Consider the following 55,583-nt stretch of genomic DNA (forward strand, 5'->3'; position numbering starts at 1 on the left):
GGGTATCAACCCCGTGGGGCCCCCCGCCCGGGCGTCCTCCGCCGCGGCGGCGGCCGCGCTCTCCCGCCGCGCGGCGGGGGGGGGGGGGGGGGGGCCCCCCCCCCGCCCCCCCGGCCGTTCCGCGCGCCGGCGGGCGGCCGCTCTCCGTCCGCGCCCGCCGCGCCGTCGCGGACGCCCGCCGCGCCGTCGTGGGGCGGACCGCAGGCTCAGCCCTCCGGTGCGGGCCGCTCGGCCCCGGGCGGGCCCTGGTGGGCCGGCGCGCCGCCCAGCCAGCCGCGGGCCCGGCGCTGCTCGTGGGCGACGCGCCCGGTGGGCTCGGGCGGCAGGCGGGAGAGCGTCGCGGCGGCGGCCTCGCGGCGTCCGGCCCGGGCGTAGGCGCCGGCCAGGCGGCCGGTGATCAGGGCGTGGTCGTGCGGATGCTCGGCCGGGTCCAGGTGTCCGAGCGCGGCGTCCAGGTGGGCCACCGCCGCGTGGGCGTGCGCGGCGCGGCCGGTGCGGACGGCGAGGTCCCGGTGGCAGGTGCCGTGCGCGACGCCGAGCACCAGCGCGGCGCGGGTCGGCCGGGGCTCCGTCCGCCCGGCCCGCCGGTCCGCCTCGGTCAGCCGCTCGGCCTCGACGAGCGCGCGCCAGGCCTCGGGCGCGGCGCCGTTCAGGGCGTGGGCGTGCGCCTCGGCGAGGGCGGCCCAGGACTGCAGGCCGGGCACCCGTCGCGCGGCGGCGCGGGCGGCCTCGGCGTGGGCGAGCGCGCCGGCCGGGTCGCCGTTCCACCAGTGCAGGGTGCTCTGCCGGGTCAGCAGGGCGGCCGTGGTGGGCTGGTCCCCGGCCGCGCGGGCCCATTCCAGTCCGGCCGTGAACCAGCCGAGCGCACGGGTCCGGCGATCCCCTTCGAAGTGCGCCCAGCCGGCGAGTTCGGCGTACTGGGCGGCGAGCGACCGGACGGCGGTGACGGCGCCGCGCGGGGTGGAGTGCTGCCAGCCGGCCAGGGTGCGGGCGTGGTGTTCGAGGACGGCGGCCAGGGGTTCGCCGCCGGTGCGGGCGGCGGCGGCGCGGTAGACGCCGAGCAGCTGGCGGAGCACCTCGAAGGTGGCGGCGTCCGGTGGGGTGGCGCCGCGCAGGGTGGCGCCGAGGGCTGGTCTGGCGGGTGCGACGAGCTCGCCGAGGCGTTCCCGCTCCTGTCGGACGGGCTGCCAGAGGGCGGCCAACTCCCCTCCAGTGAGCAGGAGTTCGTCAGCCCGGGCGGGAAGTCCGGGTGGTGGCCAGCGGCGGGCGTTCTCGACCCGGCTGATCAGCGAGTTGTGGTAGCCGAGCCGGCGGCCGAGTTCGGCCTGGCTGAGCCCGCGGGCCTCGCGCCAGTGGCGCAGCCGGTGGCCGAAGCGTTGGCGCGCCGAGGCGTGCGGCGTGGGGGCAGGGGGGAGGGGCACGGGGTCTCCCGGGAGGGGGTGGGGGGTGCTCGTGGGGGAGCGCCATGGCCCAGATATCCCCCTTGACGTGCCATCGTCAAACTGGCTCGCGCCGGAGCCGCTCGGGCGTGTCCGCCGGGCGCGCCCGGGTGCGTGTCGGGCGCGCCCGGCGGTGAGCGCCGGACGGGCCCCGGACAACGGCGCCGGGCCCGGGAGCCTCCGCAACGGCTCCCGGGCCCGGCGTTCCACGCGCGGTGCGGACGGGTCAGGACTCCGCCGCCACCGCGGCCCGCCGCCGTCGGCCCACCACGGCCGAGGCCACGAGCACGATCGCCGCGGCGACCAGCGACAGGTACATCTGCTTGCGCCCGTCGGAGTCGGTGAACATGTACGCCATCACGAACCCGATCATGCCGATGGCCGCCCAGGTCAGGTACGGGTACAGCCACATCCGGACGGTCAGTCGCTCGGGGGTCTCCCGCTCGATGATCCGGCGCATCCGCAGCTGGGAGAAGCAGATCACCAGCCAGACGAAGAGCGCAACCGCGCCGGAGGAGTTGAGCAGGAAGGCGAACACCGTGTCGGGCGAGGTGTAGTTGAAGAAGACCGCGACGAAGCCGAAGACCACCGAGGAGAGGATGGCCACCCGGGGCACGCCCCGGTCGGTCACGGTCGCGAAGGCCTTCGGCGCGTCGCCGCGCTGCCCCAGCGAGAACGCCATCCGGGAGGCCGTGTACATCCCGGAGTTGAGGCAGGACAGCACGGCGGTCAGCACGATCACGTCCATCACCTGGCCGGCGCCGGGGATGCCCACGTGCTCGAGCACCGCCACGTACGGGCTGCCCTTGACGGCGGCGGAGTCCCACGGGAGCAGGGTGACCACGAGCAGGATCGAGCCCAGGTAGAAGATCCCGATGCGCCAGATCACGCTGTTGGTGGCCTTGCTGACGGCGCGCTCCGGGTCCTCCGACTCGCCCGCGGCCAGGGTGACGATCTCGCTGCCCATGAAGGCGAACACCACGGTGAGCATGCCGGTGAACACCGCGCCCACGCCGTGCGGCAGGAAGCCGCCGTGGCCGGTCAGGTTCTCGGTGCCGACGGCGTGGGTGCCGGGCAGCAGGCCGAAGGCGGCGAGGGTGCCGATCACCAGGAACGCGGCGATCGCGACCACCTTGATGCCGGCGAACCAGAACTCGAACTCACCGTACGAGGCCACCGAGAACAGGTTGGTGGCGGTCAGCACCGCCATCACGATCAGTGCCCAGCCCCACTGCGGCACTCCGGGCACCCAGTTGTTGAGGATCTTGGCGCCGGCGGTGGCCTCCACCGCGAGGACCACGACCCAGAAGAACCAGTACAGCCAGCCGATGCCGAACCCGGCCCAGCGGCCGAGCGCGCGGTCCGCGTAGGCCGAGAAGGAGCCGCTCTGCGGGTCCGCGGCCGCCATCTCGCCGAGCATCCGCATCACCAGCACGACCAGCACACCGGCCAGCGTGTAGGAGAGCAGGATGCCCGGGCCGGTGGAGGCGATGCCCGCGCCGGAGCCGACGAACAGGCCGGCGCCGATCACGCCGCCGATGGCGATCATCGACAGGTGGCGGTTCTTGAGCCCGGCCTTCAGGTGGCCGTCGCCGCCGCCGTGCCCGGCCGGCCCCGACTGGTGGGGGACGTGGGGAGCCGCCGTCGACTTGGTGGTGTCCGCACTCATCAAAGGGTGCCCTGTGCCTTTCCCGCGCGGCTGACCCTCGGCTCGTCGCGCCGGAGGGTGGGGGGATTGACCCGCGCATTGCGGTGCAACCTAACGACTACGCACGAGTATCGGAACAATGGTTTGGTAACTGTTCGCTCAGCGGACACGAAAGAGCAGGTCAGAGGGGGTGGACCGGGGTCCAGAAAAGCTCAAATCTGACGCATCGTCATCGGTCGGGGCAGCTCCGAAGCTCTGCTGGAGCTCAGATCTCGCGCAATTCCAGCACGGTGATCCGAAGATCATTCGGCTGCGAACGTCCGCCCGGTCGATCACCCGGCCGTCCACCCGGTCGCTCACCGGGGTGCGCGGCCAGGCGGGCGGCCAGGCGGGCGGCCAGGATCCGCGGGACGTCGCCCTCCCCGGAGTACCCCGGCACCACCTCGACCTCGTCCCGGCGCGTCCCGGGCTCCCCGGCCACGGCGTACGTCACCCGGTACCTGGTGCGGTCCGGCGGCGGGGCCTGCCCGGGCCGTCGTCCGGCCGTCATCCGCTCCACCTCCTCGGCCCCCGCGAGCCCATTGTGTGCTTCCCGTGCGGATCGGGGGAAACGCGGGCAGAGTGGAGACTCCGGAGCCCGGAAGCTCCGTCGGACGGGAACCTCCGGGAAGGAGCGACCCCATGCAGACCACCTGGAAGGGGACGATCAGCTTCGGGCTGGTCAGCATCCCCGTCCACCTGTACTCGGCCACCCAGGAACACGACGTCCCGCTGCACCAGGTGCACGCCAAGGACGGCGGACGGGTCCGGATGAAGCGGTACTGCGAGCAGGAGGAGAAGGAGGTCCCGTACGCGGAGATCGCCAAGGGCTACGAGTCCCCCGACGGCCGGACCGTCACCCTGAGCGACGCCGACCTCGCCGACCTGCCGCTGCCCAGCAAGAAGATCATCGATGTGCTGGCCTTCGTCGACGCCGGTGAGATCGACCCGTTGATGTTCTCCAAGGCCTACTACGTGGGCGTCGCCGACAAGGCCGCCGCGAAGCCCTACGCCCTGCTGCGCGACGCGCTCACCGAGTCCGGGCAGATCGCCGTCACCAAGATCGCCCTGCGCACCCGGGAGTCGCCCGCGGTGCTGCGGGTGCACGACGGCACCCTGGTGCTGCAGACCTGCATCTGGCCCGACGAGGTCCGCCCGGCGGCCGGCATAGCGCCCGAGGAGGACGTCGCCGTGCGGCCGCAGGAGCTCAAGATGGCGCGCTCGCTGATGGACACCCTCTCCGAGGACTTCGACCTCTCCCAGCTGCACGACGACTACCAGCAGGCGCTCCAGCAGGTGATCACGGCCCGGCTGGAGGGCGTGGAGGTCCCGCACGAGGAGGAGCCCGGCGAGGCGCCCGACAACGTGATCGACCTGATGGAGGCGCTGCGCACCAGCCTCAAGCAGGCCAGGAGCGGGCGGGGCCAGGGCCCGGCGGAGGACGCGCCGGAGGAGGAGGGGAAGCCCGAGCCCCGCCGGCGCGCCCCGGCGAAGAAGAAGGCGGAGCCCGACGCGAAGGCCGCCGCGGCGAAGCGGACCACGACCCGGAAGACGACGGCCGGCGGCACCGCGGCCGGCGGACCGTCGACGGGCAAGGGCACGAAGGCCAAGAGCACGACGGCCAAGACGGCGACGGCCAAGTCCACGACCGGAAGGACCACGACCGGAAAGTCCACGGCTCCGCGCAAGGCCTCCTGAGCCCCGCGGATCCGGCCAGCCCCCCCCCGAGACCCGGAGGCGATCCCGATGGACCTGCTGACCTACAAGGAAACCGAAACCGGCCCCGACGCCCCGGCGAACCCCAGCCGGATGCACCGGGCCTGGCACTGGCTGCTCAGCCTCAGCCCGACCGTGGTGACCGTCATGATCGCGCTCTCGATCGGTCTCTGCATGGTCGCCGTCCAGATCAGCCAGACCTGGGTGATGGTCGTCCTGGCGATCTTCTGGGGCCTGACGGCCGTCGCCATGGTCGGTGTGCTCGCCCGGTGGATGACGCCCGGCCCGGGCAGGCACCGCGTGGCCTCCTGACCCGGGCCGGGCACCGGTGCGGTCCGGGAGCGCTCAGCCGAGCCAGACCGTGGTGACGTTGCAGAACTCCCGGATCCCGTGCCCGGAGAGCTCCCGCCCGAACCCGGAGCGCTTGACGCCGCCGAACGGCAGGGCGGGGTGGGAGGCGGTCATCCCGTTGAAGAACACCCCGCCGGCCTGGACGTCGCGCACGAAGCGCTCCTGCTCGCCCTCGTCCCGGGTCCACACGTTGGAACTCAGGCCGAACGGCGTGTCGTTGGCCAGCGCCACGGCCTCGTCCAGGTCGGCGACCCGGTAGACGGTGGCCACCGGGCCGAAGGTCTCCTCCAGGTGGATCCGCATCGCCGGGGTGATGCCGGTCAGCACCGTCGGCTCGTAGAAGTACCCGGTGTCCCAGCCCTCCGGGCGCCCGCCGCCGCACTCGACCCGGGCGCCGTGCGTCCGGGCGTCCTCGACCAGCTCCTCCAGGTCGTCCCGGCCCTGGCGGCTGGCCAGCGGGCCGACGTCGGTCGCCTCGTCCATCGGGTCCCCGACGCGCAGCGACCGCATCCCCTCGGTGAAGCCCGCGGTGAAGCGGTCGTAGACGTCGGTGTGCACGATGAAGCGCTTGGCGGCGATGCAGGACTGGCCGTTGTTCTGCGCCCGGGCGCGGACGGCGGTGCGCACCGCCGCGTCGACGTCGGCGCTGGGCATGACGACGAACGGGTCGCTGCCGCCGAGCTCCAGCACCGCCTTCTTCACCTCGTCGGCCGCCGTGGCGGCGACCGCCCGGCCGGCCGGCTCGCTGCCGGTGAGGGTCACCGCGGCCACCCTGCGGTCCCGGATGACGCCCTCGACCGCGCCCGAACCGATCAGCAGGGTCTGGAAGCAGCCCTCCGGGAAGCCGGCCCGCCGGAAGAGCTCCTCCAGCGCCACCGCGGTGCGCGGGACGTTGGAGGCGTGCTTGAGCAGGCCGACGTTGCCCGCCATCAGGGCCGGCGCGGCGAACCGGATCACCTGCCAGAACGGGAAGTTCCACGGCATCACGGCCAGCACCGCGCCGATCGGGCGGTAACGGACGTAGGCCCGGGCGGCGCCGGAGTCGGCGACGTCGGCCGGGTCCGGGTGCTCGTCGGCCAGCAGCGCCTCGGCGTGGTCGGCGTACCAGCGCATCGCCTTCGCGCACTTGGCGGCCTCGGCCCGGGAGGCGGTGAGCGGCTTGCCCATCTCCTCGGTCATCGTGCGGGCGACCGCCTCCTGGTCCTGGTCCAACAGGTCGGCGGCCCGGCGCAGCAGGTCGGCGCGGGCGGCGAAGGGGGTGGTGCGGTAGCTGTGGAACGCGGCCTCGGCGCGGGCCAGTCTGCGTTCGATGCCGGCCGCGTCGAGCGGCTCGAAGGTCTCCAGGATCTCTCCGGTCGCGGGGTTGACGCTGGCGATGGGCATGCGGGGCTCCCAGGGGGTCGGGGTCCGGTGCGGCTGCGCCTCTCACCCTCCCCGACGGCCCGCCCGCGGGCACGCCACCGGCGCCCGGCGTGTCCCCGCCGGGCGCCGCCGCGCGGCCGGTCCGGACGCCCCGGTCGGCCGCCGGGGCAGGCCGCTACTCGGGCAGCGACTCCGCCCGGGCCGCGGCCTCGCGGGCCCGCGCGCCGGCCCTGGTCCGGCCGGCCGTCACCAGTCGGTCGGGAAAGCGGTGCAGGTACTCGGCCTCCAGCTGTCCGGTGCGCAGGGTGTGCCGCCTGAGCGCGTCCTCCGAGCCGTGCAGGAAGGTCTCGTGACGGGTGCGGTGCAGCTGTTCCAGCTCGTGCAGGAGCGTGTCGTTGCCCAGGGCGTGCGGGGAGATGCCCTCGGGCCGGACGTGCGGGTCGACGTGCCGCATCTCGGTACCTCCTCGGCGGAAGCCCCCTCCTACCGGGTGCCCGCTGGCCGCCCCCGGTACACCCGCGGGGGTGACGCCTGCTCCGCCGCGCGCCCCTCCGGAGGGCGCCGGCCGGGAGGGAGCGGAACGTAGGATGAATCCTTCCGGATCATCCGTTTCGTCCCCTACAGCTCGGACAGATCTCCCATGCCGCTTCCCAAGGCCGAACTCCACCTTCACATCGAAGGCACCCTGGAGCCCGAACTCGCCTTCGCCCTCGCCGCTCGCAACGCCGTCACGCTGCCCTACGCCGACACCGAGGAGCTGCGGAAGGCGTACTCCTTCAGCGACCTGCAGTCCTTCCTCGACCTGTACTACGCGCTGACGGCCGTCCTGCGCACCGGGCAGGACTTCACCGACCTCGCCGACGCCTACCTCGCCCGGGCCGCCGAGCAGGGCGTCCGGCACGCGGAGATCTTCTTCGACCCGCAGGCGCACACCGCGCGCGGCGTGCCGCTCGGCACCGTGGTCGACGGGCTGACCGCGGCGCTGGAGCGCAGCGAGGAGCGGTACGGGATCAGCACCCGGCTGATCATGTGCTTCCTGCGGGACGAGTCCGCCGAGTCCGCGCTGGAGACCTTCGAGGCCGCCCGCCCGTACTTCGACCGGATCGCCAGCATCGGCCTCGACTCGGCCGAGGTCGGCCACCCGCCGGCCAAGTTCCGCGAGGTGTACCGGCGCGCCGCGGAGGCCGGCCTGCACCGGGTCGCGCACGCGGGGGAGGAGGGCCCGGCCTCCTACATCACCGAGGCGCTGGACGTCCTCGGCGTCGAGCGGATCGACCACGGCCTGCGCTGCCTGGAGGACGGCGAGCTGGTCGCCCGGCTGGTGCGCGAGCGGATCCCGCTCACCCTCTGCCCGCTCTCCAACGTCCGGCTGCGCTGCATCGACACCCTCGCCGACCACCCGCTGCGCGAGATGCTGGAGGCCGGCCTGCTGGTCACCGTCAACTCCGACGACCCGGCGTACTTCGGCGGCTACGTCGAGGACAACCTCCGGGCCGTGCAGCAGGCCCTCGCCCTGGACCAGGAGACCCTCCGGCTGCTCGCCGCGAACTCCTTCCGCGCCTCCTTCCTCTCCGAGGAGCGCCGGGCCGAGCTGCTCGCCGAGGTCGCGGCCCACCGGTTCTGAGCCGACCGCTTCCGAGCCCGCGGGCAGTGCGTCCGCTGGCAGTGCGCCCGCCACCCCCGGGAAGGGAGGTGGCGGGCGCGGGCCGAACGGGGTGCTCCGGCGGCGCTCAGAGCAGGGTCGACCAGTAGTACCAGAACCGGTTGAGGACCAGCAGCGCGATCACCGCGTACCAGAGCGCCGGGACGACCCAGTGGTAGCGGGCGGCCTCGCGGACCACCGGGCGCAGGGCGCGGCCGGTCGGGATGACCCCGGAGCGCAGGTTGTGCAGCGTGGTGTACCAGAACAGCGGGATCATCGCGGCCCAGACCACCATGCAGTACGGGCAGAGCGCCCCGATCGAGTACAGCGCCTGGTACATCAGCCAGGTCACGAAGCCGATGCCGAAGACCGTCCCGGCCTGCAGCCCGAGCCAGAACCAGCGCCGGTACGAGGCCCCGGCGAGCAGCCCGGCGCCGACCGCGACGACCACCGCGAAGCCGACCAGGCCGAGCAGCGAGTTGGGGAAGCCGAAGGCCTCCGCCTGGTCGCTGCGCATGATCGAGCCGCAGCTGATGATCGGGTTGATGTTGCAGCTCGGGACGTACGACGGGTCCTTCAGCAGCCGGATCTTGTCCAGGGTGAGGACCGCCGAGGCGAACAGCCCGACCGCGCCGCCGATCAGCAGCAGCCACGCGAACGGGCGGCTGGCACCGTACGTCCGCGCGGCGGGGGCGGCGGTCGTCATCCGGTCACCTGCTTGACCAGCGCGGTGAACTGCTCGGGGCTGACGGCCTTGCCGCCGGTGAGGACGTCCAGCTTCTTCCCGTCCAGCTTGACGGTCGGGGTGCCGGTGACGTCGCTGTTGTTGAACTCCTCGTTCACCTTGGCCGCCCACGGCGCGTAGGTGCCGTCCTGGACGGCCTTGACGAAGCCGTCGGTCTTCAGGCCGGGGACCTTGCCGGCCAGGTCGAGGACGTGGTTGACGTCGCCGAAGGCGTCGCTGCGCTCGTCGGGCTGGTTGGCGTAGAGCACGTCGTGGAACTGCTTGAACTTGTCCACGCCCTCGTTCAGCGCGGCCCCGGCCGCGGCCAGCGCGGTGCGCGAGCCCTTGCCGCCCAGGTTCTTGTCCAGGAACGTCGCCAGGTGGTACTCGATCTTGTACGTGCCCGCGTCGGCGAGCTGCTGCATGGTCGCACCGGTGGTGGTCTCCAGCTGCTCGCAGAACGGGCAGCGGAAGTCCTCGTAGACCTCCAGGGTGTGCGGGGCGTCGGCCTTGCCGTAGGTGATCACGGTGCCGTTCGGGCCGCCCGCGTTCGCCGGGACGACCAGCGGGCCGTTCGCGGCCGCGTCGCCGGAGCCGGAGCCGGAGGAGCCGCCGACGGCGAGGGCCACGCCCGCGGCGAGGGCCAGCACGGCGGCGGAGGCGGCGCCGACCACCACCCGGCGGCGGATCCGGTCGGAGCGCTCGGCCTGGGCGCGGGCGGCGCGCATCCGCTCGGTGGCGTTGGTCTTGGCGGCGGTCTTGCGGGTGTTGCTCATGGGTGTCGTCGTCCTGTGCTCTCGGGCGTGCGGAGGGGCGGCGCGCGCCGGCTCGGGGGCGGGGCTGCGCGCGGGCGAGAGGACCGGTCGAGGCGGGGACGCGTCGGGAGCGGTCCGTGGGGACGGCGGGACGCGCCGGGGCTCAGCCGGCCGGGGCGAACGCCGGCGGACCGCGCCGGACGGCCGGGCGGACGGCGACGTCCTCGGCGGGCACCAGGGCCCGGCTGGCCCGGGGGAACGGCACCCGCGCCACCGGCCGGGCCGGGACGGGTGCGGCGAGCAGCCGCAGCCGGCGGGCGGCCGCCGGGACGTGCCGGTGCAGGACGTCGCCCAGCATCCGGACGGCGCGGGCGAGACGGGCCAGCGCGGCGTCCGCCCGGCGCAGCCAGAAGGCCGCGGACAGCGCGATCACGGTGTGCAGCAGCAGGAGCAGCAGGACGCCGGTCTGCTGGGAGACGCCGTGGCCGAGCAGGAAGCCGCCCAGCGAGCCGCCGCCGCAGAGCAGCGGCTGGAAGCCGTGCGCGGAGCCGGGCGGCAGGGACGGGCAGGAGGTCTGCGCGAGGTCGAACAGGGCGCTGACGCCGAGCTCCAGCGGCAGGAACACCGCCGCGACCGCCGGGTAGCCGCGCTCGCGGCCGGCCACGGCGAAGGCCGCCGCGAACACGGCGACGGAGGCGAGGGCCAGCGTGCCGACCGGCAGCGCGCGGCCGGTGACCACCACCTGGCCGAGCCCGGCGAGCAGCACGACGAGCGCGGCGAAGACCGCCGCGCGAAGCGTCCTGGTGACCGGGCCGATGTCCATCGCCATCGAGTCTGCCACAGGTCGACGGCGGACCCGGCGGCCCGAGGGCCCGCTGTGAACAGCCTCACCACCCGCTCTGAGCTGGCCTTATGCCGTCCTTACCGGTCCGGCCCCGGCGGGCTCACCCGGGCCTCGACCAGCTCGCGGAAGTGCTCCAGGTCCCCCCGGACCGCCCGCTCGATCGCCCCGGCCAGGGCGAACCCGCCGGGCCCGCCGATCGCCTCGCGCAGCGCCGCCGGGTCGTACTCCACCCGGATCTGCACCCTGGTCCGCCGGGCGTCCAGCGGTAGCAGGGCGAAGGCGCCGCTCAGCGGGATCCCGTCGAGCGTGCGCCAGGACATCACCCGGCCCCGGCCGCGGTCGGTGATCTCGGTGTCCACGGCCCGCTCGGCGCCGCCGATCGCCACCCCGAGGTGCGCCAGGTTCCGGCCGTGCGGGTGGGCGCTGTGCACGCCGTCGACGAACCGCGGGTACTCGTGGACCCGGTGCAGCTGCTCCCAGGCGGCGAGGACGGGGGCGGCGACGTCGATCTGTTCCTCAAGGGTGTTCATGCGCCCTCCTCAGGTACCAGCCTGCGCCCGCGGACGGTGCCCGGGCAAAGCGGGTGCGGTCGGGCCGCCGGTCCCGGGCCCGCACCGGCCGGCGGTCGGGCACCGGCGGGCGGTCGGCGCGGGGCTGCGGGAGACTGGGCGCATGCCGGAGCTGCCGGAGGTCGAGGCGCTGAGCGCCTTCCTGGCCGAGCGGCTGACCGGGCGCGAGATCGCCCGCGTGCAGCCGGTGGCGATCAGCGCGCTGAAGACCTACGACCCGCCGGTCACGGCGCTGGAGGGGCGGACGGTCGGCGGGGTGAGCCGCCACGGCAAGTTCCTGGACGTCGAGGCCGGCGGGCTGCACCTGGTGGTGCACCTGGCCCGGGCCGGCTGGCTGCGCTGGAAGGACGCGCTGCCCGCCGAGCCGCCCCGCCCGAGCCCGCGCAACCCGCTGGCGCTGCGGCTGCGGCTGGCGGGGGAGGCGGGGGACGGCTTCGACCTGACCGAGGCCGGCACCAAGAAGGGCCTGGCGGTCTACGTGGTGGCGGACCCGGCCGAGGTGCCCGGGGTGGCCCGGCTCGGTCCGGACCCGCTGGACCCGGCGTTCACCGCGGCCGACTTCGCGGCCCTGCTGCACGGCGAGCGGCGCCGGCTCAAGGGCGTGCTGCGGGACCAGACCGTGCTGGCCGGGGTGGGCAACGCCTACTCGGACGAGGTGCTGCACGCGGCCCGGATGTCGCCCTTCAAACTGGCGTCCAGCCTGACCGACGAGGAGACGGCACGGCTGTACGAGGCCCTCGGGACCACCCTGCGGGACGCGGTGGAGCGCTCGCGCGGGCTGGCGGCGGGGGAACTGAAGGCGGAGAAGAAGGTCGGGCTGCGGGTGCACGGCCGCACCGGTCTGCCCTGTCCGGTCTGCGGGGACACCGTGCGCGAGGTCTCCTTCGCGGACTCCTCGCTGCAGTACTGCCCGACCTGCCAGACCGGGGGCAAGCCGCTGGCGGACCGGCGGCTGTCGCGCCTGCTGAAGTGAACGGACGGGCCCGGTGGGAGTCTCCGCCGACCCCCACCGTGCCCTTTCCGGTCAGCGCTTCACGGCGACGCCGCCCCAGTAGTAGGCGGCCTTCGGGTCCGCCGGCGGTTCGCCGTCCGGGCGCCAGCCGAGGACGGGGGCGAGCCCGGGCTCGACCAGGTCCCAGCCGTCGAAGAAGCGCAGGACGTCGTCGTGGGTGCGCGGGACGAGGGTCATCCCGCCGGCCCGGGCGGCCTCGGTGACCTTGCCGACGGCCACCGGGTCGAAGTCCTGGGTCGGCGTGGTGAGGGCGAGGCAGCTGCCGGCGGGCAGGGCGTCGCGCAGGGCGGCGACCCGGCCCCAGGGGTCGTCCTCGTCGGCGATCAGCATCAGTACGGCGATCATCAGCAGCCCGACCGGCTGGGTGAGGTCGAGGGTGGCGGTGAGCGCCGGGTCGGCGAACAGCTCCTCGGGCTTGCGCAGGTCGGCGTGGATGTAGGTGGTGCGGCTGGCCGGGCTGGACACCATCAGGGCGCGGGCGTGGGCGAGCACGATCGGGTCGTTGTCGACGTAGACCACCCGGGTGCCGGGGCTGACGGCCTCGGCGATCTCGTGGGTGTTGGGCGAGGTGGGGATGCCGGTGCCGAGGTCGAGGAACTGGCGGATGCCGTGCTCCCGGGCGAGGTGGCGGACGGCCCGGCCCTGGAAGGCGCGGTTGGCCTTGGCCATCTCCTTGACGCTCGGCACGGCCTCCTCGATGGCCTGCCCCATGGCGCGGTCCGGCGGGAAGTTGGTCTTGCCGCCCAGCCAGTAGTCGTACACGCGTGCGGAGTGCGGGGCGGTGGTGTCGACGCCGAAACGTTCCCACTGGCTCGGCTCGGCGGCGTCCTCGTCGCGGGTGCCCTGGTCGGGGAAGTCCTGACTTGTCGTCATGGCCACGTCCTCTGATGGCAGATCATCATACTGGGGAGGCTCAGCGTAGCGGCCTCCCGGGGGTGCCGGGCGTCCGGTCCGGGAAGTGTGGCGTACGGAGGGCCGGGGGCGTGGCCGCCTTGGGCCGTCGGAGTGGTGATCGGGTCCGTCGGGGTCATGCGCGGGGAGCGGCGATGTCCGCCGGGGGAAGCATTCGACATGTCGTCAGATCGTCAGATTACTTCGCGAAGATTGCTGCTGGTCGCCGCCGGGATGTCCCTCCTCGGAGCCGCCGCTGGCTGCCGGAGCCCCTGGGGCGGTGGGGGCGGCCCCACCGCGGCGGCGGCGCCCGAGGGGTTCAACGAGTCCCTGGCCGAGCCCGGGGCGACGCCGGGCGCGGCCCCGGTCACGCCGTCCGCCGCGCCCTCGGCGTCGTCGGCGCCACCTGCCGCCGCCGCCCCGGCCGGGCCGAGCGTCGAGACCGTCCGCCACACGATCTCCACGGCGGAGAGCAAGCCGGTGTACGAACTCGACGCGGAACGGCGGGTGGTGGCCCTCACCATCGACGACGGTCCGGATCCGCGGTACACGCCGACCGTGCTGTCCCTGCTCCAGCAGCACGGGATCCGGGCGACCTTCTTCCTGATCGGTGAGAACGCCGTCCAGTACCCGGAGCTGGTGCGGGAGATCGCCGACCGGGGCCACCACATCGCCAACCACACGTGGACCCACCCGGACCTGCGGAGCCTGTCCGAGGGCAAGGTCCGGGACGAGCTGGAGCGCACCTCCGACCTGCTGCACCGCACCACCGGCCGACTGCCGACCTGGTTCCGGGCGCCCGGCGGCGACTGGTCGACGGAGTCGCTCAAGGTGGCCGCGGACCTCGGGATGCGGAACATGGCCTGGTCGGTGGACCCGCGGGACTGGGCCCGGCCCGGCACCTCGGCGATCACCGACCGGATCCTCAAGGACGTCCGGCCCGGGGCGATCGTGCTCAACCACGACGGCGGCGGGGACCGCTCGCAGACCGTCGCCGCGCTGAAGGCGTACCTGCCGGTGCTGGTCGACTCGGGGTACTACTTCACGGCGCCGCCGAACTGACGGTGGAGTGCGGGTGAGTGGGAAGGTCGCGGCTTTCCTGCGTAAACCACCCGAAAGGGTGCATTAGGTGAACCGTTTCTGCGGATTTTCGGCCTCTAGGGTGATCTCGCACCAATGAACCGGTACCACGGGGTACCACCTGAAAGGCCCTCACTCATGCGTCTTCGCAACGCCGTTCTGGCCCTCGCCAGCGCCGCCACCCTCGTCCTCGCCATCCCCACCTCCGCCAACGCGGCCATCGGCGACTTCCTCTACAGCGTCGGCCCGGGGGTCCCGGCCGGCCTCGCCGACCCGGAGAGCGGCAAGTGCCTCAACCTGTTCGGGGCGACGGAGAACGACCCGGCCTTCGCCCCGAAGAACCTCACCGCCTCCACGGCGACGGTCTTCCTCGACTTCGACTGCAGCGGCGACACCTTCTACGTGATGAACCCGGGCAAGATCCTCGGCAACCGGCTGAAGCTCCGCTCTGTGGTCTTCTCCTGAGGCGGACGGAACCCGCCGACCCGCGGGACGGCCCGGTGACCGGCAGTGGCCGGTCCCGGGCCGTCCGGCGTTCCTGGTCGCGGGCCCGCCAGGGGTGGCCCGGGCGCAGCGTCCGACGTACGTTCGATAGTGGCCGGTCCGTCCGCGGTGCACCGGTGCGTGCGCGCCCGCGGGCCCGGTGCAGTGCGGTCCCGGGCGCTCCGCCCGGCGGCCCCGGGCAGAGCGAAGGAGGCCCCCGGATGACCGGCAACGGCTACGCGCACCCCGAGACGCTGGTCCGCACCGAGTGGCTGGCCGACCACCTGGACGACGGGACGGTCCGGGTCGTCGAGGTGGACGAGGACAGCACCGCCTACGACCGGTCCCACATCCCCGGCGCGGTCGGCTGGAACTGGACCACCGACCTGCACAGCCGGGTCGGCCGCGACTACGTCGACCGGGAGGGCGTCCAGCACCTGCTGCGGGCGGCCGGGGTGGAGGACGACACCGCCGTGGTGCTCTACGGCGGCAACAACAACTGGTTCGCCGCCTACGCCTACTGGCTGCTGCGGCTGCGCGGCTTCGGCCCGGTGCGGCTGCTGGACGGCGGGCGCAAGAAGTGGGAGCTGGAGGGGCGGGGGCTCACCCGGGAGGTGATGGACTACCAGCACACCTCCTACCGGCTGGCCGGGCCGGAGCGGCCGGAGCTGCGCGCGCTGCGCGACGAGGTGCTCGGCAAGGCCGAGGTGTTCGCCAAGCCCGGCTCGGACGCGGTGCTGGTCGACGTCCGCTCGCCCGCCGAGTTCCGGGGCGAGCTGATCGCCCCGCCCCACCTGCCGCAGGAGCAGGCGCAGGTGCCGGGGCACATCCCGGGCGCGGTCAACGTCCCCTGGTCGCAGACGGCCAACGACGACGGGTCGTTCCGCTCGGCGGAGGAGCTGCGGGCGCTGTACGCGGCCAACGGGGTGGAGCCGGAGCGCGAGGTGATCGCCTACTGCCGGATCGGGGAGCGCTCCGCGCACACCTGGTTCGCGCTGACCGAGCTGCTCGGGTACGAGCACGTGAAGAACTACGACGGCTCGTGGACGGAGTACGGCTCGCTGGTGCGGGCGCCGGTGGCGCTCGGGGGGTGAGGGCCCTGCGGGGAGCGGCGCGTGGGGCCGGTGCGGCCCCCGGGAGTGTTGAGGCGGGTGTCCGGGGCGCGGCGGCGTGATTTCGGCCTGTTTCTTATCATGAACATCTCACAATCCGGGAGTGGAGCGGGGCGCACCGGGACAAGGATCGATCCGACCCTTCGTCCCAGTGATCCTGGAGGACCACGTGCGCAAGAGGCTGATCGTCTCCGCCGCCGCCGGCGCCCTGAGCCTGCTCCTGACCGTCCCCGCCTCGGCCGCCGACTTCAAACCCGGCGCGGCCGGGGCCGGCGACGCCTACTACCCGACCTACGGCAACGGCGGCTACCGCATCTCGCACTACGACATCCGGCTGAAGTACCAGCCCGCCACCGACGAGCTGGAGGGCACCACCACCATCCTCGCCACGGCCACCGACAACCTCTCCCGCTTCAACCTGGACTTCGCGCTGGACGTCCAGGAGGTCCGCGTCAACGGGCGGCCCGCCGCCTTCGCCACCAGCGGGGAGCAGGAGCTGGAGGTCACGCCCGCCCGGCCGCTCGCCAAGGGCGCCCAGGCCACCGTGGTCGTCCGCTACAAGGGCGTCCCGTCCACCGTGAAGAAGTACGGCTTCACCGCCTGGCAGCGCACGCCCGACGGTGCCGTCGCGGCCGGGGAGCCCGAATCGGCCTGGTGGTGGTTCCCCAGCAACGACCACCCGAGCGACAAGGCCACCTTCGACGTCTCCGTCCTGGTGCCGGACGGCAACGAGGTGATCAGCAACGGCGTCCTCGCCGGGAAGAGCTCGCAGGCCGGGTGGACCCGCTTCAGCTGGCGCGAGAACAAGCCCCAGGCGACGTACCTGGCCACCCTCGCGGTCGGGAAGTTCGACGTCACCACCGACACGACCCCGGGCGGGCTGCCCGTCTACAACGCCTACAGCAAGGACCTCGGCGACAACGCGGACGCCGCCCGGGCCAGTGTCGAGCGCACCGGGGAACTCGTTGACTGGCTGAGCGGCTACTTCGGCGATTACCCGTTCAGCTCCGTCGGCGGCTACGTGCCCAACACCAGGACCGGCTTCGCCCTGGAGACCCAGACCCGCGTCTACTACAGCCCCCGGCAGTTCGCGAAGGGCTCCAACACCTCGGTGGTCGTCCACGAGCTGGCCCACCAGTGGTACGGCGACAGCGTCTCGCTCTCGGGCTGGAGCGACATCTGGCTGAACGAGGGCTTCGCCCGGTACGCGCAGTTCCTCTGGTCCGAGCACGAGAACGAGGGCACCGCGCAGGAGCTCGCCGACTACGTCTACGCCTCGCACCCGGCCGACGACAGGTTCTGGACCGTCAAGCCGGGTGACCCGGGCCCGGACAACCAGTTCGACGGCGCCGTCTACGACCGCGGTGCGGTGGCCGTCCAGGCGCTGCGCAACACCGTCGGGGACGACGCGTTCTTCCGGATCCTCAAGGGCTGGCCCACCGAGCGGCGCTACGGCAACGCCACCATCGCGGACTTCCGGGCGTACGCGGAGAAGGTCTCCGGGAAGAAGCTCGGCGACCTCCTGAACACCTGGCTGTTCACCGCCGCCAAGCCGGCCCTCGGACCGGTGCCCGCGGGGGCGCCGGCGAAGGCCTCGCCCGCGCCGGGTGCGGGCGCGGGGCGGGCCGACGGGCAGTCCGGCGGCGCGGTGCCGGTGGAGCCCAAGTCCTGGAAGAAGATCCAGGAGACCAACTCGGTGCACGACGACGGGCACTGACGGAGGTCCGGGTCCGGGTCGCCCGGCCACCCGGCGCGGGGCCCCGCGCCGGGTGACCCGTCCGCACCGCTCCGTCGGGCGGCCCGCCGGGCCCGGCCCTAGCATGAGATCCGCCGAACCAACGGCAGCAGCCGGGTCCGCCCCGCCGGGGTACGGGCCCGTCCCACAGGTGATCCGCCGGCAGTCGACGCGCGGACGCACCCCGGAGGGAAGAGCGAACCGTGAGCACTGCTCCCGCCGGCGGATCCCCGCGCTACCTGGTGCTGGCGGCGATGATCTTCGCCGTCTCGATGACCTTCATCGACCAGACCATCGTGTCGATCGCCGTACCGAACATCCAGCACGAGCTGGACCTCACCAGCACGGGCGTGCAGTGGGTGGTCAACGCCTACCTGCTCACGCTGGCGGCGTTCTTCGCCTTCGGCGGGCGGCTCGCCGACACCGTCGGGCACCGCACGATGGTGGTGCTCGGCGTGCTGGTCTTCGCCGGCGCCTCGGCCTGCTGCGGCTTCACCCCCACCGGGAGCCTGGCCGAGGCCTGGCTGATCGCCTTCCGCGCCGTCCAGGGCGTCGGCGGCGCCATCATGTTCCCGGCGGCGCTGGCGATCGTCGTGCAGAACTTCGCCCTCCGCGAGCGGGGGCGGGCCCTGGCCCTGTTCTTCGGCATCGCGGGCGGTCTGACCGCGATCGGCCCGGTCCTCGGCGGGTACCTGACCGAATGGACCTGGCGGGCCATCTTCTGGGTGAACCTGCCGGTGGCCGCGATCGCGCTGGTGCTGATCGCGATCTCCAAGCCGGTGACGCAGAGCCGGCCCGCGACCATGGACTACCGGGGCCTGGTCCTGATCGCCGGCGGCGTCGGGCTGAGCGTCTTCGGGTTCCAGCAGTCGCAGGTCTGGGGCTGGTCCAACCCGGCGATCGGGCTCTGCATCGCGGCGGGGGTGCTGCTGCTGGTCGTCTTCGCGGTCGTCGAGAAGCGCACGGCCTCGCCGCTGATCCAGGTGGACATCTTCCGCATCCGCGCGTTCTCCGTGCAGAACGTGGTGCTCGGCATCTCGATGCTGGCGTTCGTCCCGGTGTTCTTCTTCTCCAGCGAGTACGCGCAGATCGCGCTCGGCGACTCCTCCTCCGAGGCCGGCGTCTTCCTGCTCTACTTCTTCATCGGGTTCGTGATCGCCTCGCAGCTCGGCGGCCGGATGCTCGACCGGGGCGGCGCGAAGCGGCCGGTGGTGCTCGGGTGCGTGCTGGCCGCCGTCGGGTTCTACCTGTGGGCGGGCGACGCCACCACGCTGAGCTTCAGCGAGCAGCAGTGGGACATCGTGCTGGCCGGCGCCGGCATGGGCTTCATGCTCAGCCCGGCCAGTACGGACGCCGTCAACCGCGCCTCCCGGCTGTCCTACGGCGAGGCGACCGGCATCACCCAGACCGTCCGCAACTACGCCGCGAGCCTGGGCCTGGCCGTGCTGGGCACCGTCCTGGTCACTGACCTGCGGTCCGGGCTGACCGACTCCCTGGTCGCCCAGGGCCTGCCGCAGGACCAGGCGGAGTCCACGGCCGCGCACCTCTCCCAGGTCCAGGCCCAGAGCGGTGGCGGGAGCACCTCGGCGATCCCGGACTTCTTCCGGGTCGACTTCGCCCACGCCACCCAGACGGTCCTCTACTGGATGGCGGCCTTCATGGCCGCCGCCGCGGTGGTGGCGATGGTCGGTCTGCGTCCGGGCGTGCAGGCCGAGGCCCCGGCCGAGGAGGAGGAGTCCCTGTCGGCCGGCGGCGGACCGGGCCAGGCCTGAGGCACGCCCGGCGCGGATCCGGCCGGGTCGGCGCCCGGCCGGGTGAGCGCCCCTTCACCGGGACCGCGGCACCGGGACCGGATCACCGGGACCGCGCGACGCTCGCCAGGGCGAGGGCCTCCTGCTCGGGGGTGAAGCCGTGGCCGAGCGGCGGCTCGCCGCGCTCCCGGTCCCAGGCGAGGACGTCGGCGGCCGTCACCGCGAGCGGGGTCGCCGGGAGGCCGGCCGCGCGCGCCCGGGCCGCGCTGCGCTGCTGGCCGGTCCAGGTCGGCTCCGGCCGCACCAGCGGGAAGAACATCTGCGGTGAGCTCTCCGGCGGTACCGGGACGACCTCCGCCTCGGTGCCCGCCGCCTCGGCGCAGGTGGCGATCAGGGCGCCCAGGGTGGTCGGCTCGGCCGGACCGACGGCGTGGAAGGCGCCCGCCCGGTCGTCCCGGACCAGCCGGACCACCAGCCGGGCCAGATCGCGCACGTCGACCAGCTGGACGGGCTGCTCCGGGCGCCCCGGCAGCGCGATCCGCCCGCCCTGGGCGGCCCGGCGGGCCCAGTAGGTGAGCCCGCGCTGGTCGTCGTGCGGGCCCGCCACCTTTCCGGGCCGTACGATCGTCGCCCGGTCGCCGTAGCGGGCCCTCACGTCGTCCTCGCAGGCCACCTTGAGCCGGCCGTACGTCGCGTCGGTCAGCTGCGCCGCCTCGCGCAGCGGCGCCCGGAGCGGGGCGGACTCGTCCGAGCCGGGGGCGAGGCCCTCCTGCTCGTAGACCGAATGGCTGGAGACGAAGAGGTAGCGGCCGACCCGGTCGCCGAGTGCGTCCATCGCCTGGTCGACCTGGTGCGGGCGGTAGCCGGTGACGTCCACGACGGCGTCCCAGGAACCGCCGCGCAGGGCGTCGTAGTCGCCGGTGTCGCGGTCGCCGATCAGGTGGACGGCGTCCGGGAAGAGGCCGGGGTTGGTCCGGCCCCGGGTGAACAGGGTGACCTCGGCACCGCTGCGCAGGGCGTCGTCCGCGATCGCGCGGCCGACGAAGGAGGTGCCGCCGAGAATGAGGATCCGCATGGGCTCAGCCTACGGTCGGGACGGGCGGCGCTGCCGTGATTCGACTGCGGGGTGCGGTGGTTGAACACGAGGGGGGTCAACCACCGCGCCCGCTGCTGCACTTGCGGGGCCGGACGGTCAGGCCTGCGGTTCCGGCCCGGAGTGGTCAGCCCCGATGGTGTGGGCCTCGGTGAGGATCAACTCCTCGATCCCGTAGAGGAAGCGCTCCATCGCCGGGCGCGGGAGCACCGCCGGGTCGGCGGTCATGGCCAGGCTCAGGGCCTCGGGGGACTGCAGCGCGTCCAGGGCGTAGGTCAGGCCGGGGCGAGGCTCGAACTCCACCGGCCAGCTGAGGGTGGTCTCCTGCCGAGGGCCCCCGTCGGGCTCCGGTGCCGCCGGGACCAGCTCGCGGGTGTCGTTGAAGACGCACGACCGGTCGGCCAGCGGAACGCCCTCGGCGGCGAGCCGCTCGATCTCGGTGCTCAACCGGAGCTTGTCGTAGTAGGCGTGCCGGTAGGAACCGATCGCGGCGGCGTGGGTGCGCCGGACGACGTCGCCGAACTCGGCCGTGGCGTCCGGGAGGTGGAACAGGCCGTCGCCCGCGACGACGCTCACCGCGTTGGTCAGCTCGGGCAGGAAGCGGTTGTTCACCACGACGTTGAGCACCGCCTCCGGCGTGCCGGACAGCCGGGCCGTCATCGCGGCCGTCGCCGCCAGCAGCACCGAGGAGGAGCTCACCCGGTGCGCGGCGGCCACCCGCTCCACCGCCGCGGGGAGGGCGGGGGAGCGCAGGACGGCGTTCGGGAACGGCGCGGCGGGGGCGTCCGGTGCCGGCGGGGCGGGCGGCGGGAACAGCCGGGCCGGGCCCAGGCGCAGCTTGCGCAGGAACTGCTTGCGGGCTCCCGCGTCGCGCTTCCGGCCGCGTTCGGAGTCCTGGAACGCCGCCTCCTCCAGTGGCTGCCGGGCAGGCTCGCGCAGCTCGGCCAGGTCCGCCGGTGAGCTGCCGAGGCAGAGCGCGGTGAGGTCCGCCACCAGGCGGTTCATCCCGGAGCCGTCGACCGCCGTGTGCGAGAGCACCAGGCTGACGTAGCGGGCCAGCCCGTCGGCCTCCACCACGCCGACCCGGAGCGGCCACTGCTCGGCGGTGTCGAACGGTCGGGCGGACAGCTCCTCGTGCAGCCGCGCGCCGGCCTCCGCCACGCCGGTGCTGCCCGGGCCGGTGCTGCCCGGGCAGGTGCGGACCTCCACCGCCAGCCGTCCGTCCGGGTCGACGACCTGGCGCAGACCGCCGGCGCCGTCCGGCAGCAGCCTGGTGTGCAGGGAGTCGTGCAGGTGCAGCAGCTGCTCCAGGCCGCCCAGCACGACGGGGAGCGGCAGCCCCGGGTCGATCGGCGCCGCCGTGCCGATGTTGTACCGCGGTGCGTCGGCTGCGGGCAGCCGGCTCACGGCGTCCCAGATGGCGCGTTGCCCCCAGGTGGCCGGGCCGGCCCCGGACCGGCCGGACGAGAAGGGGATCTCCAGCAGTTGACGAGTGGTCACCGTGTGGCTCTCCGTTGTGGCGGTGGGTCGCGACGTCGTACCGGTGCGTTGGGAGCGCGGGTGCTGCTGGGGAGAGTGTGGCGCACCGCCCGCCCGCCGTCGAGGGCGGGCCGGGTGGGCCCGCCGGGGCGGTCCGGGGCGTCCGGGGAACGAGGAAGCCCCCACCGGAGCACGGCGGTACCGTGCTCCGGTGGGGGCTTCCTCGTCGGCGGCCGGGCCCGTGGCCCGGGCCGTGCCGCCGTCCTGCTGCGCAGAGTGCTCGCGGTGTGCGGCGTCGGTGCGGTGCGCGGAGTGCCCGTGGTGTGCGGCGGCGTGCCCCACAACACGCCGACCGCCCACCACTGACTCCAACGGCGCTGCCCCGCGCTTCGGTTCACCGACTCCCGGGGAGGGGTCGGTGCCGTCGTCGAAGCGCCGGTCAGAGGACGAACATCGCCGCGTACGGCGGCGTTATCCGCTCCTGTCGCGAGCCGAAGTCGACCAGCACCGCGGCGCTGGCTCCGTCCTCCACCTCGATGACGCGGCCGAGACCGTACCTGTCGTGGGTGACGCGGTCACCCACCGCGAAGTGCTTGGGCGGTTTGTCGGGCTTGGCTTTGAAAGGGCTGGTGGGAAGGGGGCGTCGGACTGCCGGTGTTTTACTCATCGTGGCCAGTATGCTCCGAAAACCCGCCCGCCGGGCCGGTGGGGAGCAGCGGATTTCCCGCCGCGGGGAATCCTCCGGTCGGGGGGCGGGGTGGCAGCCCGGAGAAAGATTCCGGACCGGGCGGCGTGACGGGGCGTGGCGGCAAGTTCCTCCCGGACCAAGGGCGTTCCGGGTGCGGCGGGGCCGGAGGTACCGCCATCCGGTGGCCGGGCCGGAAAATTCCCCCGGATTTTCCGCCGGTCAGGACCGGATCCTGCTACAGTCGAGGTAGTTGCAGTTGTGGTTCCCATGGACTTTGTGTGCGCCTGCTGATCGCTGCGGGCGCATTTTCTGTTTTTCCGGATCTTTCCCGGTGGGTTCTCATCGCGGCGACGCGAAAGTCTGCACCGTGCAGGCTTCGAAAAGTCTCTCGAAGGAGATCTCCCATGGCCACCGGTACCGTGAAGTGGTTCAACGCGGAAAAGGGCTTCGGCTTCATCGAGCAGGAGGGTGGCGGCCCCGACGTCTTCGCCCACTACTCGAACATCAACGCCAGCGGCTTCCGTGAGCTGCTCGAGGGCCAGAAGGTCGAGTTCGACGTCACGCAGGGCCAGAAGGGCCCGCAGGCCGAGAACATCCGCCCGCTGTAGGACCACCGCCCCCGGCCGGGGGCGGGGCGCGGGCCCGGGCCCGGCCCGGGCCCGCGCCGTCCGAACCGGCGTTCTCGAAGGTCACAGGCCGTTCCCACCGTGAGGTGGGGACGGCCTGTGGCGTTCCGGGGGCGAAGGGGGAGCCGACCCGACCCCACCCGGGCTCAGGCGAGATCGGCGGTGACGACGTGGTAGTCGAGCAGGCCGGTGCGCCAGGCGTGGTGGAAGTTGCGGCTCCAGTGGCCGGGCGGGACGGTGTCGGCGAGGTAGCGGTCGAGGCCGGGCCAGACGTCGGCGCCGATGGACGTGGCGGTCACGTCGCCGAAGCCGGCCTTGCCGAGGTCGGCGGTGAAGGCCGAGAGCGGGTGGGGGACGTCGAGGCCGTCGGCGAAGCTGCCGAGCAGGATGCTGAGGCGTTCCGCGACGTCGGGCCCGTCGGCGGTGAAGAAGGTGGTGACGACCAGGCGGCCGCCGGGGCGCAGCACCCGGGCGGCCTCGTGGGCGAAGCCGGTGAGCTCGCGGAAGTGCTGGGCGGCCTCGACGGAGTAGACGCCGTCCAGGGAGCCGTCGGCGAAGGGGAGGTCGTCGGCCGGGCCGAGGGTGTAGGCGAGGCGGTCGGGGTAGGTGGCGAGGGCCTTGGCGTTGACGGCGCGGGCGCGTTCGACCTGGTCGGGGTGGATGTCGACCCCGGTGACGGTGGCGAAACGGAACTCGCGCAGCGCGAGGGCGGCGCCGAGGCCGCGGCCGCAGCCGACCTCGGCCAGCCGCCGGTGCTCGCGCGGCTCGGGGAACTCCCGCAGCACCCGGCGGTACAGCTGCTCCTGGCTGTGCACCCGGTCCTCGGGGGTCGGGGCGGTGAGGTCCATGCCCTGCCAGTAGCCGAAGTTGATGAAGCCGCCGCCGAATGACGGGGCGGTGCTGAGGTCGTCCGCGCCGTACGTCCGGCGGACGGTCGGGGGGATGCGGTTCTGGTCCATGGGTCGTCCGGTCTCCTGCTGCTCGCCTGGTCGCCGCGCCCGGCCCTCGGGCGCGCCGAGGTACGTACCCAAACCGGTGAGATCGTGAACACGGTGAGTGAGCGGAGTGGAGTTCCGGGGCGCGGTGCTGCCGGAGGGAAAACCGGTGGGGGCGCGGTGGCCGTTTCGCTACAGTCCGCTGGGGCCCGTCCTCGAACCCGCGTCTGCGGGGCGGCGACAGGCCCGAGGGTCCGGCGGTCGTCCGGGCCGGGGAGCCCGGCCCGCGGGGGCCGGGCGCGGAGCAGGGAGAGCCGACACCGTGAACACCGACGAACGCCCCGCCCCGCCGCTGACCGGCGGCGAGCGCGAGATGCTGCGGGCCTTCCTGGACTTCCACCGGGCGACGCTCGCGATGAAGTGCGAGGGGCTGACGGACGAGCAGCTGCGCCGGCGCTCCAGCCCGCCGTCCACGCTGACCCTGCTCGGGCTGGTGCGGCACATGGCGGAGGTGGAGCGCACCTGGTTCCGTCGGGTCATCGACGCCGAGGACGTCCCGCTGGTCTGGTCCCCGGACGGTGACTACCAGGTGGCCTACGACGCCTCCGGAGCCACCCGGGCCGAGGCCTTCGCCGCCTGGCAGGACGAGGTCGAGCACTCCCGCCGGATCGAGCGCGCCGCCGCCTCGCTGGACGTCACCGGCTACCAGCCGCGCTGGCAGGCGGAGGTCTCGCTGCGCCTGGTGATGCTGCACCTGATCCACGAGTACGCCCGGCACAACGGCCACGCCGACTTCCTGCGCGAGGCCATCGACGGCACGGTCGGCGCGTAGCGCCCGGGGCGGCGGGGCGGGCTACCAGCCGAGCAGGTGGGTGCGGTGGGTCAGCGCGTCCAGCACGGACTTGGCGGTGGTCTCGGGGGTGAGCCCGGCGGTGTCCAGCACGTGGGCGTCCCGGGCCTCCCGTGCGTCCGGGGCCTGCGGATCGTCGGCGGCGGCACCGGAGCGCAGGACGACGTAGTGGAGGGCGGCGCCGGTGGTGCGGCTCTCGCGGCGGAAGGTGTCGAGGGCGGGCGGGACGGCCGGGCACTCGACGACGACCTGGTACCCGCCGGTGGCGTACGCGAAGGCGGCCTGGGCGGCCGCGGCGAGGGCGGTGGCGTTCTGCCGCCCGGCCTCCGGCAGGTGGGGCGGCAGCTGACCGTTGCGGATGACCCGCACGAAGTCGTGCGCGCGCAGGTGGACGCTCGGTCGCAGCTCGGCCGCGAGCAGCCCCGCGACCGCGCTCCTCCCGGCCCCGGACGGGTCGACGAGGACGAGGACGCCCCCGGCACCCCGGCCGCCCCCGAGCTCCGGCCCACCTACGGTCGTACGGTTCACAGCTGCTGATCCCTTCGCGGGCCGGGGACGGACGGGTAGCCGGGGCGAGGCGGTCGGAGTGCGAAAGGGCCGGTCGGACCCGGATGCGGACAGCCGACCGCCTCGTCCCTACGACTGATGCTTTCGGGGATCAACCTAGTCCACGCCGGTGCCCCGAGTCGTCCCCCCTCCTGGCCGGACCGGTTCCCCGGGGCGGCCGGGCCCGCCGCACGGCCCGGCCCGGAGCCGTCCGGGCCGCTCCGGCTCACTCCTCGGCGCGCAGCACGACCGGGTTGGTGAGGGCGGCCATCGGGCCCCAGGGGAGGTCCGGTCCCATCGCGTTGCCCCGACCGGGCGTCCCGTCGGGCCGCGGGTGGCGCACCTCGGCGCGGACGTAGGCGGCGAGCGAGGCGGTGGTGCGCCAGACCACCGTGCCGGCGCCGTCGGCGGGCAGCGACTCCTGGTGCAGCTGGCCCTCGTCGGTGAGCAGCCGGACCGTCCCGCCGGGGACGCCGGAGACGGTGAGCCGCACGTCCAGCGGGGCGTCGGCCGGGACGGTCAGCTCCTCGCCGATGCCGGCCCGGCGGCCGTGCCCGGTGACGGTGAACTCCAGCCGCACCGCGGAGGACTCGGCCAGCCAGCTGCGTCCGGCGCGGATCCCGTCGAGGACGGCGTCGCGGGTGAGGTCCTCGGCCAGCACCACGGTGTGCGGGGAGCCGATCACCTGCGGGGCGCTGTGCGCGTCGCTGTTGCCCATCGCGGGCAGCCAGGAGCGGCCCTCGCGCAGGGCGACGGCGAGCCCGGCGTCCCAGGTGTCGACCGCGGACTCGTCGTCGTAGGTCCACGGCCCGTTCCAGACCTCGACGGCGTCGGCCTGCTCGTAGCCGAACTTCCACTGGCAGGCGACGTACGGGCAGTACGGGTGCGCGGGGACGACCAGGCCGCCGGAGCGGTGCACCTGGCGGACGAAGCGCGGGTACTCCTCGTCGCGGGAGCGGTAGCGCCAGTCGACGAACTGGCCGGCCTCCAGGCCGAGGGCCAGCCAGTGGCCGTTGCGGGTGGTGACCTCCTCGCCCGGCAGGATCAGCAGGTCCGGACCGGCCAGCGGGCCCCAGGCGGCGTGCGAGGAACTGGTGTTGTGGTCGGTGGAGACGATGAAGTCGAGGCCGGCGGCGCGGGCGCCGGCCGCGACCTCCTCCGGCAGGCGTCGCCCGTCGGAGTGCACGGTGTGCAGGTGGCAGTCCCCCCGGTACCAGGCCCGGCCGCGGCCGCGGGCCCGCTCGGGCGGGTAGTGCGGGGTGAACTCCGGCCCGGGGGCGCCGAACCGGAGGGTGACCTGGACGCGGTAGTCGAGCCCCTGCGGGGCGATCTGGTAGGGGCCGAGGACGATGTGCCAGGTGCCCGGGTTGATCGGGCCGGGGAGGTAGCCGGGGGTGGCGGTGTCGCGGGCGATGCCGAACTCGGTGCGGAAGCCACCCGACCAGCCGCGGAAGCCGGGGCCGCCGAGGCCGGTGCCGCGCTCGTCGAAGACGCCGATGTCGCAGGAGTTCCCGGGGGTGCCGGCCGGGACGGTCGGCTTGTCGTAGCCGTAGGAGACGGCCAGCTCGCGCACGCCGTCCGGGACTTCGACCGGGAGGTGCACGAAGTCGGGCGCGCCGGTGGGGAGATGGCCGGTGAGCACGATGGTGCGGTCGGCGGGGGTGGCGGCGCCCGGCGCGGCGGCGGCCCGGCCGCCGCCCGCGGCGAGGCCGAGTGCGGTGGTGGCACCGGTGGCGAGGCCGGTGCGCAGCAGGTCGCGGCGGGCGGGGCGGGGGGAGCCTGGGTCGGTGGGCATGGGTGGCCTCCGGGCTGGGGATCGGGTCCGCCGGCGTTCCTACCCGGGGCGGTGAACCGGGGGTGAGCCGGGGCCCGCGGGGGTGGGGCGGGTCGGTGAAGGAGGGGCCGGGGGCGGGGCAGCGAGTTGCGGGGCGTGATGAATCGTCGGTTCATATTCATGGGTGAAGGCGGTGTCAGCCTCGCGGTGCGGGCTGCGTCCTGCCGCACGGCCCTGCACCGTGCCGCGTCGCGTCGCGTCCGACGGGCCGGAGCGGGAGCGGACCGTCGCGGAGCCGGACCGTCGCGGAGTCGGACCGGTCTGACGCCGGATCGCCCTGACATCGGATCGCGTGGAGGAGGCGGGTGTGACACTGAACCGACGGACACTGCTGATAGCGATGGCCGGGAGCGCGCTGACCGGGTGCGCGGCCGCCGGGCGGGGCGGACCCGCCGCGACGGCCCCGGCACCGGTGACGGGAGCGGCCGGGACGGCCGCCGCGGTCGAGCAGGCCTCCGCCGCGACCGGAGCGGCCTCCGGCGTCCGGACCGCGATACCGTCCGCGGCCCCGTCCGCCACCGAGGCGGGGCCGGCCACCCCGTCGGCCACCCCGCCCACCGCGGACCGGCTGCCGACCAGGGCGGAACTGGTGGAGCGCTACGGCGGCACCGCCCCCACGGAATGGGGGCTGGAGGTCTCCGGGGTGATCACCGAACTGCCCGACGGAGAGCGCGCGACGGCGCTCACCTTCGACGCCTGCGGAGGCCCCGGCGGGAACGGCTACGACGCCGACCTGATCGACTTCCTGCGCGCGAACGCCGTCCCGGCGACCCTGTTCCTGAACGCCCGCTGGATCGACGCCAACCCGGACGTGTTCGAGCAGCTCGCCGGGGACCCGCTGTTCGAGATCGGCAACCACGGGACCGCTCACCGGCCGCTCTCCGTCACCGGTCGCTCCGCCTACGGCATCGCCGGCACCGACGGCGTCGGCGCGGTGCACGACGAGGTGGCGGGCAACGCGCAGAAGCTGGCCGGGCTGCTCGGCCACCCGGTGCGGTTCTTCCGCTCCGGCACCGCGCACTACGACGACGTCGCCACCCGGATCGTCGCCGACCTGGGCGAACGGGTCGCGGGGTTCACCGTGAACGGGGACGGCGGGGCGACGCTCGGCGCCGCCCAGGTCCGGCAGGAGGTCGCCGCCGCCCCGCCGGGGTCCATCGTGATCGGGCACCTGAACCACCCGGGCGGCGGCACCGCCCCCGGCGTGGCGGCGGCGGTGCCGGGCCTGCTGGCGGCGGGGCGGCGGTTCGTCCGGCTCTCCGACGTCCTCGGGTGAGGGCCGGGCGCCCCGGCGCGGGCGGGCGTCACCCGGGTGGACCAGGGCCCGCCCCGGGCCGGGCGGCGCGCCGGCCGCCCTCGGAACGGCCGCCCTCGGAACGGCCGCCCTCGCGCCGGCCGCGCTCCGACCGGGCCGGCCTCAGCGCAGGCGCAGGCCCCCCGGGTGCTCCTCCTCGATGATCCGTACCAGCCAGTCGAAGACCGTCGGCCCCCGCCCGGCCCGGGCGGCGGCGAGCTCGGCGCGCACGTGCTCGCGGTTGGCGGGGTGGCAGCGGCCGAGCCGCAGCTCCAGCTGACGGACCGTCTCCGGGTGGCCGAGGTGGCGCCGGGAGGTCTCGTGGTCGCGCCACTCGATCACGTAGTCGCCGTCCTCGGGGGTGCCGTAGCCGCCCCGCAGGCAGTCGGCGAAGGCGTCGAGGTTGCGGCCGAAGTAGCCGTCGGCGCCGATGGTCTCGCCGACGACGTCCCAGAAGTCGTCCAGGGTGTCGATCCGGGTGCCATCGATCACATAGGTCACGGTCACGGGGTCGAGGATATGCCGCCCTCCGGGGATCGCTCCGGTCGGACCGGGGCGGCCCCCGGGCGGGCCGGGGCGGCGGAGCTCAGGCGGGCCGGGCGGCGGCGCTCAGGCCGGTACCGCGATGGCCGTGGCCAGCAGGCCGTCGCGCACGGCCCAGCGGCCGTGGAAGCCCTGGACGAGCCGGCCGCCGACCACCGGGCCCGGGACGAGCAGCCGGGCGGTGAACGTGCCGTCGGGGGAGAGGGCCAGCTCGGCCTCGTTGAAGTCCAGGAACAGCTCGGTCAGCGGGAACCAGGCCTTGTAGACCGACTCCTTGGCGCTGAACAGCAGGCGGTCCCACGGGGTGTCCGGGTGGGTGGCGAGCAGGTCGGCGATCCGGCGCTGCTCGGAGGGCAGGGCGACGGCCTCCAGGACGTCGTCCGGCAGCGGCAGTGCGGGCTCGGCGTCGATGCCGATCGAGAGGAGGTCGCCGGAACGGGCGACGGCCGCGGCGCGCAGGCCGTCGCAGTGGGTGAGGCTGCCGACCACGCCGTCCGGCCAGGTCGGGGCCCCGCGCAGGCCGGGGACCAGCGGACGGTAGGGGACGCCGAGCCGGGTGAGGGCGGTCCGGGCGCAGTGGCGGACGGTGGTGAACTCGCGGCGGCGCTTCTCCACCGCCCGGGCGACGGCCTCGGCCTCCTCGGGCTCCAGCCGGGCCTCCGGCGGGTCGTCGTAGGCCACTTCGGTCACCACGGTGTCCGGCAGCAGGTCCCCGATCACTCTCTCCCCCTCGGTCGAACGCGCGGCCGGGCACCGCGCCGACCGAGCCTAACGCGGGTGGCGGCCGTTCGGGAGGGGGCACTTGTGGCTGGTGGGAGGCCTGGGGCAGGGGGAGCGGGCCCCGGGTCGGCACCCGGGGCCCGCGGCCGCCGTCGTCACCCGGAGGTGCCGCGGCCGTCACTCGAAGGCGGCCGCCGCCTCGCGCAGCGCCCGGGCGACCGTCTCCGGGTCGTACGGGGCCGGTTCGCCCGGCAGGTAGGTGACGGAGTGCAGGGCGCCGGTGTAGCGGAACGAGCGGTGCCGCTCGTACACCGGCCAGGACACCGGGGACTTGCGGTCCACGCCGACGCTGACGCCCTGGAACGGCGCCATGCCGATCAGCTGGTGGACCGGGCCGAGCCGGCCGCCCTCGACGCCGTCGACGAGCAGCCGGAACTCCCACTTGAGGTCGGCGACGGCCGTCGCCTCGACGACGACCAGCCGGGTACCGGCCGGCACGGGCCCCGCGTCGGCCTCCAGCAGCTCGCCGTACTGGTTGTAGGCGAACCGCAGCCGGCCGTCCTCGACGTACAGGCTGTAGCCGCCGCCCTGGTCGCCGTGCGAGACCAGCACGCCCTGGTCGCCGTCGCGGTGCCGGTCGAGGGCGACCTCGACGACGAAGGAGCGGAAGGAGATCAGCCGGGAGGAGCGGTAGCGCTCCAGCTCGGGGGTGCCGGCCAGCAGGGTGACGGGGCGTCGCAGGCGCTCGTCCTCGGGGCCGCGCAGGGCGAGGGCGCCGCTGCCGTCGGCGAGCGGGAAGACTCCGTCGCGCCAGGCGGAGGCCTCCCAGGCGGCGGACAACTCCTTGACCAGGTCGGGGTGTTCGGCTGCGACGTCGTGGATCTCGGTGGGGTCGGTGCGCAGGTCGTACAGCGCCCACTCCTCGTCGTCGTAGGGCGCGCCGAAGCGGTGCAGGGTGACGAGCTTCCAGCCGTCGCGGTAGTAGCTGCGGTTGCCGGTCATCTCGCAGTACTGCTCGGGGTGGGTGCTGGGGGCCGCGCCGTCGCGCAGGACGGAGCCGAAGGCGATCCCGTCCAGCTCCTGCACGGGGTGCTCCGACCGCCGGGAGGGCCGTTCCACGCCGGCGAGTTCGAGCAGGGTCGGCAGTACGTCCGTGACGTACTGGTACTGCGCGCGGACTCCGGTGTCGCCCTCGGCGCGGGGCAGGCCGGCCGGCCAGGAGAGGACGAACGGGACGCGGACACCGCCCGCGTAGGTCTGGCCCTTGTAGAGGCGGAACGGGGTGTTGGAGGCCATGCCCCAGCCGCGCGGGTAGTGCACCAGGCTCTGCGGGCCGCCGATCAGGGAGATCTCGCGCTCGACGTCCGGGTTCCAGTCCTCGGGCAGGCCCGGGTGGTGGACGAAGCGGCTGAAGTAGCTGCGGGTGCCCTCGGCGCCGCCCTCGCCGGTGCCCCCGTTGTCGGAGGTGAAGACGATGATGGTGTCGTCGAGTTCGCCGAGGGCTTCGAGGGTGTCGGTGAGGCGGCCGAGGTTCTGGTCGACGTTGTCGACCATCGCGGCGTAGACCTCCATGTAGCGGGCGTACAACTTCTTCTGGACGTAGGTCAGTTCGTCCCAGGGGCCGACCTCGTGGCCGGCTTCGGAGTTGCGCTCGGGCAGTTCGGTGCCGGGCGGGAAGTGCCCGGCGGCGAGCTGGCGGGCGAAGCGGCTGCGGCGCAGCTCGTCCCAGCCGCCGTCGTAGCGGCCGCGGTGGCGTTCGAGGTCGGCGGGCTTGGCCTGGAGCGGGCCGTGGACGGCGTTGTGGGCGAGGTAGAGGAAGAACGGCTTGTCGGCGTCGTGGGCGCGCAGCGACTTGACCATCTTGACGGCCTGGTCGGTGATGTCGTCGGTGTAGTAGTAGTCGTCGGGGAACTCGTCGATGTCCAACGGGCTGTTGTCGCGGACGAGTTGGTGGGGGTGGAAGAGGCTGGTGAGGCCCTCCAGGACACCGTAGTACTGGTCGAACCCCTTCTGCAGGGGCCAGTTGGCGCGGTCGTCGGCGGCGTTGGAGGCGGAGTCGCGGGTCAGGTGCCACTTGCCGACGGCGTAGGTGGCGTAGCCGGCGTCGTGCAGCAGCTCGGCGAGGGTGGGGATGTCCCCGGCGACCTCCATGCCGTAGCCGGGGAAGCCCGGGTCGGCGTTGGCGACGAAGGAGTAGCCGACCCGGTGCGGGTTGAGGCCGGTGAGCAGCGCCGCCCGGGCGGGGGAGCAGAGCGGCATGGTGTGGTAGTTGGCGAGCCTGACGCCGGTGGCGGCCAGGCGGTCGAGGGTCGGGGTGGGGATCTCGGCGCCGAACGGGCCGATGTCGCTGTACCCCATGTCGTCGATCAGGACGACGACGATGTTGGGGGCGCCCTCGCGGGGGCGGACGCGCCGGGGCCAGGCCGGGGTGGACTCGCGGAAGGTGCGGCCGACGGTGCCGGGGAAGCCGGCGTAGGGGTCGCGCCGGTGCGGGTCGGCGCCGTGCGGGCCGGTGGGCGGCTCGGTGGTCGGGGTGGCGGTCATGCGGTGCTCCGGGTGGTGGGTCGGGCGGCGTCCAGGGCCGGCACGGCGGCCAGGAGTTCGGCGGTGTAGGGGTGTTCGGGTGCGGTGACGACGCGGTCGGCCGGCCCGGTCTCGACGATCCGGCCCCGGTGCATCACGGCGATCCGGTGGCTGACCCGGCGGACGACGGCCAGGTCGTGGGCGATGAAGAGGACGGCGAGGCCGAGTTCGCGCTGCAGCCGGGCGAGCAGCTCGATCACCTGGGCCTGGACCGAGACGTCCAGCGCCGAGACCGGCTCGTCGCAGATCAGCACGCTCGGCTCGGGGGCCAGCGCCCGGGCGATGCCGATGCGCTGGCGCTGGCCGCCGGAGAAGGCGCGGGGGTGGCGGTCGGCGGCCGACGGGTCCAGGCCGACCTGGGTGAGCAGTTCGGCGACCCGGGCGGCCCGCCGTTCGCGGTCGCCGAGGCGGTGCGCGATCAGCGGCTCGGCGATGATCCGTCCGACGGTCATCCGCGGGTTGAGCGAGGAGTACGGGTCCTGGAAGACCATCTGGATCTCCCGGTGCGGCGCGTGGCCCGCCTCCTCGCCGCGGAAGCGGATCCGGCCCGCGGACGGCTGGTGCGCGCCCACCAGGGCCCGGGCCAGGGTGGACTTGCCGGAGCCGGACTCGCCGACCAGCCCGAGGGTCTCGCCGGGGTGCAGGGTGAGGTCGACGCCGTGCAGGGCGGTGACGCTGCGCCGTCGTGGGCCGTAGGTCTTGCCCAGCCCGCTGACGGTGAGCAGCGGGGTGGCCCCCGGCGTGCTGTTGGCGGCGGCCGCCGAGGGCTCGTCCAGCCGGGGGACGGCCGCGAGGAGCTCTCGGGTGTAGGGGTGCCGGGGGGTGCCGAGGACGTCCGCGGTGTCGCCCCGCTCGACGACCCGGCCGCCGCGCATCACCAGCAGCCGGCGGCAGGTGTGGGCGATCACCCCGAGGTCGTGGCTGATCACCACCAGGGCCGTGCCGGTCTCCCGGTTGATCCGGGTGAGCAGTCGCAGGATCTGCCGCTGGACGGTCGGGTCGAGGGCGGTGGTCGGTTCGTCGGCGACCAGCACCTCGGCGTCGTGGGCGAGGGCGAGCGCGATCATGATGCGCTGGCGTTGCCCGCCGGAGAACTGGTGGGGGTGGTCGCGCAGTCGTCCGGCGGCGTCCGGGATCCCGACCAGGTCGAGCAACTCGGCTGCCCGGGAGGCCCGCTCGGCGCGGGGGCGGCTGCCGTGGGCGCGCAGCGCCTCGTCGAGCTGGCGGCCGACGGTGAGGACGGGGTTGAGCGAGGACATCGGGTCCTGGAAGATCATCGCGATCCGCCGGCCGCGCACCGCGCGCAGCTCCTCCTCCGGGAGGGCGGCGAGGTCCCGGCCGGCGAGCTCGACGGAGCCGGCGGTGATCCGGCCGCCGGGCGGCAGCATCCGCAGCAGGGCGAGCGCGGTGGTGGACTTCCCGGAGCCGGACTCGCCGACGATCCCGAGCGTGTCCCCGGCCGCGAGCTCGAAGCCCACGCCGTCGACGGCGGTGGAGCCGTCGAAGGCCACGGTGAGGTCGTCGACCCGCAGGACGGTGTTCATCGGCGGATCCCCCGGTTCAGGGCCTCGGCGATCAGCGTGAAGCCGAGCACCAGGGCGGTGGTGGCGGCCAGCGGGGCCGCCGCGAAGGTCGGGTCGGTCGACAGGTAGGCCACGGACTGGCTGAGGATGCTGCCGAGGGTGGGCTCCGGCGGGCGGACGCCCAGGCCGAGGAAGCTGAGCGCGCCCTCGATGAACACGCCCAGCGAGAGCGCGAGGGCGGTCTGCACGATCAGCGGGTCCACGGCGTTGGGGACGACGTGGCGCAGCAGCACGCGGGCCCGGGAGGAGCCGCCGACGCGGGCCGCCAGGGCGTACTCCCGCTCCCGCTGGACCAGGATGCCGGCCCGCAACTGCCGCCCGAAGCCCGGGATCTCGACGAGTGCGATGACGATCACGACCGGCCAGCGCCCGGGGCCGAGGACGGCGGTGATGGCCAGGCCGAGGATCAGCCCGGGGAAGGCGAGCAGCAGGTCGAAGCCGCGCTGGACGGCGAGGTCGGCCCACCGGGAGGTGGCGGCGAGCAGGGCGGCCGCGCAGCCCAGCGCGGCGCCGATCGGCACGGCGGTGAGGATGATCGTCAGGTCGGTGCCGACGCCGTGCAGCACCCGGCTGAGCACGTCGCGGCCCAGGTCGTCGGTGCCGAACGGGTGCCGGGTGCTCGGGCCGGCCAGGGCGAGGGCGCTCTGGGCGTTCGGGTCGAGGCCGGTGAGCAGCGGTGCGAGCAGTCCGGCGAGGCCGGTCAGGCCGACCAGGGCCAGGCCGGTGAGGCCGCGCCAGGTCAGCAGGGCGGACAGGTGGCGGTGGCGGCCGCGCGGACGGGCGGTGCGCAGGGCCGGGGCGGTGATGGTCATCGGGTCACTCCCACCGGACGCGGGGGTCGAGCCAGGTGTAGGCGAGGTCGGTGAGCAGCTGGACGGCGACGTAGCAGGCGACGACCAGCAGGAGCAGGTCCTGCACGACGGGGTAGTCCCGGCGGACCACGCCCTGTTCGATCAGCTGGCCGAGGCCCGGCCAGGCGAAGATCCGCTCCACCACCACGGCGCCGGCGATGAGCTGGCCGACCTGCAGGCCCAGTACGGTGACCGCGGAGGGCAGCGCGTTGGGCAGCGCGTGCTGCCAGACGATCCGCCGCCGGGAGACGCCGAGGGCGGTCGCGGTGCGGACGTAGTCCTCGGCGAGGGCGCGCCGGAGGCCGTCCTCGAGGTGGCGGGCGACGACGGCGGCGCTGGGCAGGGCCAGGCAGAGCGCGGGCATGGCCAGGTACTGGACGGCCAGGTCGGGGGCGTCCAGCAGGGACTCGTGCCCGCCGGCGGGGAGCAGCCCGAGCGTGACGGCGAGGACCAGGACCAGCAGGACGCCGGTGACGAAGGGCGGTACGGCGAGCACGGCGGTGGTGAGGGCCCGGACGGCGGCGGCGACCGGCCGGCGCCGGGTGGTCGCGCTGGCCACCGCCAGCGGCAGGGCCAGCAGCACGACCAGGAGCAGGGCGCCGAGGGTGAGCTGGACGGTGGCGGCGATGCCGTTGCCGATCAGGTCGGCGACCTGGCCGCCGATCGCGTAGCTCGGCCCGAGGTCGCCGCCGAGCACGCCGCCGAGCCAGTGCAGGTACTGGCCGGGCAGCGGCTGGTCGAGCCCGAGCCGGTCGCGGACGGCGGCGAGGGTCGCCGGGGAGGCGTCCGGTCCGGCCAGGGCGGTGGCGGGGTCGCCGGGGATGAGCCGCAGGATGAGGAAGATCAGGAAGGAGGCGAGGACGAGGACGAGCAGCCCGCTGGGCAGTCGTTTGAGGAGGAAGGTGCGCATGGGGGTCGGGGCTCCCGCTCAGGCCGTCAGGTAGGCGTCGTCGAGGTTGAGGTAGCTGAACTTGTTGAGCGTCACGCCCTGCACCCCGGCGCCGGCCACCTCGACCAGCCCGGCGATGGCCAGGTCGATGACGAACTCCTCGTCCAGCAGCACGTCGGTGATCTGCTGGTAGAGGGCCTTGGCCTCGGGGCTCTCGCTGTCGCTGCGGTTCCACGCCCGCTGGACCACGTCGGTGTAGGCGGGGGAGCTGAACCGCGAGCTGTTCTTGGCCTCGTTGAAGGGGTAGGCGCTCACCGCGAGGGTGGCGGGGTGGAGCTGGGCGAAGCCGTGGCTGAGCGTCCACAGCGCGGGCATGCTCTGCGCGATGAGCTGCTTCTGCATGGTGGGCGAGTCGGTGGGCTGCAGCACCACCTCGATGCCGACCTGCTGGAGGTCGTACTGCAGGATCTGCGCGACGGCGGTCGACCCCGGGTCGTTGGAGTGCGCGAACGGGAGGGTGAGGGACTCCGCGCCGGCCTCCCTGAGCAGCGCCTTCGCCTTCTCCGGGTCGTGGCGGTAGTGGGCGGCGCCGGCTTCGCTGTAGGCGGGGGAGGACTTGGGCCACGGCACCGAGGAGACGGTGCCGTACCCGCCGAGCGCCTGCTGGACGAAGCGCTCGCGGTCCACGGCCCAGGCGATGGCCTGCCGGACGCGCTTGTCGCCGACGTGCTCGGCGGTGAGGTTGACGCCGATGTAGTAGGCGCCGGAGCCGGTGTCGTACTGCCTGATCCGGAACCGCGGGTCGTTCCTGAGCGTGGCGACGTCCTTGCCGCGGACGGCGTAGGAGAGGTGGGTCTGGCCGGTCCGGAGCGAGGAGAGCAGCGACTCGGCCTGCGGGACGACCCGGATCTCCACACCGTCGAGGTAGGGGCGGCCGGGGTTCCAGTACTTCTCGTTGCGGGCGAGGGTGAGCGAGGAGCCGGGCTTGCGGTCGGTGAGGGTGAACGGGCCGGTGCCGATCAGCCTGTTCCCGGCGAGGGCGTCGGCGACGCTGGCCGAGTCCGGGACGATCATGAACTCGAAGAGGTCGAAGAGGTTGCTGACCGGGTGGGCGAGCACCAGGGTCAGCTCGAAGTCGCCGTTCTTGCGGAAGTCGGTGACGGCGGCGGCGGTGGAGCGCAACTGGGCCGCCCGGGAGGGGTCCTGCAGGTTCCTGACGGCGAACACCACGTCGTCGGCGGTGAACCTGCGCCCGGTGTGGAAGGTGACGTCCTCGCGCAGCTTCAGGGTGACGCTCAGGCCGTCCGCCGCGACCTGCCAGGAGGTGGCCAGCTCGGGCTGCGGCCGGAGCTGGTCGTCGTACCTGGTCAGGGTGTTGAAGACGAGCCGCTGGACGAGCGTGTTGGCGCTCTGCGCGAAGAGCAGGCTCGGGGTGAAGTCGACGCCGGTGGCCACGGACAGGACGCCGCCGCGGCGCGGGCCGCTCGGAGCGCCCGCGGCGGAGGCCGCGGTGTCGGCGGCGGAGCGGCAGGCCGCCAGCGTCAGCAGGCCGGCGCCGGCGAGGCCGCCGCGCAGCAGGGCGCGGCGGGACAGGCCGGGAGCGGAGGGGCGGGTGAACGCGGTCATGGCGGTCCTTCGGAGACGGGCGGGCGGCGTGCGGGCGGGCGGTCGGGTGCGGGCGGTCGGGTGCGGTCGGACGGACGGACGGACGGACGGACGCGGCACGGTCAGGGCGCGGGCGCGGCGGCCAGGGTGCGGAACGGGCGGGCGTACAGCTCGCCGAGCACCGGGGCGCCGGCCGCCACGGCGAGCGCGTCGGCGCCGCGGGTCTGGGCGATCAGCAGGTCGGCGCTGCGGTGCAGGTGGGAATGGCGGGCGAACTCGGCGCGGACCACGTCGAGGTAGCGGGGATCGAGGACGGCGAAGGTCTCGGTGAGGACCAGCAGGTCGGGGTTGACCACGTCGGCGAGCAGGGCCAGGGCGCGGCCGATCGTCCCGGCCCGGGCGCGGACCAGCCGGTCGGCCCGCGGATCGCCCCGCCGGACGGCGTCGACCAGCCGGGCGCGGTCCGGCCCGGGGGTGATCCCCTCGGCGGCCGCGGCCTCGAACAGGGTGGTGTCCGAGGCGGCGGTCGAGAGACAGCCCGGGCGGCCGCAGTGGCAGCGGGCGTCCCCCCCGGGGACGGGCCGCCCGGGCGGCCCGGCGACCGGGAGGTGGCCGAGGTCGCCGGCGGCCGAGGGCGGGCCCAGGTGGACCGTCCCGGCGACGGCCAGCGCCGCGTCCACCACGTGGCCGACGAAGAGGTGGACCATGCTCCGGCGGGCCGCCGGGTGGCCGAAGAGGATCTCCGCCAGGGTGAGCGCCCGGGCGTGGTTGTCCACCTGGACGGGCAGGCCGGTGGCGTCCGCCAGCAGGTCCCGGAGCGGCAGGTCCGTCCAGCCCAGGGGCCCGTGCCGGAGCGTCAGGCCGCGCTCCGGGTCGACGGTGCCGCCCGTGACGGCCCCGAGGCCGACCACCGTCCGGCCGCCGCGCACCGCGGTGAGCAGCCGGGGCAGCCGCTCCAGCAGCGGCCGCAGGACGGCGAACCCGGTGCGGCCGCGGTTGGAGATCTCCTGCCGGTGCAGCACCCGCCCGCGCAGGTCGAGCAGGGCGAAGGTGGTGTACGGGACGCCGAGGTGCAACCCGGCGACGGCGAGCCGGTCGGTGTCCACGGCCACCGGCAGCTGCGGCCGGCCGAGTGCGCCGCCGGCGCGGGCGGCCGCCAGCTCCGGCCGCTCGCGCAGCACACCGAGCCGCACCAGGTCCACCACCTGCCGGGACACCGCCGAGGCGCTGAGCCCGGTCAGGGCGGCGACCCGGCTGCGGGCGACCGGCCCGTGGTCGAGCACCGTCCGCAGCACGGCGGCGGCGTTGGCGTCCCGGCGGTCGTCCCCGGTGCGGGCGGCCGGGCGGGGGAGCAGGGTGGTGGACATGGCGGTGGCCCCGGCTTCCGGTCAGTTGGCGGCTTCGAGCTCCTCGGCGGGCACCAGACCGGCCACCCGCGGCGGGTCGGCCGGCTCCAGCAGGCGGCTCGGGACGCCGTCGACGCCCTGCGGCAGGTCCCCGTCCAGGGTGATCCGGCGGACCAGGCGCGGCTCGTCGCCGTAGTCGTTGACCGCGTAGTGCTGGGTGGCGCGGTTGTCCCAGATCGCCACGTCGCCGACCTGCCAGTCCCAGCGGACGGTGTTCTCCAGCCGCTCGACGTAGCGCTGGAAGAGGTCGATCAGGGCCCGGCTGTCGGCCCCGGAGACGCCCTGGATCCGCTGCGCGAAGGCGCCGAGCAGCAGCGACTTCTCGCCGGTCACCGGGTGCACCCGGACCACCGGGTGCTCCGTCTTGAAGGCGGTGGAGACGAACACGTCGCGGAACAGCCGGGCGATCTCGGCGTCGTCCGCGAGCTCCGGGCGCAGGGCCAGCCGGGCCGCGTAGTCGTAGTCGTTGGTGTGCACCGCCCGCAGGCTCTCGGCCAGGGTCTTCAGCGGTGCGGGCAGGTCCTGGTAGGCGGCGGCGGTGTTGGCCCAGACGGTGCTGCCGCCGGCCGGGGGCAGTTCGAGCGAACGCAGGATGGACGCCTTGGGGTAGGAGGGCACGAAGGTCACGTCGGTGTGCCAGTTGTTGGCGCGCACGCCCTTGGTCGCGTCGAGCTCGAAGACGTAGCGGCCGTCGGCGCTGGGCACCGTCGGGTGGCCGACCGGGTGGCCGAGCAGGCGGGCGAAGGCCTCGTGCCCGGCGTCGTCGAGGTGCTGCTGGCCGCGGAAGAACAGCACCTTGTGCTCGTACAGCGCGTTCTCGAGGGCGACCACGGTCTCGGCGGGCAGGTCGCCGCCGAGGCGGACGTCGTGGACGACCGCGCCGATGCGGCCGGCGGCGGGGGTGAGGCGGAGTTCGGTCAGGGCAGTGGTCATGACGGATCCCTTTCAGGGGAGATGGTGACGGTGAGTGATGAGAGGGGAGGCCTTCGCCCACCCTGACAGCCGGTGCCGGGGCAGCCGGAGCGGCCCGGCGGGGCCGTGGGGCGGGGTGGCGCAGAGCGGCCGGCCGGGGGTGCCGGACGGTCAGGAGGCGAGCGCGCCGGAACAGCTGCGGCGCGTGCGGCAGGCCGGGACGGGGCGGACAACGCGGTTCATCGCCCCTCCTTCCGGTTCGCTGCGAGTGGGCTCGGCGCCCATCGTGCTGAAGGGCACGGGGGGCTGTCAATCGGCATCTTGGCTGCTGGGAACGGGTGTTGCCGGTGCATTGCGGCAGATGACGGCCGGTGTCGCGGGGGTGACGGGCGCACGTCGCGCGGATGTTCGGCCTTGTGACGGGCACATGTCGGTTACTAACTTGCCGAGCGGAAGTAAGTCCGGACGCCGGGGGGCAGCCCTCCCGGGGCCGGTGGTTCGCGAAAGGGGGGCGGGCGGGTGCCCGTGCTGGAGCTGCTGCAGGCCCGGGTGTCCGCGGGGACCACCTGGCGGGTGGTGCAGCTGACTGATGGTGACGGAGCGTACGGGCTGGGCGAGTACTCGGACGCCGGGCCCGGGGCCGCCGGGGTCTGGGCGGCGGTCGCGGCCGGGCTCGCCGAGGGCGGGTCGGTCTCGGCGGTGGTGGCCGGACTGAACCGCCGGGGCCCGCTGGCCGTACGGACGGTGCGCGGCGCGCTGGAGCTGGCCGCGGCCGACCTCGCGGCGCGCCGCACCGGTCAGCCGCTCTGGCGCTGGCTGGGCGGTACGGAGCCCCGGCCCGTCGCGCGGCACGCCAGCATCGACCGGGCGCTGCGGCTGCGCACGCCGGAGGAGTTCGCCGAGGTGGCGCGCGCGGCGGTGGCGGACGGCTACCGGGCGGTCAAGTGCGCGCCGTTCGACGGGTTGCCGGCGAAGGTGCGGCTGCGGGTGGGCCTGGCCCGGGCGGTCGCGGTGCGGCGGGCGGTGCCGCAGGCCGGACTGATGGTCGACGTGCACGGGCTGTTGCGGGTGGATGACGTTCTCGCGTCGGCCCGCGAACTGGGGGCGCTGGGGCTGCGGTGGCTGGAGGACGCGGCGCCGGTGGCGTCCCTGCGGGCGGTCGCCGGGATCGCGCCGCTGGCCGGCGGGGAGCTCGCCGCCGACCTCTCGGAGCTCCAACCCGCGCTGCAGGAGGGCCTGCTGGCCTGGGTGCTGCCCGACGTGAAGCACGCGGGCGGCTTCCGGGCGGCGACGTCGCTGGTGTCCGCGGCCCTGGGGGCGGGGGCGGGCGTCTCGCTGCACAACCCGGCCGGGCCGGTGGCCACGGCGGCGGGGGTGCACCTGGCGGTGGCGCTCGGGCCGTCGGTGGAGACGGAGTTCGCGTACGGCGAGACCGCCTGGCGGGCGGACGCGGTGCGCCCGGCCGAGGCCGGCGCCGGCGCGTGGCTGCGGCCCGCCGCCGGGCCGGGGCTGGGCCTGGAGTTGGACCGGCGGCGGTGGACGCTGGAGCGGGCGTGGTGACGCGGGACGGCCGCGTGGGCGGCGGGCGCCGTGGTGACGCCCGGCCGTCGTGGTGACGCCGGGCGGGCTCCGGGGCGGGTGGCTACTGGCCCAGCAGCCGGGCGAAGTCCAGTCCGAGGCTGCCGAGCACGGGCAGGGCGCCCAGGTCGGTGACCCCGCCGACCGGGATGCTGTAGCCCTGGTTGACCGCGCGGGGCCCGGTGGTGGCGGCCGCGGCGGGCGTGGCCGCGGCCGGGATCAGGACGGCGCCGAGGAGCAGGGCGGCGAGTGCGGTGCGCATGGGGCGGGGCCTCCGGGGGACGGGCGTGGTGGCCTGTCAACACCCTGCGTCGCCGTGCGGTCACGCATCTTCGCCCCTTCGGCCGCATTCGTAAAGATCCCTGCCTTGTGTTCATGACAACAGTGCGGAGGTCTGGACCACATAGATCGCCAACACGTACCGTCGCCTTGCCCGTCGCCGTGAACTCGATCGCGGCCGCGGGGAGTTCCATCGCCGTATGCATGTCATGAACATGATCAAAGCCTGGAGGGAACCATGCGCGCCATCGCCAAGAACCTCAGGATCCTCGCCGGCGCCCCGCTCGCCGCAGCCGCCCTGATCGCCCTCACCGCCGGCACCGCCAGCGCCGCGATACCGATCAACAAGCCCATGAGCGGCAAGGCCACCTACTACAACGACGCCGGCTTCGGCGCCTGCGGCACCCAGATCAACGCCGCCACCCAGATGCTCGTCGCCGTCTCGCACACCTGGTGGACCACCGCCAACCCCAACAACGACCCGGTCTGCAAGGGCATCTCGGTCAAGGTGACCTACCAGGGCAAGACCGTCACCGTGCCCGTCAGGGACCAGTGTCCGTCCTGCGACGCCACCCACATCGACCTCAGCCAGCCCGCCTTCGCCCGGCTCGCGCCCCTCGGCAAGGGCGTCATCACCGGACTCACCTGACAGTTCGTCAAGGCCGGCCTGAACGGCACGACCGTGGCGCTCTCCGAGCCCGTCACCGGCTCCACCCTCGGCTGACCGGCCCCGCCCCGGACCGCCCGGCCCCGCCCTCGGGACCGCTCCGGCCCGACCCCGCCCGGCCCGGCCGCGTGCGGGGGCGGGCGCCCGGGGCCCGGCGCCGCCACCGGACCTCGTATCGTGGCGGGTCGGTGACGCGAGGGGAGCCCAGGAGATGACCAAGCCGGTGCTGTACGTCGTGGTGTGCGCGGCCGGGACCGCCGGCGCCGGCGGGGTGGAGGAGCTGATCGGGGCCGCCCAGGAGCGCGGCTGGGAGGTCGGCGTGGTCGCGACCCCGCAGGCCATGGGCTTCATCGACCAGGAGGCGATCGTGGCGCGGACGGGATACCCGATCCGCTCCGCCTGGCGCAGGCCCGGCGACCCCCGCCCGCTGCCGGACCCGGACGCGATCATCGTCGCCCCCGCCACGTTCAACACGATCAACAAGTGGGCGGCGGGGATCTCGGACACCCTCGCGCTCGGCATCCTCTGCGAGTCCTACGGCCTGGGCATGCCGGTGGTGGTCCAGCCGTGCGTGAGCTCGGCGCAGGCGGCGCACCCGGCGTACGGGGAGAGCCTGGACCGGTTGCGCAGGATGGGCGTGCGGTTCGTGGACCCCGAGCCCGGCGAGCAGGGCTGGACGACGCACCTGCTGGACGTCGTCGCCGACTGACAGGGTGACTGGCCGGGATCGCGGATCCTGGCACTGTGCCGGTGTTCGGGGACGAACCGGAGGGAGTAGCGTCCGGGCAGGTCAGCGACGGTTCAGGAGGATCCGGTGGCGGTCAACGGCGAGGTGTCGTTCTGGTACGCGGCGAGCGGGCTCCCGGAGCCCGGTCCGCCGCTGCCCGGCGGGGCCGACGTGGACGTGTGCATCGTCGGCGGCGGCTACACCGGGCTCTGGACGGCGTACTACCTCAAGAAGGCCGACCCCTCCCTGCGGATCGCGGTGCTGGAGCGCCGCTTCTGCGGCTACGGCGCCTCCGGCCGCAACGGCGGCTGGCTCTACAACGGCTTCGCCGGGCGCGGCGCCTTCGCCAGACGGTACGGCCGGGGCGCCGCCGCCGCGCTGCAGCGGGCGATGGACGAGTCGGTCGGCGAGGTCGTCGACGTCGCGGCCGCCGAGCGGATCGATGCCGACGTGGTGCCCGGCGGGGTGCTCGAAGTGGCCAGGAACCCGGCCCAGTTGGCCAGGCTGCGGGAGTTCGCCGAGGCGGAGCGCGGGTACGGCGAGGGCCGGGTCGAGCTGCTCGGCGCCAAGGAGACGGCCGACCGGATCGCCGTCGCGGGCGCCCTGGGCGGCACCTGGTCCCCGTACGGCGCGCGGATCCAGCCGGCCAAGCTGGCGCGCGGGCTGGCCCGGGTGGTCACGGACCTCGGGGTGGCGGTGCACGAGGGGACGGAGGTCACCGCGATCCTGCCGGGCACCGCGTACGGCCGCCCCCGGGCGGTGACGCCGCACGGCACGGTGACCGCCGAGTACGTGCTGCGCGCGACCGAGGGCTTCACCGCCGGGCTGCGCGGCGAGCGCCGGACCTGGCTGCCGATGAACTCGGCGATGATCGCCACCGAACCGCTGCCCGCCGCGTTCTGGGCGGAGGCGGGCTGGCAGGGCCGCGAGGTGCTGGGCGACTTCGCGCACGCCTACATGTACGCGCAGCGCACCGCCGACGACCGGATCGCGCTCGGCGGCCGGGGCGTGCCCTACCGGTTCGGCTCCCGCACCGACGCGGACGGCGGCACCCAGGTGGAGACGGTGCGCCAGCTGCGCGCGATCCTCGACCGCTTCTTCCCCGGCGCGGCCCGGGCCCGGATCGACCACGCCTGGGCCGGCGTGCTGGGCGTCCCCCGGGACTGGTGCGCGACGGTCGAGCTGGACCGGGCGAGCGGGCTCGGCTGGGCCGGCGGCTACGTCGGCAGCGGGGTCACCACCACCAACCTGGCCGGCCGTACGCTGCGCGACCTCGTCCTGGGCCGGGACACCGGACTGACCGGGCTTCCCTGGGTGGGCCACACCGTGCGGCGCTGGGAGCCGGAGCCGCTGCGCTGGATCGGGGTGCACGCGATGTACGCGGCCTACCACGCGGCCGACCGGCAGGAGGCGGCCGGGCGGGCGACCACCTCGCCGATCGCCCGGGTCGCGGACGTCGTCTCCGGGCGGCACTGACCCGCGACCGGTTCGGGCCCGCGACCGGCGCGGTCCTGCGAGCGGCGCGGTCCTGTGAGCGGCCCGGGCCCGCGAGCGGCCCGCGCTCCGGCCCCTGCGGCCCGCCGGGCCCGGGCGGCGGGCGCGGCCGTTCGGACGCCCCGCCGTGCGGAGCCGCCCTGCGGCCCGCACGGTGGGGGCGTGCTGAGGAGAACTCTGGTGGGCCTGTGCGCCCTGCTGCTCTGCGTGCCCGCGACCGGCGCGCGCGCCCGCTCGCCCGGCTGGGCGGTCGTCGCCGTCGACCAGGCGTCGCGCCGGGTCCTGGTGCTGCAGAGCGCCGAGGAGTTGATGGCCTACCAGGGCCCCGACCGGCTGCCGGTGGTCTGGAGCTGGAGCGCCGACCGGGCGCCCGGCCTGGCGGACCTCGCGCCCGAACGGAGCTGGAGCAACCCGGACGAGGCGAGGATCCGGATCCGGCAGGGCCGGCGCCACCTGCTGGCCACGGCCTCCGGCGGACTGGTCGCGGTGGTCGACACCGCGACCGGCTGCACCCGGTGGGCCGTCGACGTGGGCGGCGCCGCGAACCCGCACAGCGCCGAGCTGCTGCCGGACGGCAACGTCGCGGTGGTGGCGAGCGGCGGCGGGTGGATCCGGCTGTACGCGGCCTCCCAGGGCCCCCGGGCCACCGCGCACGCCGCCGTCCCGCTGCCCGGGGCCCACGGCGTGTACCGGGACGCCCGGACGGGTCTGCTCCTCGCGCTCGGCGACGACGTGCTGCTCGCGCTGCGGGTGGGCGGGACGCCGGCCGCGCCCACCCTGACCGTCGTCCGGACGACCCCGCTGCCGGACCGCGGCGGTCACGACCTCGCCCCGGTGCTGTCCGCGCCCGGCCGGTACTGGGTGAGCACGCTGGAGCACCTGTGGAGCTACGACCCGTCGGCCGACCGCTTCACCCCCGTCCACCTGGGCACTCCCGCGGCCGAACGGGACGTGAAGAGCATCGGCGACGAGCCCGGCACCGGGCGGATCCTCACCGCCGCCCCGGACCACGCGGGGCCGTGCGACTGGTGCACCTCGGTGATCACCCTGCACCGTCCGGACGGGGTGCGGGCCCTGCGCGGGACGCACGTCTACAAGGCACGCTGGTGGGGAGGGCGGTAGCAGATCCGTGACGCACGGTAGCGGATTCTGCCGGTCGGGTCGGTGAAACCACCCGATCTGCCGACGGCATTCGGCTGATGGGGCATATTGTGTACCCCGGCAAACTACTCCAATGGAAGTGAGTTTCCCGGTAGCGTCCGCAAACCATCCGCCGACCCGCTCCGACTGGGATAGCGTCGAAGGCGTCGGGGGGCCGACACCGATCCGGTGCATTCGAACGCTGGTTACCGGGCCGTAATGGCCGTGATAAGTCCTGGAGAAAAACATGCAGAATTGCCTTTCGGAAGACCTGCCGGGCGCGATCGACGATCTGCAGCTCGCGGTGGACTCGCTGGCGGCATTCCCGGCGCGGAATCCGGCCGGCGGCGCCGCCGTCACCGAGCGCCTCGCGGCGGTCGCCGAGCTCTGCCGCTCGGTGGACGCGGTGCTCGACAGCCTGGTCGTCCAGGCCGCCGCGGAGGCCGCCGAGGAGGGCTGGACGGCGGCCCGGATGGCGGCCGAGCACTCGGGCTACTACGCGAGGCTGCGGCGCGCCTTGCTGCCCGTGGCGGGCGGCGCCGGGTCGATGCAGCAGTGAGCGCGCTGCACCCGGGCGTGCACGTGCTGTCCTGCCCCACCCGGTGGAGCGACGTCGACGAGAACGGGCACATCAACAACGTCCGGCTGATCGGTTACGTCCAGGAGGGGATTTACGACCTGTTCTGCCACCACGCGACCGCCGTCCGGGAATCCCTGTTCTCGTCCGGATTCATCATCGCGCGGCACGAGATCGATTACCTGGAGCAGTTGCACCACCGGCCCGAGCCATTGTCGGTGCGGCTGACCGTGGAACGCCTCGGGCGGAGTTCCGCGCACGTCGTGGTGAATGTCTGCCGGGATCCGCTCACGTTTATGCGGGCGAGAACCGTGGTGGTCGCCCGGGACCGCGAATCCGGCCGGTCGAGGAAACTCAGCTCGAACGAGCGGAGATTTCTCGCCGCGTTTATGCCGGAGGCCGTGCGGGCGGTCGCGGCACCGCCCACCGCGCCTCCGGTGGCGCCGCAACAGCGCGTAGCGGCCCGGCCCGGGTTCTCCTCGACGCGCCGCACCCGGCGGCACTGTCGCGCCTCGGCGGCCTGAGGGCGGACCGGCCACCCCGGCGGACTGCCGCGCGGCCCCGCTCCCGGGCCCACCCCACGGCGGCCCGGGCCGGCGGCGTGATCGACAACGGCGTCGATCCGCCCGGCCGGGCTCCCCGCGGCCCCGGCGCAGTACTACGCTGAGCAGCACGGGCACCGGTGCGGCCCACGGCCGGTCACGGGCAGCGACGGAGCCGCCGACCGGACCCCGCCGCCACCGGCGTCCGGCCCGACCGGCACCGGTCCCGCAGACTCCGCCGACCCGGAAGGAGGACGCGATGACCATCGCCTGGGAGGAGTTCCGCGCCCGTGTCGTCGAACGCGGGGAGTACCGGGGCGACGCCGAGGCGGAACACGCCGTCCGGGTCGTCCTCGGGCTGCTGGGCGAGCACCTGGTGGGCGCGGAGCGGATCGAGCTCGCCGACGCCCTGCCCGAGACCTGTGCCGCCCTGCTGCGCGACGCCGCCCCCGCCCGTGAGCCGCTGACCGCCGAGCGCTTCGTGCAGGCGGTCGGCGGCTGGATCGACGGGGCGACCGGGACGACCGCGCAGTGGGACGTCGGGGCGGTCCTCAGCACCGTCGCCGACCTCGCCCCGGACGGGCTGATCGACCGGGTGCTCCAGCAGCTTCCGGACGGCTACGACCTGCTGTTCGGCCACCCGCTGCCGGCCTGAGCAGGCGCACCGCTGCCGGCCCGCGCGGGCGCGCCGGCGCCGGACCGGGCCGGGGCGCCGGTGGTGGCCCGGGTGGGCGGTGCCCCCGTGGTGGCCCGGAACAGCTCCGCGCCCGGGCCGGTCAGCTCGACCGGTCCGGCCCCCGGCCGCAGGTAGGCCGAGGCGCCTGGCGGCAGCGCCAGGTCGGGGTGCCCGGGCGCGCGCAGCCGGGCCCGGCCCGCGACGCAGAGCAGGATCTGCGGGGCGGGCAGCTCGACCCGGACGGCCGTCGCGCCCGGCCGCAGCCGGGAGAGCCGGAACTCCTCGGCGGGGGAGCGGAAGCCGGCCTCGACCGGGCCCCACGGCTGAGGTTCGAGCACCCGGGGCCCGCCGGTGCGGAAGGACGTGACCGCCAGCAGGCCGTCGACGTCGACGTGCTTGGCGGTCAGCCCGCAGCGCAGCACGTTGTCCGAATTGGCCATCAACTCCACGCCCACGCCGCGGAGATAGGCGTGCGGGACACCGGCGTCCAGGTACAGCGCCTGGCCGGCGGCGAGCGGCACGTGGTTGAGCAGCAGTGCGGCGAGCAGCCCCGGGTCCCCGGGGTACTGCGCGGCGACCCGGGCGTACGCCGCGCTGGCCCGGGCGTACCGGCCGCCCGAGCCCGCGAGCCGCCGCAAGGCCGCTTCCACCGCGGCGAGTTGCGAGCCGGTGGGCCGGTCGGTGGCCAGCGCGCCGCGCAGCAGCGCGGGCAGCGCCTGGGCGGCCGGCCGGGTCCGCAGCGCGGTGGCCCAGGGGGCGAGCAGCGGGACGTCCAGCGCCTCCAGCAGCCCGGCCGTCCCGGCGGCCGGACGGAAGCCGCACAGTGCCTCGAAGTCACCCAGGGCGCAGATGAGTTCGGGCTTGTGGCCGCGGTCCCGGAAGACCCGGCCGGGTGCGTCGCGCGGAACGCCCCGGGCGTCCTCGGCGGCGTGGCCGGCCACCGCCTGGGCCCGGGTCGGATGGACCTGGAGGGAGAGCGCCCGGTCGGCGGCCAGCAGCTTGAACAGGAACGGCAGCCCGGGGCCGAACCGTCGCACCGTCTCCGGCCCGAGCAGCCCGTCCGGGTCCGCCGCGATCAGCCCGTCCAGCGGCCGCGGACCGCCGGCCCCGTCCGCGGGGCCGAGGGCGGACGGCGCGGACGGGTGCGCGCCCATCCACAGCTCGGCCTGCGGGGCGCCGGTGCCCGGGGTGCCGGTCAGCTCGGGGATCGCGGTGGTCGAGCCCCACGCGTAGGCGCGGACCGGGTTGTGCAGCAGGGCGAACGGCGGGAGCGGCATGGCGCGGGCCTCCGGTGGGGCGGGTCAGCGGCAGAGCGCGGCCGCGCCGATCAGCCCGGCGTCGGTGCCGAGTTCGGCGCGGCGCACGTCCAGGCCGCGGACGTAGGACAGCGTGGCGTAGTGGTCGAGGTGGCGGGCGAGCGGCGTGAACAGGACGTCGCCGGCGGTGGCGACGCCGCCGCCGACCACCACCCGCTGGAGGTCGACCAGGGCGGCGGTGGCCGCGATCCCGGCGGCCAGGGCCTGGGCGGCGCGGTCGAAGGCGGCGAGCGCGATCCCGTCGCCCGCGGCGGCGTCGGCGGCGACGGCGCGCGCCGAGCGGTCCTCCCCGCTCGGGCGCCAGCCCCCGGCGAGGGCGCGCCGCGCGATCGCGGTGCCGCTGGCCAGGCCCTCCAGGCAGCCGCGCGAGCCGCACGGGCAGGGCTCGCCGTCCAGGTCGACGGTGATGTGCCCGAGGTGGCCGGCGTTGCCGCTGGGGCCGGGCCGCACCGCGCCGTCGAGCACCAGGCCGGCACCGACCCCGGTGGACACCACCAGGCAGAGCGCGTTGGCGGCACCGCGGGCCGCGCCCTGCCAGTGTTCGGCGGCGGCCATCGCGACGCCGTCGCCGGCGAGCCGCACGGGCAGCCCGCGGGCGGCCACCGCCGGGTGCGCGGCGACCTCGGCGACCAGCGGGAAGCCGCGCCAGCCGGGGATGTTGACCGGGCTGACGGTGCCGTCGGCGAGGTCGACCGGTCCGGCGCTGCCGACCCCGACGGCCGTCACACCGGCCCAGTCCGCGGTGTCGGCGAGCCGGTCCAGCACCCGGTGCACGACGGCGAGCACGGCCGGGCCCGGCTCCTGCGCGGGGGTGGGCAGCTGCAGCCGGTGCCGCAGCCGGCCCCCGCCGTCGACCAGCGCCCCGGCGATCTTGGTGCCGCCGATGTCGACGGCGGCGAACAGCGGGGCGGCGGCGGGCGGCGGGGTGCGGGTCATCGCGGCGGGCTCCAGGCGGGTGCGGACGGGCGGACTGGGTGGGCTGGCGGGCGGGCCGGGCCGGTGGGGCCGGCGGTGCCCGGCGCCCCGGCCGGGAGGGCCGGGGCGCCGCTCAGCGTAGAACAGCGCCGTCGCTCAGCCGGCGGCGGTCAGCCTGAGCGTGACCAGCTCGAACGGGCGCAGCGCGAGGTGGACCGCGCCGTCCACCACCGACACCTCGCCACGGGTGCCGTCCCAGGGCCGCTCCAGCAGGTCGCAGGGGACGGCGCCGGCGAGCGGGAAGGAGGTGCTCAGCCGGCCCCGGGCGCGGCCGCCGCCGGCCTCGTAGACCCGGACGACCAGGTCCCCGCTGCGGTCGTCGGCGAGCTTGACCGCGCTCACCACGAGCGCGTCGTGGTCCACCGCCACCAGCGGCGCGACCCGCTCGACGCTGCCGGTCATCCGCCGCTCGGGCAGGCCGATCCGGTAGCCCTCGCGGACGGCGTCGCCGATCGCCGCGCCCGGCACGAGGGCGTGCCGGAAGCGGTGCACGCCCTGGTCCGTCCTCGGGTCGGGGAAGCGGGGCGCGCGCAGCAGCGAGAAGCGGACGGTGGTGGTGGTGCCGCCGTCGGTCTCGCGCACGGTGCGGGTGACGTCGTGGCCGTAGGTGGAGGCGGTGACCAGGGCGACGCCCCAGCCGGGCTCGTCGAGGTGGACGAAGCGGTGGTTGCAGGCCTCGAACTTGGCGGCGTCCCAACTGGTGTTGGTGTGGGTGGGCCGGTAGAGGTGGCCGAACTGGGTCTCGGCGGCGTACCGCTCGGTGTGGACGTCCAGCGGGAAGGCGGCCTTGAGGAACTTCTCGGTCTCGTGCCAGTCCACCAGGGTCTCGACGTCCAGCCGCTGCTCGCCCGCCCGCAGGGTGAGCGTCTGGACGGCGGTGGACGAGCCGAAGGAGCGCACGACCCGGACGGAGACCGTCTCCGCCGTCTCCGCGAAGACGGTCAGCGAGTCCACCCCGGTCAGGTCGGTGACGGTGTTGCGGTAGAACCGGTCGACGTCCCAGGCGTCCCACATGTTGGGGAAGTCGGGGTGCAGCTGCAACAGGTTGGCGCGGGTGCCCGGGGCGACGCTCTCCCGCCCGCTCGCGACCTCGACCACCGAGGACACCAGGCCGTCCGCGTCGACCACGACCTCCAGCAGGCCGTTGCGCAGCAGGTAGCCGCCCTCGGGGCGCTCGGCCAGCGTGCAGCCCTCCGCCGGCGGGGCCACCACGGCGGCGCCCCCGGCCGGGACGGTGGAACGCTGGTGCGGCGCCGCGTTGAACACCAGCTCGTGCTCGCCGCGGTGATCCCCGGCGAGGGCCCGCTGCGCCGACGCGATCAGCTCCCCCAGCTCCTCGGCCAGCGCCGCGTAGGTCGCCACGGCCTCGCGGTGCACCCAGGCGATGGACGAACCGGGCAGGATGTCGTGGAACTGGTGCAGCAGCACCGTCTTCCAGATCCGGTCGAGCTGCTCGTACGGGTACTCCGCGCCGGTGCGCAAGGTGGCGGTGGCGCACCAGAGTTCGGCCTCGCGCAGCAGGTTCTCGCTGCGCCGGTTGCCCTGCTTGGTCTTGGCCTGGCTGGTCAGGGTGGCCCGGTGCAGCTCCAGGTAGAGCTCGCCGACCCAGACCGGCGGGTCCGGGTACTCGGCCTCGGCCTCGGCGAAGAACTCGGCGGGCTTCTGCCAGCGGACGGTGGCCGAGCCCTCCAGGTCCTTAAGGCGGGCCGCCTTGGCGACCATCTCGCGGGTGGTGCCGCCGCCGCCGTCGCCCCAGCCGGTCGGGGCGAGGGAGTGCCGGGCCACCCCCTTGTCCTTGAAGTTCCGTGCCGCGTGGGCGATCTCGCTGCCCTTCATGGAGCAGTTGTAGGTGTCCACGGGCGGGAAGTGGGTGAAGATCCTGGTCCCGTCGATGCCCTCCCAGAGGAAGGTGTGGTGCGGGAACCCGTTCACCTGGCTCCACGAGATCTTCTGCGTCAGCAGCCACTTGGAGCCCGCGTTGCGGATGATCTGCGGCAGGCCGCCGGTGAACCCGAAGGTGTCCGGAAGCCAGGCCTCCTGGTTCTCCACCCCGAACTCGTCCAGGAAGAACCGCTTGCCGTGCACGAACTGCCGGGCCATCGCCTCCGAGCTCGGCATGTTGGTGTCGGACTCGACCCACATGCCGCCCGCCGGGACGAACCGGCCCTCGGCGACGGCCTTCCGGACCCTGGCGTACACCTCGGGGCGGTGCTCCTTGATCCAGGCGTACTGCTGCGCCTGGGACATCGTGTAGAGGAAGTCCGGCTCGTCCTCCAGCAGCGCGGTCATGTTCGCGGTGGTGCGGGCGACCTTGCGCACGGTCTCGCGCAGCGGCCACAGCCAGGCCGAGTCGATGTGCGCGTGGCCGATCGCGCCGATCCGGTGCGCGGACGGCGCGGCGGGCGCGGCCAGCACCCCGGCGAGCTCCGAACGCGCGGCGGCCGCAGTGCCGTTGACGTCCTGAAGGTCGACGGCGTCCAGCGCCCGCTCGATCGCGCGCAGCAGCTCCCAGCGGCGGGCGCCCTCCACCGGCAGCTCGGCCATCAGCTCGCCGAGCACCTCCAGGTCCATCACCAGCTGCCAGACCGTCTCGTCGAAGACGGCGAGGTCCATCCGGGCCAGCTTGTACTGCGGCTGGTCGCCGGCCGTCTCCCGGTCGCCCAACTCGGTGGGGAGGAAGGGGTGGTAGTCCAGGATGACGGGGTTGGAGGCCGCCTCGACGTGCAGCAGCACCTGCTCGCCGCCGGCCGCGGGGGCGGCGATCCGCACCCACTGGTTCTGCGGGTTGAGGCCCTTCACCGGGGTGCCGTCCGGGCGGTAGACCAGACCCTCGCACTGGAAGCCGGGCATGTTGGCGTCGAAGCCGAGGTCGATCAGCGCCTCGACCGTCCGCCCGGCCCAGGCCGCCGGCACCGTGCCGGTCACGGTGATCCAGCTGGTGCCCCAGGGGGCGCCCCACGCGTCACCGACCGCGATCGGGGCGCGCGGAGCGGCCAGGCCCTCGGCGACCGGGACGGGCTCGCCGGGGGCCGTCCAGATGCCGACCTCCAGCGGGACGGACTCGGGGTACACGGCGGGGCGGATGCGCTCGTCCAGGACGCGCTTGAGACGGGATTCCACCAGGGTGCGGTCATCGTGCATGTCAGCGGGCTCCGTTGGGTGGCTGAGGGGGTCGGACTACGGGCAAGGTACGTCGTCGGGGTGGACCACCTCGGTGATTCCGCGCGCCGCGAGGTGGGCGCGGTCCTCGGCGCGTTCGGCGAGGACGGTGGTCGGGCGGGCGCCGTCCTCGGCGAGGCGCATGAACGCCTCGTACACCGGGCCGCCGGGGCCGCAGACCGAGCGCTTCGGGGAGGTCACCTCGTCGCCGGTGGCGACCACCAGGGCGGTGCTGCGCGGCCGGGGCGGCCGCCAGGAGCGGCGGGCCTCGGCGGCGGCCTCGGCGAGCCGGGCGCCGGCCGGCTTGACCTTCCGCCCGGTGGTCAGCAGGCCCAGGCTGTACTCGAGTTCGGGGAAGTCGGCGAGGGACCGGTCGACGTCGTGGGAGCACCACCAGGTGACGCCCCAGAGGTCCGGGCAGTCCAGCACGGCCTCGACGGTGGCGCCGGTGAACCGGGCGGCGTCCTCCGGTGTGATGTGCGGGGCCGGCGCGCCGACCTCCTGCAGCCAGACCGGGCGGGCCGGGTCGTCCGCCCAGGCCTTGGAGAGCTCGACCAGGTACGCGGCGTGCTGCGCGGTGGCGGTGGAGTGGGCGCCGTAGCGCTGGGCGGTGCCGTTGAACACCCAGGAGTGCACGGCGGTGGCGGCGCCGATCCGGGCCGAGTGCCAGGGGGTGAACGGGTGCTCGTCCAGGTACCAGGCGGCGTCGTAGGAGGCGTGCAGGTGCAGCCGGCCGGGGGCGGCCGACTCGCAGGCGTCGAGCATCCGGCGCAGCCAGGCCTCGACCTCGGCGGGGGTGGCCCGGTCGGGGTCGGGGTGCGGCCCGCCGGAGAACTGGTTGATCTCGTTGCCGAGCGTCATGCCGAGGAAGTTGGGCCGCCCGCGCAGCGCTCCGGCGAGGGTGTGCAGGTAGGCGGCCTGGCCCTCGACGACCTCGGGGTCGGTGAAGAGGTTGCGCCGGTGCCAGGTCTGCGTCCACGAGGGCAGGAAGTCGAAGCTCGACAGGTGGCCCTGCAGGCCGTCCACCGCGACGTCCAGCCCGCGTTCACCGGCCGCGACCACCAGGTCCGCCAGCTGGTCGACGGCGCGCGGTCGGATCAGGCTGCGGTTGGGCTGGAACAGCGGCCAGAGCGGGAAGACCCGGACGTGGTCCAGGCCGAGGTCGGCGATGGAGTCGAAGTCGGCGCGCACGGCGTCGAGGTCGAAGTCGAGCCAGTGGTGGAACCAGCCGACGCTGGGGGTGTAGTTGACGCCGAAGCGGGGAGCGGTGGTCATCGGATGGCTTCCTCGACGTGGTGGGGGCGTGCGGACGGTGGCGCCGGGGCCGGTCCGGAGTGGACCTACCCCTTGACGGCTCCCTCCTCGACGCCCTTGAAGAAGAAGCGCTGGCAGACGCCGAACACCACGACGATCGGCAGGAAGGCGATCATCGTGCCGGCCGCGATCAGCCGGGGGTTGGCGGAGAAGGTGCCGTTGAGGTACTGGAGCCCGACGGTGAGGGTGTACTTCTGCGGGTCGTTGAGCACGATCAGCGGCCAGAGGAAGTCGTCCCAGGCACCGATGAAGGTGAAGATCACGATCACGCTGATCATGCCGCGCACGTTCGGCAGGCCGATGTGCCACAGCCGCTGCCAGACGGTGGCGCCGTCCACCAGCGCGGCCTGGTCGAGCTCGACCGGCACGGCGGCGAAGGCGGTGCGCATCAGCAGCACGTTGAGCATGGCGATCGAGCCCGGCAGGGCGACGCCGGCCAGGGTGTCGGCCAGGCCGAGACCGCGCACCAGCACGTACTGGGAGACGATGGTGACCTCGCCGGGCAGGACGAGCGTGGCGAGGAAGAGCCCGAGGACGAGCCTGGCGCCGCGGAAGCGCAGCCGGGCGAGCGCGTAGCCGGCCAGGGTGCAGCCGACCACGTTGCCGGTGATGCAGACCGCGGCGACGATCACCGAGTTCAGCGCGTACGTCCACACCGGGATGGTCTCGGCGACCTTGCCGTAGTTGCCGAGGGTGGGCTGCTCGGGCACGAAGACGGGGGTGCGGGTGAAGACGTCCTCGGCGGGGCCCCTGAGCGAGGTGGAGAGCTGCCACAGGAAGGGGCCGACGACCAGCAGCAGGACGAGCAGCAGGAGCAGGTAGCGCACGGCGGTCTCGGCGGGGGAGGCGGTGTTGAAGCCCCGGGAGCCCCGGGGGACGCGGGAGGTGCGGGAGCCCCTGCGGGACCCGGAGGTCCCGGCGGCGGCCGGCTCCGCGGGGGCCGGGGCCGCTCCGGGGGCCCCTGCGGTGTTCGGGCGGACGGTGGTCACGGGATCAGGCCGCCTTCCGGTTCAGGCGCATCAGGAACAGCATCGGGCCGAGCGTGACGACGAACAGCAGCAGGCTGAGCGCCGAGGCGTAGCCGAGGTGGCCGTTGAAGCCGCGGCTGTACATCTGGATGAGCATCACCACCGACATGTCCCGCCCGCCGGGGCCGCCCTGGCCGTTGGAGAGCACGTACAGCTCGGAGAAGACGCGCAGCGAGCTCACCGAGATCAGCGCGGAGACCAGGACCATGGTCGGCCGGACCCCGGGCAGGGTGACGTGCCAGAACCGGCGGACCGGCCCGGCGCCGTCCACGGCCGACGCCTCGTGCAGCTCGCGCGGGACGTTGGCGAGGGCGGACAGGTAGATGACCATGTAGTAGCCGAGGCCCTTCCAGACGGTCAGGGCGATCGCGCTGAACAGCAGCAGCCAGCGGTCGGTGAGGAAGGAGACCGGGGAGTCGGCCAGCCCGGTCTGTCGGAGCAGTCCGTTGACCAGGCCCCGGTCGTCCAGGACCCAGCCCCAGATCAGCGCCACCACGACGGCCGAGGCGATCACCGGGGTG

At 74.6% G+C, this 55,583-nt stretch carries 52 protein-coding genes (1 of these 52 only partly in view); 20 read left to right on the forward strand and 32 right to left on the reverse strand.

Annotated elements, in window-relative coordinates; genetic code table 11:
• Positions 1-206 precede the first annotated feature (206 nt).
• From ACIRS1_RS24315 to ACIRS1_RS24325, 3 genes are all read right to left on the reverse strand, one after another.
• Positions 207-1,421: a helix-turn-helix domain-containing protein gene (locus ACIRS1_RS24315; RefSeq protein WP_402843247.1), complete on the reverse strand. Its 1,215-nt coding sequence runs from the start codon at positions 1,419-1,421 to the stop codon at positions 207-209.
• A gap of 244 nt (positions 1,422-1,665) precedes the next feature.
• Positions 1,666-3,108 (reverse strand): amino acid permease, encoded by a 1,443-nt coding sequence (locus ACIRS1_RS24320; RefSeq protein WP_402843250.1) that lies wholly within the window; start codon positions 3,106-3,108, stop codon positions 1,666-1,668.
• A gap of 244 nt (positions 3,109-3,352) precedes the next feature.
• Positions 3,353-3,637, reverse strand: coding sequence for a hypothetical protein (locus tag ACIRS1_RS24325; protein WP_360207990.1), 285 nt, complete (start codon positions 3,635-3,637; stop codon positions 3,353-3,355).
• A 131-nt stretch (positions 3,638-3,768) separates the two neighbouring features.
• On the opposite strand from ACIRS1_RS24325, the gene ACIRS1_RS24330 reads away from it, so the two are divergent.
• A complete protein-coding gene (locus ACIRS1_RS24330; protein WP_402843254.1) occupies positions 3,769-4,824 on the forward strand; it encodes a Ku protein in 1,056 nt (351 codons plus the stop codon).
• 48 nt (positions 4,825-4,872) lie between these two features.
• Positions 4,873-5,154 carry a hypothetical protein gene (locus tag ACIRS1_RS24335; protein ID WP_360207985.1) on the forward strand — a complete coding sequence of 94 codons (282 nt, stop codon included), beginning with the start codon at positions 4,873-4,875 and terminating at the stop codon, positions 5,152-5,154.
• Between the two features lie 33 nt (positions 5,155-5,187).
• Here the strand turns inward: ACIRS1_RS24335 and ACIRS1_RS24340 are convergent, their stop codons facing one another.
• A complete protein-coding gene (locus ACIRS1_RS24340) occupies positions 5,188-6,576 on the reverse strand; it encodes an NADP-dependent succinic semialdehyde dehydrogenase (protein ID WP_402843257.1) in 1,389 nt (462 codons plus the stop codon).
• Between the two features lie 154 nt (positions 6,577-6,730).
• Positions 6,731-7,009 (reverse strand): DUF6158 family protein, encoded by a 279-nt coding sequence (locus tag ACIRS1_RS24345; protein WP_402843260.1) that lies wholly within the window; start codon positions 7,007-7,009, stop codon positions 6,731-6,733.
• A gap of 186 nt (positions 7,010-7,195) precedes the next feature.
• Here ACIRS1_RS24345 and ACIRS1_RS24350 point away from each other — a divergent pair, with 186 nt between their 5' ends.
• On the forward strand, positions 7,196-8,179 hold the full coding sequence (locus ACIRS1_RS24350; protein WP_402843263.1) for an adenosine deaminase: 984 nt from the start codon (positions 7,196-7,198) through the stop codon (positions 8,177-8,179).
• A gap of 106 nt (positions 8,180-8,285) precedes the next feature.
• Here the strand turns inward: ACIRS1_RS24350 and ACIRS1_RS24355 are convergent, their stop codons facing one another.
• The 4 genes from ACIRS1_RS24355 to ACIRS1_RS24370 all read right to left on the reverse strand — a co-directional run bounded on the left by ACIRS1_RS24355 (position 8,286) and on the right by ACIRS1_RS24370 (position 11,050).
• On the reverse strand, positions 8,286-8,903 hold the full coding sequence (locus tag ACIRS1_RS24355) for a vitamin K epoxide reductase family protein (protein ID WP_363363110.1): 618 nt from the start codon (positions 8,901-8,903) through the stop codon (positions 8,286-8,288).
• Positions 8,900-9,697: a DsbA family protein gene (locus ACIRS1_RS24360; RefSeq protein WP_402843266.1), complete on the reverse strand. Its 798-nt coding sequence runs from the start codon at positions 9,695-9,697 to the stop codon at positions 8,900-8,902. Before ACIRS1_RS24360 ends, ACIRS1_RS24355 begins: the two co-directional genes overlap by 4 nt.
• A 142-nt stretch (positions 9,698-9,839) precedes the next feature.
• Positions 9,840-10,499 (reverse strand): hypothetical protein, encoded by a 660-nt coding sequence (locus ACIRS1_RS24365; RefSeq protein ID WP_402843269.1) that lies wholly within the window; start codon positions 10,497-10,499, stop codon positions 9,840-9,842.
• 98 nt (positions 10,500-10,597) lie between these two features.
• Complete coding sequence (locus ACIRS1_RS24370; protein WP_360208348.1) at positions 10,598-11,050, reverse strand: SRPBCC family protein; 453 nt, start codon at positions 11,048-11,050, stop codon at positions 10,598-10,600.
• A 142-nt stretch (positions 11,051-11,192) separates the two neighbouring features.
• Between ACIRS1_RS24370 and ACIRS1_RS24375 the strand changes: the two genes are divergently transcribed.
• The gene (locus ACIRS1_RS24375) at positions 11,193-12,062 is read left to right on the forward strand and encodes an Fpg/Nei family DNA glycosylase (protein ID WP_402843272.1); all 870 of its coding nucleotides are present in this window, start codon (positions 11,193-11,195) and stop codon (positions 12,060-12,062) included.
• 51 nt (positions 12,063-12,113) lie between these two features.
• Here ACIRS1_RS24375 and ACIRS1_RS24380 read toward each other — a convergent pair whose 3' ends face one another.
• A complete protein-coding gene (locus ACIRS1_RS24380) occupies positions 12,114-12,974 on the reverse strand; it encodes an SAM-dependent methyltransferase (protein ID WP_360208354.1) in 861 nt (286 codons plus the stop codon).
• Positions 12,975-13,205: 231 nt separating this feature from the next.
• Here ACIRS1_RS24380 and ACIRS1_RS24385 point away from each other — a divergent pair, with 231 nt between their 5' ends.
• The 5 genes from ACIRS1_RS24385 to ACIRS1_RS24405 all read left to right on the forward strand — a co-directional run bounded on the left by ACIRS1_RS24385 (position 13,206) and on the right by ACIRS1_RS24405 (position 19,174).
• Positions 13,206-14,054: a polysaccharide deacetylase family protein gene (locus tag ACIRS1_RS24385; protein WP_402843274.1), complete on the forward strand. Its 849-nt coding sequence runs from the start codon at positions 13,206-13,208 to the stop codon at positions 14,052-14,054.
• 156 nt (positions 14,055-14,210) lie between these two features.
• Positions 14,211-14,537 (forward strand): hypothetical protein, encoded by a 327-nt coding sequence (locus ACIRS1_RS24390; RefSeq protein WP_402843276.1) that lies wholly within the window; start codon positions 14,211-14,213, stop codon positions 14,535-14,537.
• Positions 14,538-14,776: 239 nt separating this feature from the next.
• Complete coding sequence (locus ACIRS1_RS24395; RefSeq protein WP_402843279.1) at positions 14,777-15,649, forward strand: sulfurtransferase; 873 nt, start codon at positions 14,777-14,779, stop codon at positions 15,647-15,649.
• A 187-nt stretch (positions 15,650-15,836) separates the two neighbouring features.
• Complete coding sequence (locus ACIRS1_RS24400; protein ID WP_402843282.1) at positions 15,837-17,384, forward strand: M1 family metallopeptidase; 1,548 nt, start codon at positions 15,837-15,839, stop codon at positions 17,382-17,384.
• 221 nt (positions 17,385-17,605) lie between these two features.
• Positions 17,606-19,174 (forward strand): MFS transporter, encoded by a 1,569-nt coding sequence (locus ACIRS1_RS24405; RefSeq protein ID WP_402843285.1) that lies wholly within the window; start codon positions 17,606-17,608, stop codon positions 19,172-19,174.
• A gap of 82 nt (positions 19,175-19,256) precedes the next feature.
• Here the strand turns inward: ACIRS1_RS24405 and ACIRS1_RS24410 are convergent, their stop codons facing one another.
• The 3 genes from ACIRS1_RS24410 to ACIRS1_RS24420 all read right to left on the reverse strand — a co-directional run bounded on the left by ACIRS1_RS24410 (position 19,257) and on the right by ACIRS1_RS24420 (position 22,392).
• The gene (locus ACIRS1_RS24410; RefSeq protein ID WP_402843288.1) at positions 19,257-20,228 is read right to left on the reverse strand and encodes an NAD-dependent epimerase/dehydratase family protein; all 972 of its coding nucleotides are present in this window, start codon (positions 20,226-20,228) and stop codon (positions 19,257-19,259) included.
• Between the two features lie 117 nt (positions 20,229-20,345).
• The gene (locus ACIRS1_RS24415; RefSeq protein ID WP_402843290.1) at positions 20,346-21,746 is read right to left on the reverse strand and encodes a condensation domain-containing protein; all 1,401 of its coding nucleotides are present in this window, start codon (positions 21,744-21,746) and stop codon (positions 20,346-20,348) included.
• A 418-nt stretch (positions 21,747-22,164) separates the two neighbouring features.
• Positions 22,165-22,392, reverse strand: a complete 228-nt coding sequence (locus ACIRS1_RS24420; RefSeq protein WP_360208379.1) for a hypothetical protein — start codon at positions 22,390-22,392, stop codon at positions 22,165-22,167.
• 425 nt (positions 22,393-22,817) lie between these two features.
• On the opposite strand from ACIRS1_RS24420, the gene ACIRS1_RS24425 reads away from it, so the two are divergent.
• A complete protein-coding gene (locus ACIRS1_RS24425) occupies positions 22,818-23,021 on the forward strand; it encodes a cold-shock protein (RefSeq protein ID WP_360208382.1) in 204 nt (67 codons plus the stop codon).
• Between the two features lie 164 nt (positions 23,022-23,185).
• On the opposite strand, the gene ACIRS1_RS24430 is transcribed toward ACIRS1_RS24425, so the two are convergent.
• Complete coding sequence (locus ACIRS1_RS24430) at positions 23,186-23,998, reverse strand: class I SAM-dependent methyltransferase (RefSeq protein WP_402843294.1); 813 nt, start codon at positions 23,996-23,998, stop codon at positions 23,186-23,188.
• 349 nt (positions 23,999-24,347) lie between these two features.
• Here ACIRS1_RS24430 and ACIRS1_RS24435 point away from each other — a divergent pair, with 349 nt between their 5' ends.
• On the forward strand, positions 24,348-24,806 hold the full coding sequence (locus tag ACIRS1_RS24435) for a DinB family protein (RefSeq protein ID WP_402843437.1): 459 nt from the start codon (positions 24,348-24,350) through the stop codon (positions 24,804-24,806).
• Between the two features lie 21 nt (positions 24,807-24,827).
• Here ACIRS1_RS24435 and ACIRS1_RS24440 read toward each other — a convergent pair whose 3' ends face one another.
• Complete coding sequence (locus ACIRS1_RS24440; protein WP_402843297.1) at positions 24,828-25,352, reverse strand: ATP-binding protein; 525 nt, start codon at positions 25,350-25,352, stop codon at positions 24,828-24,830.
• Between the two features lie 244 nt (positions 25,353-25,596).
• Positions 25,597-27,165: a CehA/McbA family metallohydrolase gene (locus ACIRS1_RS24445; RefSeq protein WP_402843300.1), complete on the reverse strand. Its 1,569-nt coding sequence runs from the start codon at positions 27,163-27,165 to the stop codon at positions 25,597-25,599.
• Positions 27,166-27,511: 346 nt separating this feature from the next.
• On the opposite strand from ACIRS1_RS24445, the gene ACIRS1_RS24450 reads away from it, so the two are divergent.
• Positions 27,512-28,480: a polysaccharide deacetylase family protein gene (locus ACIRS1_RS24450; RefSeq protein ID WP_402843303.1), complete on the forward strand. Its 969-nt coding sequence runs from the start codon at positions 27,512-27,514 to the stop codon at positions 28,478-28,480.
• Positions 28,481-28,621: 141 nt separating this feature from the next.
• On the opposite strand, the gene ACIRS1_RS24455 is transcribed toward ACIRS1_RS24450, so the two are convergent.
• The 9 genes from ACIRS1_RS24455 to ACIRS1_RS24495 all read right to left on the reverse strand — a co-directional run bounded on the left by ACIRS1_RS24455 (position 28,622) and on the right by ACIRS1_RS24495 (position 39,611).
• On the reverse strand, positions 28,622-29,005 hold the full coding sequence (locus tag ACIRS1_RS24455; RefSeq protein ID WP_360208398.1) for a barstar family protein: 384 nt from the start codon (positions 29,003-29,005) through the stop codon (positions 28,622-28,624).
• Positions 29,006-29,107: 102 nt separating this feature from the next.
• Positions 29,108-29,761: a 4'-phosphopantetheinyl transferase gene (locus ACIRS1_RS24460; protein WP_402843306.1), complete on the reverse strand. Its 654-nt coding sequence runs from the start codon at positions 29,759-29,761 to the stop codon at positions 29,108-29,110.
• A gap of 177 nt (positions 29,762-29,938) precedes the next feature.
• A complete protein-coding gene (locus ACIRS1_RS24465) occupies positions 29,939-32,305 on the reverse strand; it encodes an arylsulfatase (protein ID WP_402843309.1) in 2,367 nt (788 codons plus the stop codon).
• Positions 32,302-33,888, reverse strand: a complete 1,587-nt coding sequence (locus ACIRS1_RS24470; protein ID WP_402843312.1) for an ABC transporter ATP-binding protein — start codon at positions 33,886-33,888, stop codon at positions 32,302-32,304. Before ACIRS1_RS24470 ends, ACIRS1_RS24465 begins: the two co-directional genes overlap by 4 nt.
• Positions 33,885-34,739 (reverse strand): ABC transporter permease, encoded by an 855-nt coding sequence (locus tag ACIRS1_RS24475; protein WP_402843315.1) that lies wholly within the window; start codon positions 34,737-34,739, stop codon positions 33,885-33,887. Before ACIRS1_RS24475 ends, ACIRS1_RS24470 begins: the two co-directional genes overlap by 4 nt.
• Before the next feature lie 4 nt (positions 34,740-34,743).
• Positions 34,744-35,688 carry an ABC transporter permease gene (locus tag ACIRS1_RS24480; RefSeq protein ID WP_402843318.1) on the reverse strand — a complete coding sequence of 315 codons (945 nt, stop codon included), beginning with the start codon at positions 35,686-35,688 and terminating at the stop codon, positions 34,744-34,746.
• An 18-nt stretch (positions 35,689-35,706) separates the two neighbouring features.
• On the reverse strand, positions 35,707-37,293 hold the full coding sequence (locus ACIRS1_RS24485; RefSeq protein WP_402843321.1) for an ABC transporter substrate-binding protein: 1,587 nt from the start codon (positions 37,291-37,293) through the stop codon (positions 35,707-35,709).
• A 101-nt stretch (positions 37,294-37,394) separates the two neighbouring features.
• Positions 37,395-38,639, reverse strand: a complete 1,245-nt coding sequence (locus tag ACIRS1_RS24490) for an ROK family protein (RefSeq protein ID WP_402843324.1) — start codon at positions 38,637-38,639, stop codon at positions 37,395-37,397.
• A 21-nt stretch (positions 38,640-38,660) separates the two neighbouring features.
• Positions 38,661-39,611 carry a TauD/TfdA dioxygenase family protein gene (locus ACIRS1_RS24495; protein ID WP_402843326.1) on the reverse strand — a complete coding sequence of 317 codons (951 nt, stop codon included), beginning with the start codon at positions 39,609-39,611 and terminating at the stop codon, positions 38,661-38,663.
• Positions 39,612-40,109: 498 nt separating this feature from the next.
• On the opposite strand from ACIRS1_RS24495, the gene ACIRS1_RS24500 reads away from it, so the two are divergent.
• A complete protein-coding gene (locus ACIRS1_RS24500; RefSeq protein ID WP_402843328.1) occupies positions 40,110-41,150 on the forward strand; it encodes an enolase C-terminal domain-like protein in 1,041 nt (346 codons plus the stop codon).
• Positions 41,151-41,232: 82 nt separating this feature from the next.
• Here ACIRS1_RS24500 and ACIRS1_RS24505 read toward each other — a convergent pair whose 3' ends face one another.
• Positions 41,233-41,430: a hypothetical protein gene (locus ACIRS1_RS24505; protein ID WP_402843330.1), complete on the reverse strand. Its 198-nt coding sequence runs from the start codon at positions 41,428-41,430 to the stop codon at positions 41,233-41,235.
• A 255-nt stretch (positions 41,431-41,685) separates the two neighbouring features.
• On the opposite strand from ACIRS1_RS24505, the gene ACIRS1_RS24510 reads away from it, so the two are divergent.
• The 7 genes from ACIRS1_RS24510 (at position 41,686) to ACIRS1_RS24540 (ending at position 47,249) form a co-directional block, all read left to right on the forward strand.
• Complete coding sequence (locus ACIRS1_RS24510) at positions 41,686-42,096, forward strand: cysteine/serine endopeptidase inhibitor (RefSeq protein ID WP_402843333.1); 411 nt, start codon at positions 41,686-41,688, stop codon at positions 42,094-42,096.
• A 229-nt stretch (positions 42,097-42,325) separates the two neighbouring features.
• On the forward strand, positions 42,326-42,823 hold the full coding sequence (locus ACIRS1_RS24515; RefSeq protein ID WP_402843336.1) for a flavoprotein: 498 nt from the start codon (positions 42,326-42,328) through the stop codon (positions 42,821-42,823).
• 105 nt (positions 42,824-42,928) lie between these two features.
• Positions 42,929-44,317 carry an NAD(P)/FAD-dependent oxidoreductase gene (locus ACIRS1_RS24520; protein ID WP_402843339.1) on the forward strand — a complete coding sequence of 463 codons (1,389 nt, stop codon included), beginning with the start codon at positions 42,929-42,931 and terminating at the stop codon, positions 44,315-44,317.
• 180 nt (positions 44,318-44,497) lie between these two features.
• Positions 44,498-45,457, forward strand: a complete 960-nt coding sequence (locus ACIRS1_RS24525; RefSeq protein WP_402843347.1) for a DUF6528 family protein — start codon at positions 44,498-44,500, stop codon at positions 45,455-45,457.
• A gap of 265 nt (positions 45,458-45,722) precedes the next feature.
• Complete coding sequence (locus ACIRS1_RS24530) at positions 45,723-46,034, forward strand: hypothetical protein (RefSeq protein ID WP_360208437.1); 312 nt, start codon at positions 45,723-45,725, stop codon at positions 46,032-46,034.
• Positions 46,031-46,576 (forward strand): thioesterase family protein, encoded by a 546-nt coding sequence (locus tag ACIRS1_RS24535; RefSeq protein ID WP_360208439.1) that lies wholly within the window; start codon positions 46,031-46,033, stop codon positions 46,574-46,576. The genes ACIRS1_RS24530 and ACIRS1_RS24535 overlap by 4 nt, the downstream gene beginning before the upstream one ends.
• A 277-nt stretch (positions 46,577-46,853) precedes the next feature.
• Positions 46,854-47,249, forward strand: a complete 396-nt coding sequence (locus ACIRS1_RS24540; RefSeq protein ID WP_360208441.1) for a DUF2267 domain-containing protein — start codon at positions 46,854-46,856, stop codon at positions 47,247-47,249.
• On the opposite strand, the gene manA is transcribed toward ACIRS1_RS24540, so the two are convergent.
• The 6 genes from manA to ACIRS1_RS24570 form a co-directional block, all read right to left on the reverse strand.
• Positions 47,213-48,547, reverse strand: coding sequence for a mannose-6-phosphate isomerase, class I (gene manA / locus ACIRS1_RS24545; protein WP_402843352.1), 1,335 nt, complete (start codon positions 48,545-48,547; stop codon positions 47,213-47,215). The genes ACIRS1_RS24540 and manA overlap by 37 nt on opposite strands.
• Positions 48,548-48,571: 24 nt before the next feature.
• Positions 48,572-49,522 (reverse strand): ROK family protein, encoded by a 951-nt coding sequence (locus tag ACIRS1_RS24550; protein ID WP_402843355.1) that lies wholly within the window; start codon positions 49,520-49,522, stop codon positions 48,572-48,574.
• A gap of 135 nt (positions 49,523-49,657) precedes the next feature.
• A complete protein-coding gene (locus ACIRS1_RS24555; protein WP_402843356.1) occupies positions 49,658-52,702 on the reverse strand; it encodes an alpha-mannosidase in 3,045 nt (1,014 codons plus the stop codon).
• A 36-nt stretch (positions 52,703-52,738) separates the two neighbouring features.
• A complete protein-coding gene (locus tag ACIRS1_RS24560; protein WP_402843358.1) occupies positions 52,739-53,995 on the reverse strand; it encodes a glycosyl hydrolase in 1,257 nt (418 codons plus the stop codon).
• A gap of 65 nt (positions 53,996-54,060) precedes the next feature.
• Entirely contained in the window at positions 54,061-55,023 is a 963-nt protein-coding gene (locus ACIRS1_RS24565) for a carbohydrate ABC transporter permease (protein ID WP_402843361.1), read from the reverse strand.
• Positions 55,024-55,027: 4 nt separating this feature from the next.
• Positions 55,028-55,583, reverse strand: partial view of a sugar ABC transporter permease gene (locus ACIRS1_RS24570; protein WP_360208454.1) — the 3' portion only. It continues 317 nt past the right edge of the window; only the last 556 of its 873 coding nucleotides appear in the window; its start codon lies beyond the right edge, outside the window; it ends in the stop codon at positions 55,028-55,030.

This window comes from Kitasatospora sp. NPDC101176 (assembly GCF_044768035.1).
Lineage (GTDB): Bacteria > Actinomycetota > Actinomycetes > Streptomycetales > Streptomycetaceae > Kitasatospora.

Coding starts and splice junctions, on each gene's coding strand:
- ACIRS1_RS24350 (WP_402843263.1), top strand. CDS start 7,196: ATGCCGCTTCCCAAGGCCGAACTCCACCTTCACATCGAAGGCACCCTG.
- ACIRS1_RS24510 (WP_402843333.1), top strand. CDS start 41,686: ATGCGCGCCATCGCCAAGAACCTCAGGATCCTCGCCGGCGCCCCGCTC.
- ACIRS1_RS24560 (WP_402843358.1), bottom strand. CDS start 53,995: ATGACCACCGCTCCCCGCTTCGGCGTCAACTACACCCCCAGCGTCGGC.
- ACIRS1_RS24335 (WP_360207985.1), top strand. CDS start 4,873: ATGGACCTGCTGACCTACAAGGAAACCGAAACCGGCCCCGACGCCCCG.
- ACIRS1_RS24340 (WP_402843257.1), bottom strand. CDS start 6,576: ATGCCCATCGCCAGCGTCAACCCCGCGACCGGAGAGATCCTGGAGACC.
- ACIRS1_RS24345 (WP_402843260.1), bottom strand. CDS start 7,009: ATGCGGCACGTCGACCCGCACGTCCGGCCCGAGGGCATCTCCCCGCAC.
- ACIRS1_RS24490 (WP_402843324.1), bottom strand. CDS start 38,639: ATGTCCACCACCCTGCTCCCCCGCCCGGCCGCCCGCACCGGGGACGAC.
- ACIRS1_RS24470 (WP_402843312.1), bottom strand. CDS start 33,888: ATGAACACCGTCCTGCGGGTCGACGACCTCACCGTGGCCTTCGACGGC.
- ACIRS1_RS24380 (WP_360208354.1), bottom strand. CDS start 12,974: ATGACGACAAGTCAGGACTTCCCCGACCAGGGCACCCGCGACGAGGAC.
- ACIRS1_RS24370 (WP_360208348.1), bottom strand. CDS start 11,050: ATGAACACCCTTGAGGAACAGATCGACGTCGCCGCCCCCGTCCTCGCC.
- ACIRS1_RS24550 (WP_402843355.1), bottom strand. CDS start 49,522: ATGACCCGCACCCCGCCGCCCGCCGCCGCCCCGCTGTTCGCCGCCGTC.
- ACIRS1_RS24325 (WP_360207990.1), bottom strand. CDS start 3,637: ATGACGGCCGGACGACGGCCCGGGCAGGCCCCGCCGCCGGACCGCACC.
- ACIRS1_RS24540 (WP_360208441.1), top strand. CDS start 46,854: ATGACCATCGCCTGGGAGGAGTTCCGCGCCCGTGTCGTCGAACGCGGG.
- ACIRS1_RS24410 (WP_402843288.1), bottom strand. CDS start 20,228: ATGCGGATCCTCATTCTCGGCGGCACCTCCTTCGTCGGCCGCGCGATC.
- ACIRS1_RS24465 (WP_402843309.1), bottom strand. CDS start 32,305: ATGACCGCCACCCCGACCACCGAGCCGCCCACCGGCCCGCACGGCGCC.
- ACIRS1_RS24435 (WP_402843437.1), top strand. CDS start 24,348: ATGCTGCGGGCCTTCCTGGACTTCCACCGGGCGACGCTCGCGATGAAG.
- ACIRS1_RS24505 (WP_402843330.1), bottom strand. CDS start 41,430: ATGCGCACCGCACTCGCCGCCCTGCTCCTCGGCGCCGTCCTGATCCCG.
- ACIRS1_RS24320 (WP_402843250.1), bottom strand. CDS start 3,108: ATGAGTGCGGACACCACCAAGTCGACGGCGGCTCCCCACGTCCCCCAC.
- ACIRS1_RS24425 (WP_360208382.1), top strand. CDS start 22,818: ATGGCCACCGGTACCGTGAAGTGGTTCAACGCGGAAAAGGGCTTCGGC.
- ACIRS1_RS24375 (WP_402843272.1), top strand. CDS start 11,193: ATGCCGGAGCTGCCGGAGGTCGAGGCGCTGAGCGCCTTCCTGGCCGAG.
- ACIRS1_RS24330 (WP_402843254.1), top strand. CDS start 3,769: ATGCAGACCACCTGGAAGGGGACGATCAGCTTCGGGCTGGTCAGCATC.
- manA (WP_402843352.1), bottom strand. CDS start 48,547: ATGCCGCTCCCGCCGTTCGCCCTGCTGCACAACCCGGTCCGCGCCTAC.
- ACIRS1_RS24430 (WP_402843294.1), bottom strand. CDS start 23,998: ATGGACCAGAACCGCATCCCCCCGACCGTCCGCCGGACGTACGGCGCG.
- ACIRS1_RS24515 (WP_402843336.1), top strand. CDS start 42,326: ATGACCAAGCCGGTGCTGTACGTCGTGGTGTGCGCGGCCGGGACCGCC.
- ACIRS1_RS24485 (WP_402843321.1), bottom strand. CDS start 37,293: ATGACCGCGTTCACCCGCCCCTCCGCTCCCGGCCTGTCCCGCCGCGCC.
- ACIRS1_RS24530 (WP_360208437.1), top strand. CDS start 45,723: ATGCAGAATTGCCTTTCGGAAGACCTGCCGGGCGCGATCGACGATCTG.
- ACIRS1_RS24495 (WP_402843326.1), bottom strand. CDS start 39,611: ATGACCACTGCCCTGACCGAACTCCGCCTCACCCCCGCCGCCGGCCGC.
- ACIRS1_RS24475 (WP_402843315.1), bottom strand. CDS start 34,739: ATGACCATCACCGCCCCGGCCCTGCGCACCGCCCGTCCGCGCGGCCGC.
- ACIRS1_RS24480 (WP_402843318.1), bottom strand. CDS start 35,688: ATGCGCACCTTCCTCCTCAAACGACTGCCCAGCGGGCTGCTCGTCCTC.
- ACIRS1_RS24355 (WP_363363110.1), bottom strand. CDS start 8,903: ATGACGACCGCCGCCCCCGCCGCGCGGACGTACGGTGCCAGCCGCCCG.
- ACIRS1_RS24360 (WP_402843266.1), bottom strand. CDS start 9,697: ATGAGCAACACCCGCAAGACCGCCGCCAAGACCAACGCCACCGAGCGG.
- ACIRS1_RS24445 (WP_402843300.1), bottom strand. CDS start 27,165: ATGCCCACCGACCCAGGCTCCCCCCGCCCCGCCCGCCGCGACCTGCTG.
- ACIRS1_RS24365 (WP_402843269.1), bottom strand. CDS start 10,499: ATGGACATCGGCCCGGTCACCAGGACGCTTCGCGCGGCGGTCTTCGCC.
- ACIRS1_RS24390 (WP_402843276.1), top strand. CDS start 14,211: ATGCGTCTTCGCAACGCCGTTCTGGCCCTCGCCAGCGCCGCCACCCTC.
- ACIRS1_RS24420 (WP_360208379.1), bottom strand. CDS start 22,392: ATGAGTAAAACACCGGCAGTCCGACGCCCCCTTCCCACCAGCCCTTTC.
- ACIRS1_RS24555 (WP_402843356.1), bottom strand. CDS start 52,702: ATGCACGATGACCGCACCCTGGTGGAATCCCGTCTCAAGCGCGTCCTG.
- ACIRS1_RS24395 (WP_402843279.1), top strand. CDS start 14,777: ATGACCGGCAACGGCTACGCGCACCCCGAGACGCTGGTCCGCACCGAG.